The sequence below is a fragment of the Streptomyces longwoodensis genome (genome assembly GCF_001514125.1).
GTDB classification, from domain to species: Bacteria; Actinomycetota; Actinomycetes; order Streptomycetales; family Streptomycetaceae; genus Streptomyces; species Streptomyces longwoodensis.
The window spans coordinates 1-55155 of record NZ_KQ948560.1; the positions used below are offsets into that span (position 1 = coordinate 1).

A 55155-nucleotide genomic window follows, 5' to 3' on the forward strand; every position below is an offset into this window, starting at 1 on the left:
TTTCGGCGCCTGATTCCCAGTCAGAGGGGGTTGTCTTCGTGGCTGTTGGGCCGTTCCGACGTCTCAAACCTTAGCGGATCCTTCCCGGCGAGCGCTAATCGAGCTGCCGGGCTCCCATTCGAATTCAATTCGGGCACGCCGAATTCAATCCCGCTGGGAGAGATCTTGCTGTGGTGTGAGGTTCTGCCGCTGCTGCGGCTGAGGTGCTGCCCGGGAACCGTTACGGCTCCGCGGCAACCCGAAGAACTCTACGGATCCACCAGGTGAGTGTCAAGCACCCCCTGTCAAGATCTTTTACTCCAGGTCGGTGAGGCGGCCGCCTGCGTCCGGCTGGGCGTGCTCCACCCGGCGCAGGAGCCGGGTCAGGACCTCGCCCAGGGCCGTGCGCTCGTCCGCCGAGAGGTCCTGGAGCAGGTCCTCCTCGAAGACCGTCGCCAGGCGCATGGCCTCCAGCCACTTCTCGCGGCCGTCGGTCGTGAGCTCGACGATGACCCGGACCCGGTTCGCCTCGTCCCGTTCCCGGGTCACCAGTCCTTCGGTGACCATGCGGTCGATCCGGTGGGTCATCGCGGCCGGCGTCAGGCCGAGGCGCTTGGCGAGGTCGCTGGGACCCATCCGGTAGGGGGCGCCGGACAGGACGAGGGCCTTGAGGACCTCCCAGTCGGCGTTGCTGATGCCTAGGGCGGCGGTCTGGCGGCCGTAGGCGACGTTCATGCGGCGGTTGAGCCGGGAGAGGGCCGACACGATCTTCTCGACCTGGGGGTCGAGGTCCTGGAACTCGCGCTGGTAGGCGGCGATCTGCTCTTCGAGGGTCGGCTCCGTGACCCCGGGGGTGTCGGCCATGGGCGCAGTATCCCACGGGGTCTCTTTGCTTTGAAGTCCTTCGCTATGTAGTCTTTAGCTTCGAACTTTAGCTTTGAAGTCTTCAGACCTAACTAGTGGAAGAGGTGAACGTGACCAGGGGCATGGGCGCAGCGATGCGCCGGATCCACGTGGGCAACGCACTCAGCGCGTTCGGGCTCGGCTTCACCGTCCCCTACCTGTACGTCTACGTGGCGCAGGTGCGGGGGCTCGGTGCCATGACGGCGGGGCTCGTCCTCGCCGTGTTCGCCGTGGCCGCGTTGATCGTGCTGCCGTTCGCCGGTCGGGCGATCGTGCGGCGCGGCCCGCTTCCGGTGCTGCTCGCCGCCCTGGTCACCGCCGCCCTGGGCGCGCTGAGCCTGGGGCTGGCCGGCAGCGCCGCCAGCGTCCTGGCCTCGGCGGCCGCGCTCGGTGCGGGGCAGGCCGTGATGCAGCCGGCGCTCGCCACGATGATCGTGGACTGCTCCCCGTCGGAGACGCGGTCGCGGGCGTTCGCCACGCAGTTCTTCCTGCAGAACCTCGGGCTGGGCGTCGGTGGCCTCATCGGCGGGCACCTCGTCGACACCACGCGTGTGTCCTCCTTCACGCTGCTGTTCGCGATCGAGGCGGCGATGTTCCTGCTGCTCGTCGTGGTGATGGCGACGGTGCGGATGCCGCACGTGCCGCACGTCGAGGACGCGCCGCGCTCCGCGCGGGGGAGCTGGAAGCAGCTGCTGGGCAACCGCGCCATGGTGCAGCTGTCCGTGCTGGGCTTCGTGCTGTTCTTCGCCTGCTACGGCCAGTTCGAGTCGGGGCTGAGCGCGTACGGCGTGGAGGCCGCGGGGATCTCGACGTCCGCGCTGGGAACGGCGCTGGCGGCGAACACGCTGATGATCGTCGTGGCGCAGTTCGCCGTGCTGCGGTTCGTGGAGCGCCGGCGGCGGTCACGGGTGATCGCCGCCGTGGGGCTGATCTGGGCCGTGGCGTGGGTCGCCGCCGGGTACGCCGGCCTGGGGCAGGGCAGCCAGGAGATGGCGACGGCCGCCTTCGTGTCGACGTACGCGCTGTTCGGGCTGGGTGAGGCGATGCTGTCGCCGACCGTGGCGCCGTTGGTCGCGGACCTGGCGCCCACGGGTCTGGCCGGGCAGTACAACTCGGCGTTCGCGCTGGTCAAGCAGCTGGCGCTGGCCATCGGTCCGGCGGTCGGCGGTCCCATGGGCGCGTCGCTGCACGCGCCGTACGTGGTGACGTTCCTGCTGTTCTCGCTGGGCATCACGGCGCTGGCGCTGCGGCTCGGCTCGCACCTGACGCCCGCGCAGGACCAGCCGTGGGTGCTGCGCAACCGGGTGGTGGCCCGCGGCGGTACGGCGACGACGTCCGTGTCCGCGGAGGCCTGACCCCGCGCGCGTACCCCTCCGCTCAGCCCTTGGGCAGGGCGAACTCGCACCAGACGGCCTTGCCTCCGCCCGGGGTGCGTCTGCTCCCCCAGCTGGAGGCGATCGTCGCGACGATCGCGATGCCGCGGCCGGACTCGTCACCGGGTTCGGCGCGGCGGCGCCTGGGCAGGTGGTCGTCCCCGTCGGTGACCTCGATGATCAGGCGGCGGTCGGTGCGGCGCAGGCGCAGGCGCATGGGCGGGGTGCCGTGCTGGAGGGAGTTGGCGACGAGCTCGCTGGCCGCGAGGACGCCCAGGTCGTGCAGGTCGGTCGGGAAGCGCCAGCTGGTGAGGACGCCGGAGGCGAAGGCACGCGCGCGGGGGGCCGCCTCGATGCCGCCGAGGAGCTCCAGCGCGGCGTTGCGGAACAGCTCGCCGTCGCTGCCCGTGCGGTGCGGGTGCTGGAGGACCAGGACGGCGACGTCGTCGTCGTGGTCGGCGGTCACGCCGGCCGAGCGGACCAAGCGGTCGCAGACGACCTGGGGGGTGCCGGTGGCGCCGGACAGGGCGCGCTCCAGGGCGGCGATGCCCTCGTCCAGGTCCTCGTTCCTGCGTTCGACCAGGCCGTCGGTGTAGAGGACGGCCGTGGCGCCCGGGCCGAGGGCGACCGAGCCGGAGGCGTGCATCCAGCCGCCGGTGCCGAGCGGCGGGCCGGTGGGCTCGTCGGCGCGCTGGACGGTGCCGTTCTCGTCGCGGACCAGGATCGGCAGGTGGCCCGCGGAGGCGTACACCAGCCGGCCCTCGTTGGGGTCGTGGATGGCGTACACGCACGTGGCGATCTGGTTGGCGTCGATCTCGGTGGCGAGGCCGTCGAGGAGCTGGAGCACCTCGTGCGGGGGCAGGTCGAGGCGGGCGTAGGCGCGCACGGCGGTCCGGAGCTGGCCCATGACGGCGGCGGCGCGCACGCCGCGGCCCATGACGTCGCCGATGACGAGGGCGGTGCGGCCGCCGCCGAGGGTGATCACGTCGTACCAGTCGCCGCCGACCGCGGCCTCGGTGCCGCCGGGCTGGTAGGTGGCGGCGATGCGCAGGTCGTCCGGCTGTTCGAGTTCCTGGGGCAGCAGGGAGCGCTGGAGGGTGACGGCCGTCTCGCGCTGGCGGCGCTCGCTCGCGCGCAGGCGCTCGGCGGCCTCGGCGTGGTCGGTGACGTCGGTGGCGAACACCAGAACGGCGCTGTCGCCGCCGTCGGCGACGGGCGTGCAGGTGAACGTGTAGGAGCGGCCGTCGGGGGCCTTGCGGGACTTGAGCGTGCGGGGCTTGCCGCTGCGCAGGGCCTGGTCCAGCAGGGGCAGCAGGCCGAGGTCGCGCAGCTCGGGCAGGGCCTCGGCGGCGGGGGCGCCGGGCGGGCGCGGGCCGAAGGCGGCCGCGTAGGCGTCGTTGACGTAGGCGAGGCGGTGGTCGGGGCCGTGCGTCAGGGCGACGAGGGCCGGGACGCGGTCCAGGACCTCGCGGACCGGCAGGTCGTCGACGGCCGGGGCGTGGGGCGTGTCGTCGGTGAGGTGCTCGGCGCGGGCCGCCGGTACCGAGGTGTCGCTCCGCCGGTCCGTGGTGAGGGTGACCGGGTGCTCGGCCCGCGCGGCGGCGCGGCGCTGCGTTCCGGGGAGCCGGGCGCTCCAGCGCGTGAAGTTCACGAATCCTTGCCTCGTGTCGTCGTCGTCGGCCGGCTCCTGGCCCGGCCTGGGCTCCGGGCCGTGCGGCGGGCGCGCACATTGTCGCAGCACCTGTCGCAGCGCCCGGGGAATGCAGCACTTGGGAACAGCCTCGTGGGTCGCGGGGCGGGCGGTGGCCCGCCGGGCTCGGGGAGCAGTCTGGCAGGGTGGCCGTCCGGGCCGACAATCGTCGGACGCCTGGGCGGCCGGTGGAGTTCCTGGACGCGGACAGGACTACCCCAACGGGTCGTCGCCGCCCTCCTGGCGGCGCGGGTCCTGGGCCCGTTTCCCGTCGGTGTGGCCCGTTCCGTCGCCGGAAGGCTTTCCACCGGCGGCCAGTTCGAACTCCGCGCGCGGATGTTCGAGGGAGCCGAGGGAGACGATCTCCCGCTTGAAGAGCCCGGACAGGGTCCACTCGGCGAGCACGCGTGCCTTGCGGTTGAAGGTGGGCACGCGGCTGAGGTGGTAGGCGCGGTGCATGAACCACGCCGGGTAGCCCTTGAGCCTGCGGCCGTACACGTGGGCGACGCCCTTGTGGAGGCCGAGGGAGGCGACGGAGCCGACGTAGGCGTGGGCGTACGTCTCCAGGGGCTCGCCGCGCAGGGAGTGCGCGATGTTGTCGGCGAGCAGGCCGGCCTGGCGGACGGCGTGCTGGGCGTTGGGCGCGGTCTCCTGGCCGGGTCCGGCGGTGACGTCGGGGACGGCGGCGGCGTCGCCGGCCGCCCACGCGTGCGGTGCGCCCTCGACGGCCAGTTGGGGGGTGCACCTCAGCCGGCCGCGCGCGGTCAGCGGCAGGTCGGTGGCGGCGAGCAGGGGGTGCGGTTTGACACCGGCGGTCCACACGACCGTACGGGTCGGGAAGCGGGAGCCGTCGCTGAGGACGGCGACGCGGTCGGCGCAGGACTCCAGCCGGGTCTCCAGGCGGACGTCGATGTTGCGGCGGCGCAGTTCGCTGACCGTGTAGCGGCCCATCTCCTCGCCGACCTCGGGCAGGATCCGGCCGGACGCCTCCACGAGGATCCACTTCATGTCCCCGGGCTTGACGTTGTGGTAGTAGCGCGTGGTGTAGCGGGCCATGTCCTCCAGCTCGCCGAGGGCTTCCACGCCCGCGAAGCCGCCGCCGACGAACACGAAGGTCAGGGCCGCGTCGCGGAGGGCGGGGTCGCGCGTGGAGGAGGCGATGTCCATCTGCTCGATGACGTGGTTGCGCAGGCCGATGGCCTCCTCGACGGTCTTGAAGCCGATGCCGTACTCGGCGAGGCCGGGGATGGGCAGCGTGCGGGAGACCGAACCGGGCGCGAGGACGAGTTCGTCGTACGGCAGCTGCCGCGGGCCGGTGCCCTCCTCCTCGGTCGCCGGGGTGGCGAGGGTGGCGGTGCGCTTGGCGTGGTCGACGGCGGTGATCTCGCCGATGAGCACCCGGCAGTGCGGCAGGACGCGGCGCAGCGGCACCACGACGTGCCGCGGGGAGATGGCGCCGGCGGCCGCCTCGGGCAGGAACGGCTGGTAGGTCATGTAGGGGTCGGGCGTGACGACCGTGATCTCGGCCTCGCCGCGCCCCAGCTCGTGTTTCAGCTTCTGCTGGAGCCGCAGGGCCGTGTACATCCCGACGTAGCCGCCACCGACAACGAGAATGCGCGCACGTTCCTTCACCATCCCATGACGCACCCGTCTCCGGAGTTTGTCCACAGCCCCGGCACATTGTGTGACCGCGGGCCGGACCCGGCGCGGGCCGCACCGACCGCCGGCCGGCCCGACCGGTGCGCAGGTCAGGAGGTGTGGACGGGGACGCTCCAAGAGATGCAATCGGGGCGTATACGACGCGTACTCCGATCGGGGGGCGCTCCGTGCGGAACCTCCCCCTTCTGAATTGACGCCCTCTCAACTATGTTCGTCTCCACGGGGTGTAGGGGGCGTACCACGATCCGCGACGGGCGGGCCACGGCACGAGCCCGGTCCACGCGCCCCTTTTCAGGCGGGGAGTCTCCGGGGGGAGACGTCATCACCGGGGGATACGCATGCACATTCAGGACTCTCATTGGTCAACGGCGTCATCGGCGTCCGCCCTCGCACCCGGCGGGACGCTGAGCGCGGCCGTGGGCGGCGGACGGGAGGTGTCGCGGACGACGCCGCTGCGCGTGGACGCGCAGCGCAATCTGGAGCACGTGCTGCGCGCGGCGCGTGAGGTGTTCGGCGAACTGGGCTACGGCGCGCCGATGGAGGACGTGGCGCGACGCGCGCGGGTGGGTGTCGGCACGGTGTACCGGCGCTTCCCGAGCAAGGACGTGCTGGTGCGGCGGATAGCCGAGGAGGAGACCTCGCGGCTGACCGACCAGGCGCGGGCGGCGCTCGGCCAGGAGGACGAGCCGTGGTCGGCCCTGTCGCGCTTCCTGCGCACGTCGGTGGCGTCCGGTGCCGGGCGGCTGCTGCCGCCGCAGGTGCTGCGCGTCGGCGTCGCGGACGAGGACGCGGCGGTCGACGGGGCGCGCGTGCCGCACCAGCGGACCCAGCCCGGCGGCGGCGAGCTGCGCCTGCTGACCGAGCCGGGCACGTCGGTCGCGGCGGGCGCGTCGGCCGGGGCGGACGACGACGCGGGAGCGGCGGCGCTGCTCGAGGTCGTGGGCCAGCTGGTCGACCGGGCGCGCGCGGCGGGCGAGCTGAGGCCGGACGTGTCGGTGTCGGACGTCCTGCTGGTGATCGCGACGGCCGCGCCCTCGCTGCCGGACGCGGCGCAGCAGGCGGCGGCCTCGGCGCGGCTGCTGGACATCCTGCTGGAGGGGCTGCGCTCGCGGCCGTCCGTGTGATCGAGAAAACCCGGTGCGGTCGTGGCCGGGCGGCGGACGCGGGTGCCTGAGCTGCGCCCCGGCCGCCGCCCGGCCCGCTCGGGACACTCGACACATCCCGGACGAAGGGGGCAACTGCTGCCCGGCGGGCGGCAGTTCAACCTTCCCCGTTCGAGTGGGGAACAGTACAGGGATGTGACAAGTCCGCTCGGACGAGTGGATGGGTGTGACGACGGGGCGCTGCCCCAAGGGCCGTATGGCACGCTGACCCGGTGGTCAGGACCGGCAGGGCAGGCGGCGGGGGCGTTGCGCGATGAGCGTTGACGGGCGGGACGAGTCACTCGGCGACGGCGACGCGGAGGCCGGCCGCCGGCCGCCCCAGGTGCCGGGCCAGGGCGGCCGCCCGACCGCGTCCCACGAGGGTGTCCCCGCCCAGGGAGGCCCCCCGGACGCCGGAGCCTCCGACCACAGCGTGCCGGCGCAGCGCGAGTGGCGCGGGCGGCACGGGGACGACGTGCTGCCGTCGCCGCACGGCGGGCTCCCGCACGACGTGCCCCCGTCCGACGCCGAGCTGATCGACCGCATGCGCTCCGGCGACGACAGCGCCTACGAGGAGCTGTACCGGCGCCACGCCGACGCCGTGCGCCGCTACGCCCGCACCTGCTGCCGGGACGGCCACACCGCCGACGACCTCACGGCCGAGGTGTTCGCCCGCATGCTCCAGGCCGTGCGCGGCGGCTCCGGGCCCGAACACGCCGTCCGCGCCTACCTGCTCACCTCCGTCCGGCGCGTCGCCGCCCACTGGACCCGGACCGCGAAGCGGGAGCACCTGGTCGACGACTTCGCGGTGTTCGCCGCGCAGGCCTCCCGGTCCTCCTCGGTCGCCGACGACGACACGCTGGAACTGGGCGCCGACGTGCGCGCGATGCACGAGGCCGAGCAGTCGCTGGCCATGCGCGCGTTCCGGTCGCTGCCCGAGCGCTGGCAGGCCGTGCTGTGGCACACCGAGGTCGAGGACGAGTCGCCGAGCGAGGTGGCCGTGCTGTTCGGCCTCGACGCCAACGGCACGCGCGTGCTGGCCAGCCGCGCCCGCGAGGGCCTGAAGCAGGCCTACCTCCAGGCCCACGTCAGCACCACCCTCACCAGCGACGAGGAGTGCGCCCGCTACGCCGACCAGCTCGGCACCTACGCCCGCCGCCGGCTCCGCGTCCGCGCCGAACGGGGCCTGCGCAAGCACCTGGAGGAGTGTGCCCGGTGCCGGCTCGCGGCCGCGCAGGTCGAGGAGGTCGCCGGCAGCATCCCCGCGGTCGTGCCGGTCGCGGTCATCGGCTGGTTCGGCGCCGCCGGGTACGCCAAGGCCCTCGGGCTCATCGCGGGCGGCGCCGGTGCCGGAGCGGCGGGTGCTGCGGGTGCCGCCGCGGCGGGCGGCGGTTCCTCCGGTGCGGGCGCGGGCGGGGCGGCGGCCTCCGAGGGGCTGGGCGCGCCGGTGAAGGCGGGCATCGCCGCCGGGGTGGTGGCCGTGGCGGCCGCGGTGGTGGCCCTCGCCCTGGTCGGCCACGACGCGTCACCGCCGCCGCAGCCCCAGGCCGAGCCGCGCGCCTCCGCCCCCGCGGTCGCCCCGGCCCCGACCGCACCGGCGCCCATGCCCCCGGAGAAGCCGGCCGAGCCGGTGACCGTCCCGGCACCCGGGCGCACCCCGATGCCCGCCCCGGCCGTCACACCCGACCTGGGGACCAGCCCGCGCCCGACGCCGACGCCCGCCCGGACGTCCACTCCCACTCCCACGCCGACACCGGCCCCGACACCAGCCGCGCCGACGCCTTCGGCCACGCCCACGCCCGCTCCCCCACCGCCCCCGCCGCCGGTCCCGGCCGTCTACCGGCTGGACGAGCTGGCCTTCGACGTGACCGGCGACGGCACCCGCCCCGAGATCCGCCTCGCCGGCAGCAGCTGGGTGTGGCAGCGCTCCGGGCTGTCCATCGCCGACCGGCACTACGCGCGCGGGGCGACCGTCCACGGCGACTCCTCCGTCACCGTCGACCTCAACCGGGCCTGCGCCTCCTACGACGCCGTGGTCGGCGTGGACGACCTGACGCTGAAGCTCGGCCACGTCTACTTCTCCGTCTACGCCGACGGCGTCCGGCTGTGGCGCTCCGGGCGGATCAAGGGCGGCGACCCGGCCGTGCCCGTGCACGTGGACCTCACCGGCCACCGGATCGTGCGCCTGGTCGTCGAACCGCACAGCCCCTTCGACACCGTGGCGCTCGCGGACTGGGCCGACTCGGCGTTCAGCTGCTCCTGACCCGGGCGCCGGAGGTGTGCCGTTCGGCCGCCTCCTCCAGCAGGCGCAGGGTGTCCGCCGGGGCGAGGGCCGTCCCGCGGGCGCGCTCGGCCGCGTAGGCCCGCTCCCCCAGGCCCTCGCGGGCGGCCCGCACCGTGCGCTCGGCGCGGGCGCGCTCGGGCGAGGGGCGCGGGTGGCCGCCGCGCAGCCGGTCGGCGGCCGCCGTCAGCCGGGCCGCGCGCGCCAGGTCGCCCACGTCGGCCAAGAGCTCCGCCGCGGTGTCCACGACCGCCGCGGTGACCGCCTCCGAGCAGTGGTCGGCGACCGCCCGGCGCAGGGTCCCGGCGAGGATCGGCAGGCCGCGGGCGGGCCCGGACTCGGCGGCCGTGACCTGCGCGTCGACCAGGTCCAGCGCCACCAGGAACTGCGGGGGCGGCGTGCCCTCGCCGCACACCCGCCGCACCTCGGTGCACAGCTCCCGCGCGCGGGCGGCGTCCTCCTCGTCGAGCGCGATGTGGGCCCGCAGCAGCAGGACGAACGCCCGGGCGTCGGTCACGCCGTAGCGGTCGGCGGACTCGCTCGCCTCGTCGAGCGAGGTGCGCGCGGCACCTACGTCGCCCGCGCGGTAGGCGATCTCCGCCAGCCGGGCGAGCAGGAACGGCGTCTCGGTGTGGGCGCCGACCTCGTGGGCGAGCCGCAGGGCCTCGCGGTACGCGCTCTCCGCCTCGGCGGACCGGCCGCGCGCCATGGCCGCCTCGCCGACGGCGCTGGACACCTGGGCGCGCACCCAGCGGTCGCCTACCCGGCGGGCGAGGTCGCGCAGCTCGGCCAGGTCCTCGTCCACGCCGAGCAGGCCGCCCGGTGAGTCGACCACCATGTGCGTGCGGAACATCAGGGCGCAGGCCAGCTCCCATTCCCCGCCGTGCGCGCGGCAGGTGGCGACCGCCTGGTCGAGGATGCCCAGCACCTCCGCGCGGTCGAGGTCGGTGGTGCCGCCGTGCTGGAAGAGGGTGACCGGCCAGACCAGTCCGGGCATGCGGGCCGCGTCGGGGCCGCCCCGCTCGAACCAGGCCCGCAGGCGCCCGACGAAACGCTGCCGGCGCGGGTCGCGCGACAGGGCCTCCTCGCCCGCCTCGGAGAGCAGGAACACGTGCAGCATCCGCAGGTTCATCCGCTGGGCGTGGCGCGGGTGGCCCTCCTCGCCGTCCGCGTGGGCGAGGAAGGCGTCCACGGGGTCGATGCCGGACGCGAGCGCGGGCAGCTCCGCCACCTCCCGCGACCCGGCCCTTGGACCAGATGACGGGTCGACGCCCAGGGCGTCGAGGGCCGCGCCCAGGCGGAGGGTGCGGTCGACCCAGTCGGCGCCCTCGTGGCGGTAGTTGCGCAGCCACCAGAACCAGCCCATCGCCAGGCAGAGCGCGCCGGCCTCCTCCTCGGCGCCCGCCGCCAGGGCGCGGTCGGTCGCCGCCCGGATGTTGTCGAGCTCCGTCTCCAGGCGGGCGATCCACGGGAGTTGCCCGGCCGAGCGCAGCAGGGGGTCGGCCCGCTCGGCGAGCGACCGGGCCCACGCGCGGTGGCGGCGCTCGGCCTGCGCGCGCAGTGCGGGGACCTCGGCGGCGCGCTCGTCGGCGTACTCGTGGATGGTCTCCAGCATGCGGTAGCGCATGCCGCCGCCGCGCGCGTCCGGGGCCGCGACGACGAGGGACTTGTCGACGAGCGCCCCGACCAGCTCGGCGACCGGCCCCGAGCAGACCGCCTCGGCGGCCTCCAGGTCCCAGCCGCCGGCGAACACGGACAGCTCGCGCAGCACGGTCCGCTCCGGCTCGTCGAGCAGGTCCCAGGACCAGTCGACGACCGCGCGCAGGGTCTGCTGGCGGGGCAGGACCGTGCGGCTGCCGGAGGTGAGCAGACGGAAGCGGTCGTCGAGGCGGTCGGCGATCTGGCGGGGGGTGAGCAGCCTCAGGCGGGCCGCCGCCAGTTCGATGGCGAGCGGCAGCCCGTCCAGGCGGCGGCAGATCTCGGCCACCGCGGCCTCGTCCCGCAGCGCGTCGGCCGCGTCGGGACGCACGGCGGCCGCGCGCTCCCGGAAGAGGCGGTGCGCCGGGCCGGGGAGGAGGGGCTCGACCGGGCGGACCGACTCGCCGGGGACACCCAGGGGTTCACGGCTGGTGGCGAGGATCGTGAGGCCCGGGCAGCGGGTCAGCAGGGTCTCGGCGAGGGCGGCGGCCGCGCCGATGACGTGTTCGCAGTTGTCCAGGATCAGGAGTTCGCTGCGCGGGGCGCAGTACTCGACGAGCAGGGCGACCGGGTCGTCCTGCGGGGCCGCCAGCTCGGAGGTCAGCAGCACGGTCTCGCGCAGACCGAGGGCGCTGACCACCGCGCCCGGCACCGCCTCCGGCCGGTCGAGCGGCGCCAGCTCGACCAGCCAGGCCTGCGGGAGCCCGGCGGCGGCTTCCTCGGCGAGACGGGTCTTCCCCGAACCGCCCGGTCCGGTGAGCGTGACCAGGCGGGCCCTGTGCACATCGGAACGAATCGCCGCGATCTCCGGTTCCCGGCCCACGAAAGAGGTGAGGCGCGGACGGAGGTTGCCGGTGCGGGCCGGGGGCCCCGGAGCAGGGGCCGGGGCGCTGTCGGGGTCGGGCTCGGGGTCGGCAGCCCGCTCCCCGCCGCCCGCGGGACCGGTGGCCGTGCCCTCTTCGCCACCGGCCGCCCGCTGGAGCAGCTCCGCGTGCAGCGCCCGCAGTTCACGTCCCGGGTCGGCGCCCAGGCCCTCGGCCAGGGCCCGACGGGCGCTCTCGTACGCGGCGAGGGCGTCCGCGCCCCGGCCCGTGTCGTGCAGGGCGCGGATGAGCAGGGCGTGCAGCGGCTCGTCGTACGGGTGCGCGGCGGTCAGTTCCGTCAGGCGCGGTACGGCCTCCCGGGCGCGGCCGAGGAGGAGGTCGGCCTCGGCGCGGGCGCGGGTGGCCTCCAGGCGCAGGGCGTCCGGGCGGGCGGCCGGGGTGCGGTCGGGGAGGTCGGCGAGGGCGGGTCCGCGCCACAGGGCGAGGGCGTCGTCGAGGGCGCGGGCGGCGGTGTGCGCGTCACCGTGCCGGAGGGCCCGGGTGCCCTCCCGGACGAGGCGCTCGAAGACGAACAGGTCCACGTCGTCCTCGGTCGCGGTGAGGCGGTAGCCGCCGGGCTCGGAGACGACCCCGTCCTTGCCGACGGTCCGGCGCAGCCGGCCGACCAGGGCCTGGAGGGCGGCGTGGGCGTCCTGCGGCGGGTCGTCGGACCAGATCCCGTCGATCAGGGTCCCGGGGGTGACGGTACGGCCGGGCCGCAGGGCGAGGACCGTGAGCAGCGCGCGGAGGCGGGCGCCGGGGATGGGTAGGGCTGTGCCCTGGTCGTCCGCTGTCTGGGTGACGCCCAGGATCCTGTACCGCACGGCCCCCATTCTCCCCGCACCCCGATCCCAGGACCCAGCTTTTCGAACCCCCGTCCGACAGCACCGGCGCCCATGCTGTCTGAGGGGCGCGGGGAACTGCGCAAAACCCCCCACCCACCCGCACCCGAAAGCCGCACCCCCGCCACCCCAACCCAATAGGGGCGCGGGGAACTGCGCAAAACCCCCCACCCACCCGCACCCGGCGACGAAAAGAACCCCCCACCCAGCGCCCCGCCCCCGCTCAACCCCCAGAGGACAACGCACTGCGCAGGGGCGCGATCCCCGCCGGCACCGCCCGCGCCCGCGCCGGCGTCCCCGTCCAGCAGGTGCCCCGCCGGGACAGCAGGCGGCGCAGCCACAGTTCGAGGGAGACGAGGTCGGCCAGACCGTCGAGCGGCAGGGGTTCACCGGCCGCCGCGCTGCGCACCGCCGTGCGGACCACGCGCGCCTCCACCAGGCCCGCCTCCGCGAGCAGCGGCGTGTCGAAGAGCCCGAGGAGGGAGTCGGCCGCCACGCGCAGCCCCGCGCGCGCGGCGGCGGTGACCGTGCTCTGCGAGGGCGCGCCCCAGCCGGGCGGGAGGTCGGCCACCCCGGCGCCCTTGAGGACGGTCCGCAGGATCGCGGCGCGGGCGCCGGGCTGGACGCGCAGGGTCTCCGGCAGGGCGCGGCACGCGCGCACGACCTGGTTGTCGAGGAACGGCGTGTGCAGGCGCTGGAAGCGGATCTCGGCGGCCTGTTCCAGCACGCGCAGGTCACCGGCGGTGCGGGCGAGGGCCGCCCGCGCGCGGTGGTCGCCGGGCCGTTCGCCGGGGCCGCCCCCGGAGCGGGTCGCCGCGCTCTGGAGGCGAACCGATACTTCGGCCAGTGCCTCGCCCGTCAGCCAACGGGCGGCCGGTCCGGGGCTGCCCCAGGCCAGCGCCGCCAGCGAGGCGCCGACCGCGCTGCCGTAGTCGTCGAAGCGCCGGTCGCGCAGCCGCTCGGCGAGGCTCTCCACGCCCGTGCGGTACGGCGTGCGGGCCAGCCGGCGGGCGGCGCCGTACACGCGCGCGGGGACGAACACCGAGCCGTCCGCCTTGGTCAGCGCGGCGACGGGACGCACCAGGTGGCGGCGCTTGCGGTCCATCAGCAGGTCGGCGAGACGGGCCGGGTGGGCGTCGAGGACCTGGCGGGCGCCGTGGCCGGTGAAGTGGTCGGCGCTGCCGGCGGCGAGCCGCGCGCGGTGGCGGGCGGTGGTCACCAGGCTGGGGCCGGGTTCATCGGTGAGCGGGCCGTCGAGGTCGGCGTACGGGAGGGTGTCCTCGGCGCCGGTCACGACGACGTGGTGCAGCCGCGGGTTGGCCGCGAGGGCGCCGGCGCGTTCGAGCTCGGCCTCCTGGCCGCCGACGGCGAGGTCGTTGAAGGTGACCGCGAGGAGGCGCTCGCCGGCGCCGGTGCCGTGGCCGAGGACCGTGCCGGGCATCCCGGGCAGCCCCGCCGCCAGCAGGGCCAGGGTGCCGGAGGCCGGGCCGCCGGACAGGTCGGCGCCGATGCCCGGGACGGGCATGCCCCGGGCGGCCCTGCGCTCGGCCGGTCCCATGCCGGGCACCGGGCCGGGGTCGATGTCGGCGCCGGGGACGTGGCGCGGCGCGGACAGACGCGCGCGTACCGCTTCCACGAGGGCGTCGCGGACGCCGTCGACCGCGCGGTCGGGGTCGACGGGGGCCGCCGCGACGGCGATGGAGGCGACCGGCTCGTACCCGGCGATCTCGCGCGCCCCCGCGCGCAGGATCAGCGCGTGCCCCGGCGGAATGCGCCGCACGCCGTCGTACGGGGTGGAGTCGAGCAGGGCGGCCGGTACGTCGGGGGCGGCCAGCAGTGCGGCGAGGTGGCCGTAGTCGAGGTTGGCCTCGACGAGGTCGGCCAGCGGCAGGGCGGCCGTGGCGTAGGCGGTGCCGCCCGCCCAGGGGGTGTGGAAGACCGGCCGGGCGCCGGCCAGGTCGCCGCAGACGGTGATGCGGCGGCCGACCTGCACGACGGCGGTGTAGCTGCCGGGCCAGGCCGTCAGGTGACGCAGTGCGCCCCCGCGCGCGGCGAGCAGGCCCACGCGCAGTTGTTCGTCGGAGGCGCCGCACATGCCGAGGACGGCGATCCGGGTGCGCTCGTCGGCGCGCACCACGCGCACCTCGTCGGGGCGCCAGTCGCCGACCGCCCACAGCGGGTCGGGGTCGCCCCACAGCAGCTGGGAGCCGACGGGGTGCATCGTCTCGCCGTCGGGGCCGACCGCACCGCCCCGCTCGCCGTGGCCGGCGTACGCGTCGGGGCCGCCGTAGGTGTCGTACCCGCCGAAAGCGCCCGGTCTGCCGCGGCCGTCGGCGGTACTGCTCCACCCCACCAACCACCGCATCGACGCCTCCACGGACTGTGGACAACCAGTGCACCGTACGAACGGTTCACCATGCTGCCACGAAGAACGCGCCGCGGAGCGAAGGCGGGACGGCTTGTGATCCGGGGAACGCACTGGCGCACGGGCGCCCCCACCGGCTCGGGCGCCCGCGTGCGATTCCGTCACTGCGATGTGAATGCGCCCCCGTTGCGCTCCCCCAAAACGCCCCGTGCGCCCTCGATTTCCGTGGTGGGAGGCGTGATGCAGCGGCGGACCCGAGGGCGATTTTTGGCCAAATCCCGTGCGCGCAAAGGATGTTGGAGCAGCTTCGCACACGCTCCGTGCACAGCGGCGCCGCGTCGTCGGCGCGTCGGCCCGGGAGACGGGCAGCGCCTCCCGGACCGCTCCGCCGCCCGCGGGGATGAAGGCGGCGGTGTCCCCCAGCCCACTGGATCCAGTACAGCGGGCCGACCCACGCACGGCCATGGAACCGCTCCCGGAGTGGCCGGAGAAGAGCGCACGCACGGGCGCACGGCCACACACCAGGAGCACGCCGCAACAGTGCGTACGGAACGCCGCCCTCACGTACGGACCACAATCCCGCCATCCGGAAGAATGCCCCTTAACCCTTGGGATGCGGCGAACTACGCTGGGTTTACGAATGCCGCGTGGTTATGCCATCGCGGCAGCCGTCTGTGTCGAGGGGTGGCGCAATGTCCAGGGAGCAACGCGGGCCGAACGACAAACTCGGCGCCGTTCTCGCCCTCGCGGGAATCAGCAACGCCGGACTGGCGCGACGCGTCAACGACCTCGGGGCGCAACGCGGGTTGACGCTCCGCTACGACAAGACGTCGGTGGCGCGCTGGGTGTCGAAGGGCATGGTGCCGCAGGGAGCGGCGCCGCACCTCATCGCGGCCGCGATCGGCCAGAAGCTCGGCCGGCCCGTGCCGCTGCACGAGATCGGCCTCGCCGACGCCGACCCGGCGCCGGAGGTGGGCCTCGCCTTCCCCCGGGACGTCGGCCAGGCCGTGCGGTCGGCGACCGAGCTGTACCGGCTGGACCTCGCGGGCCGCCGCGCCGGGACCGGTGGCATCTGGCAGTCGCTGGCGGGCTCGTTCGCGGTGAGCGCCTACGCCACGCCCGCCTCGCGCTGGCTGATAACCCCGGCCGACAGCTCGGTCGCGCGCGAGGCGTACTCCTCGGAGGGCTCCGGCGCACCGCTCAAAGTCGGCCACAGCGACGTGCAGAAGCTGCGGGAGGCCGCCGAGGACGCCAGGCGCTGGGACTCCAAGTACGGGGGCGGCGACTGGCGTTCGTCCATGGTGCCCGAGTGCCTGCGGGTGGAGGCGGCGCCCCTGCTGCTCGGCTCCTACTCCGACGAGGTCGGCCGCGCGCTGTTCGGTGCGAGCGCCGAACTGACCCGGCTGGCCGGGTGGATGGCCTTCGACACCGGCCAGCAGGAGGCCGCCCAGCGGTACTACATCCAGGCGCTGCGGCTCGCCCGCGCCGCGGCCGACGTCCCCCTCGGGGGGTACGTGCTCGCGTCCATGTCCCTCCAGGCCACCTACCGGGGCTTCGGGGACGAGGGCGTCGACCTCGCGCAGGCCGCCCTGGAGCGCAACCGGGGCCTGGCCACGGCGCGCACGATGAGCTTCTTCCGGCTCGTCGAGGCGCGCGCCCACGCGCGTGCGGGGGACGCCCACGCGGCGGGCGCCGCGCTCAAGTCCGCCGAGGGATGGCTGGAACGCGCCCGGGAGGGCGACAACGACCCGTCCTGGCTCGGCTTCTACTCCTACGACCGCTTCGCCGCCGACGCCGCTGAGTGCTACCGCGACCTGAAGGCACCGCGCCAGGTCCGGCGGTTCACCGAGCAGGCGCTGTCGCAGCCGACGGAGGAGTTCGTCCGCTCGCACGGGCTGCGGCTGGTCGTCTCCGCGGTGGCCGAACTGGAGTCCGGCAACCTCGACGCGGCCTGCGAGCAGGGGGTGCGGGCCGTGGAGGTGGCCGGCCGGATCTCCTCCGCCCGCACCACCGAGTACGTCAAGGACCTCCTGCACCGGCTGGAGCCCTACGGTGACGAGCCGCGGGTCGTGGAGCTGCGGGAGCGGGCCCGGCCGCTGCTGATGGCCCCCGCGTAGGCCCCGCGCGGGCCCCCGACCGGGAGCGCCACGGGCGGGCCCCCACGGACCACCACCGCCCGCGCCCCGCCAGGAACACTCCTCCTCCCGCGTTTGAAGCCGCTGTCAGTGGCGCAGTGCACTATCGGGAGCGGGAGGTGGTGCCTGGTGGGAGCCGGGACGGCGTACGACGGTGACGTGCTGGTCGTGGGCGGGGGGATCGTCGGGCTGTCGACGGCGTACGCGATCACGCGGGCGGCGCCGGGGACACGCGTGACCGTGCTGGAGAAGGAGAGCGCGCCGGCCCGTCACCAGACGGGGCGCAACAGCGGGGTCATCCACAGCGGGATCTACTACCGGCCGGGGTCGCTCAAGGCGCGGTACGCGGTGCGGGGCGCCGCGGAGATGGTCAAGTTCTGCGCGGAGTACGACATCCCGCACGCGGTCACCGGCAAGCTGATCGTCGCCACCGGGCGGGACGAGCTGCCGCGGCTGCACGCGCTCGTGCAGCGCGGCCGGGAGAACGGCATCCCGGTCCAGGAGCTGAGCGGCGCGCAGATCGCGGAGTACGAACCCGAGGTGCGCGGCCTGGCCGCGATCCACGTGCGGACGACCGGGATCTGCGACTACGGGGCCGTCGCACGGCAGCTCGCCGAGGCGTCCGGGGCGGAGATCCGGTACGGCGCGGAGGTCGTCCAGGTCGACCGGCGGGCCGGACTCGGGGTGGCCGTGCGCACCGCGCGCGGGGACGTCGTGCGCGCCCGGGTGCTGGTGAACTGCGCCGGGCTCCACTGCGACCGGATCGCCCGGCTGACCGGGGACGAGCCCGAGGTGCGCATCGTGCCGTTCCGCGGGGAGTACTACGAGCTGGCGCGGACCGAGCTGGTGCGCGGCCTGGTGTACCCGGTGCCCGACCCGGCGTTCCCGTTCCTCGGCGTGCACCTCACGCGCGGGATCGACGGGGGCGTGCACGTCGGCCCCAACGCGGTGCCGGCGCTCGCCCGCGAGGGGTACGGGTGGGGGGTCGTCCGGCCGGGGGAGGTCGCCCAGACCCTGGCGTGGCCCGGGGCGTGGCGGATGGGCCGGCAGCACTGGCGGTACGGACTCGGGGAGCTGCGCAGGTCGGTGTCCAAGGGGGCGTTCGTGGCGGCGGTGCGCCGGATGCTGCCCGCGGTGCGCGAAGAGGACCTGGTGCGGGCCGGCGCCGGCGTGCGGGCGCAGGCGGTGCTGCGGGACGGCGGGCTGGTGGACGACTTCCTGATCCGCGAGGGCGAGCGGGCGGTGCACGTGCTCAACGCGCCGTCCCCGGCCGCGACGGCGTCCCTGCCGATCGGCCGCGAGGTGGCCCGCCGGGCGCTGACCGTGCTGGAGTCCGCGTGAGGGTGGCGGAGTGACGCGCGCGTGGAGGTGCCCGCAGCCCGGCCGGGGACGGTCCGCCGTGCCCCCGGTCCGCCGCCCCGTAAAATCGGTCCCACTGTGTCTGACTCGCTGAACTCCCCCGAAGCCCCCCGGACCGCCGCCGACGAGCGGTGGCACCGTCCCGGTGTGTCCGTGCGGCACACGCGGCCCAAGGGGGAGCCGCGCTTTCCCGACGGGCCGCAGGCGGACCCCGCCGGGTCGCACTTCGAGCGGCGCATCCGGAGCTTCCAGCCGCGGCGCAGCCGGGTCACGGCCGGGCAGGCGGACGCCCTGCAGCGGCTGTGGCCGAAGTGGGGCCTGGACATCGACGGGCAGCGGGTGCTCGACCTGGCCGAGTTGTTCGGCAACGACCGCCCGGTCGTGCTGGAGATCGGCTTCGGCATGGGCGAGGCCACCGCGCAGATGGCCGCCGCCGACCCGGACACCGACATCCTCGCCGTCGACGTGCACACCCCGGGCCAGGGCAACCTGCTGGCACTCGCCGAGCGCGGCGGCCTGACCAACGTCCGGGTGGCCAACGGCGACGCGATCATCCTGCTGCGCGAGATGCTCACCCCGGACGCGCTGTCCGGGCTGCGCGTCTACTTCCCGGACCCCTGGCCCAAGAAGCGCCACCACAAGCGCAGACTCATCCAGCCCGAGTTCCTCTCGCTCGCCGCCACCCGTCTGCGGCCCGGCGCGGTCCTGCACTGCGCGACCGACTGGGAGCCGTACGCCGAGCAGATGCTCGAGGTGCTCGACGCCCACCCGGACTTCGAGAACACCCAGCCCGGCGGCGGGTTCGCGCCCCGGCCCGGCTTCCGGCCGCTGACCCGCTTCGAGGGCCAGGGCCTGGACAAGGGCCACGTGGTGAACGATCTGCTGTTCCGCCGCGTACAGCACCGCTGACCGTCCGTCCGCCGCCGTACCACCCCGCACCCGTCAAGGCACCGCCCGCTCCGCGCCCGTCGAGGCACCGTCGCGGGCGGCGCCGTCCCTCGTTAGGGTCGATGCCGTGGCCATCAGTCCCCCGTACCCGTACCCGACCCCTCCCGACGGTCCCGCCGGGGGCGGGGCGCTCCGGCACGCGCACTGGTGGCAGCGCACCTGGGTGCGGTACGGCGCCCTCATCACCCTGCTGACCCTGTCCGGGCTGGTGATCCTCGCGCTGGTGCGGCAACAGACCGGCACCGAGGGCTTCCTGGTCGGCCTGGGCCTGGCCGTGCTGCCCGTACCGCTGCTCATCGCCGCGTTCCGGTGGCTGGACCGGGTGGAGCCGGGGCCCTGGCGCAATCTGGTGTTCGCGTTCGCCTGGGGCGCCTGCGCGGCCGCGCTCATCGCGATCGTCGCCAACAGCTTCGCCACCAAGTGGATCGCGACGGCGACCGCCGACCCCTCCGGCGCGGACACCCTGGGCGCGACCGTCATAGCGCCGGTGGTGGAGGAGTCCGCCAAGGCCGCCGCCGTGCTGCTCGTCTTCCTCTTCCGCAGACGGGACTTCACCGGGATCGTCGACGGCGTCGTCATAGCCGGGGTGACCGCGACCGGGTTCGCGTTCACCGAGAACATCCTCTACCTGGGCACGGCCTTCGGGACCGACCAGCTCACCGGCGACCGCGGCATCCCCTCGGTGACCGCCGCGACCTTCTTCGTGCGCGTCGTCATGTCCCCGTTCGCGCACCCCCTGTTCACCGTCCTGACCGGCATCGGCTTCGGCATCGCCGCGCTCTCCGGCGAGCGCCAGCACGTGCGGCGCGTCCTGCTGCCGCTCGCCGGGCTGCTGCTCGCCATGGGCATGCACGCCTTCTGGAACGGCTCCTCCACCTTCGGGGAGTTCGGCTTCTTCGCGGTCTACGGCGCCTTCATGGTGCCCACGTTCGCGGTGCTGACCTGGCTCGTCGTGTGGACGCGGCAGCGTGAGCTGCACACGGTGCGCGAGGAACTGCCCGCCTACGCCGTCGCCGGGTGGCTGTCCCCGGCCGAGCCGTACGCGCTCGGCTCGATGCGGGCACGTCGGCTCGCGCGCACCTTCGCCAAGAACCACGGGGGCACGCCCGCCGCCCGGGCCGTCGCCGAGTACGAGGCCTACGCGACCTCGCTGGCGTTCCTGCGGCACCGGGGGCGGCTGGGCCGGGCCGGCGCCGACTTCGTCGTCCGCGAGGGCGAGCTGCTGAACGAGCTGTGGCGCCGCCGTGAGGTCGCCCGGCCCGCGCTGGAGCACGCGGGCCGGGTGGCGGCCCCCATGCCGCTCCCCGCGGCGGCCTGGCCGCCCCACGGCTTCGGGTACGGGTACGCGCAGCCGCCGGGACAGGGCCACGGGTACGCGCAGCCGCCGGGACACCACCACGCCCCGGTGCAGCCACCGGGACACGGGTACGGGTACCCGGCGGGCCCGCACCCCGCGTACAACCCGTACCGGACGTGACGTCGGCGGGCGCCCCTACGCCGACGCCTCCGTCAGCGCGTCCAGTTCCTGGTCCGTGAGCTCCAGGTCCGCCAGCGCCAGCAGGTCCGGGAGCTGGTCGGTCGTCCGGGCCGAGGCGAGCGGGGCGGCGACCGTGGGCTGGGCGGCGAGCCAGGCCAGGGCGACCGTGGCGACCGGCACCTCGTGGGCGGCGGCGACCTCGTCGAGCGCCGTGAGGACGCGGCGGCCCCGCTCGGTGTCCAGGTGCTTGCCCGCACCCGCGGCCCGGGCGCTGTCCACCGTGGTGCCCGGGCGGTACTTGCCGGTCAGGAAGCCGGAGGCCAGGGCGTAGTAGGGGACGGCGGCCAGGCCCTCGCGCTCGGCCAGGTCGCGCAGCGCGCCCTCGTAGGTGTCACGGGAGACCAGGTTGTAGTGCGGCTGGAGGGCGACGTACCGGGCCAGGCCCTCCCGGTCGGAGAAGGCCAGGGAGGCACCGAGGCGCTCGGGGGAGATGTTGGACGCGGCGATCTGGCGGACCTTGCCCGCCTTCACCAGGTCGTCGAGCGCGCCGATGATCTCCTCCACCGGCACCTCGGGCTTGTCGAAGTGGGTGTAGTAGAGGTCGATGCGGTCGGTGCCCAGGCGGCGCAGGGAGGCCTCGGCGGCGGCCTTGATGTTCGCCGCGGTCAGGCCCTGGTAGTCGGGGTGCTGGCTGACCTTGGTGGCGATGACGACGTCGTCGCGCCTGCCGCGGGAGGCGAGCCACTTGCCGATGATCGTCTCGGACTCGCCGCCGCTGTTGCCGTCGACCCAGGCCGAGTAGGAGTCGGCGGTGTCGAGGAAGTTGCCGCCGGCCGCGGTGTAGGCGTCGAGGACGGCGAAGGAGACGGCCTCGTCGGCCGTCCAGCCGAAGACGTTGCCGCCGAGGGCGAGCGGGAAGACCTCGAGGTCGGAGGAACCGAGCTTGCGCAGAGCAGTCATGCCCTGTTCCAACGACCGGCCGGGGGGCGGTCATCCCGTCGGCCCGCAAACTTCACGTAAACCGGAGCGGCCGCCGCCGGTTGCGCGGTCCGGTGCATGGGCCGTCCGGTCCGGGGAACCCGGTGCCCGGCTGGCCACCCGATCAGGGACGGATCAGGGGGCAGGCCGAGGTGAGGTCGGGGTCGGGTCAGGGAGTCAGGCCCTTGTCGCGCAGCCACGCCATCGGGTCGATGCCAGTGGCCGCGCCGCCGGGGTGGACCTCGAGGTGCAGGTGCGGCCCGGTGACGTTGCCGGTGGCGCCGACGCGCCCGATGACGTCGCCGGTGCCGACCTTCTGGCCGACGCTGACGCTGATCGAGGACTGGTGGCAGAACCAGAGCTCGGTGCCGTCGTCGAGGGTGAGGATCGTGCGGTAGCCGTAGGAGCCCGCCCAGCCCGCCTCGGTGATCGTGCCGCTGTGCACGGCCTTGATGAGGGTGCCGGTGGGCGCGGCGAAGTCGAGACCTGTGTGGTAGCCGGAGGACCACATCGAACCGGCCTGGCCGAACGTCGAGGTGATCGTGTACGAGGAGGTCGGCAGCGTGTACTGCTTGGCCAGCTCGGCCAGGCGCGCGGCCTCGGCCACCTTGGCGGCCTGCTCCTCGGCCTTCTTCTTCGCGGCGGCGGCCTTGGCCTCGGCCTCCTGCTCGGCCTGGGCGGCGGCGTCGGCCTCGGCCTTGGCCGCGGCGGCCTCGACGGCGGCGAGCGCCTTGGTGTCGACCTGGGTCTGCTGCGACTCCGCCTGCGCCATGATCCGGGTGCGCAGCGCCTCACCGGCGTCGGCGGTGCCCTGCACGGTGTCGTCCGCGGTGCTGCCGAAGGTGCTCAGCGCCGCGGGGGCGGCTTCCTGCGGGACCTCGTCGTCGGAGATCAGCGAGCCGACGGAGGGCAGGTCGGGCAGCGAGATGGAGACCGGCGGCTTGCCGGTGTTGGCGCTGGCCATGCCGCCCGCGCCGACGGCGGCGATGACACCGACACCCAGGACGGTGGAGCTGCGGGCGAGTCCGCCGCGCTGCTTGGCGACGCGGTGCCGGCCGCGTACCGGACGGAGGGAGTCCGCGGTGGGGTTCCACTCCTCCCAGGGGCCCTCGTCGACGCGCTGACCGCCGTAGGCGAACGTCTCGGAGGGACGCTGGCTCGGCAGGGAGGGGGCTTCTGGGGCAGGCCGGTTGGACGCCACGCGGGCGTGCTCCTTTCCTTCCGTCGCCTACCGGGTTAGCTGACGGGTTCGGAGCGAGAAGGTCTCCTACGCGCGTATACCGGCCGCTGGTGGGCGGCGGCTTCCGCGTGATTCACCCCAAGGTGGTGGTTCCCCGGTTCCCTCGCGGGATTCGGCGCGTGCGCACGGAGCCGCCTTCGGTGACGGCTGGGACGACCGCGCTGCGTTATCGAACGTTAATAGACACGGAGGCAGCTTTCCAAGCCGTTCCGCTTGATCAACAACATTTTTGACCTGGACTTTCCTGCCACGACCGGGGAAAAACGGGCGAGTTGGCGGGGGATCACTGTGCCCAGGGGAAGAGATCAGTAGTCACAGGTCGTTTGATAGTGACTCAGTTGTGATGCGAAGGGCGGTCGTGCACTCACGCAGAGTGAGTGCAGGCGAGAGGCGGCGGAAACACCGAGGGCCGGAACCCTCTCGGATTCCGGCCCTCGGTCTTCAGTAGCGGGGACAGGATTTGAACCTGCGACCTCTGGGTTATGAGCCCAGCGAGCTACCGAGCTGCTCCACCCCGCGTCGGTGACTCCACTGTACGCCATGCGCGGGACCAAAAGCGAAACGGTTGTCCAGGGCGCCCTGGACGGGCACCGCGCTCACCCCAGGAGGTGCCGGTTCGGCCCCTTGGCCCGCTCCTCGTACTCGGGCAGTACGACGACGTCGGCGCCGTGCGCCGCCAGCAGCCCGCTGCCGTCCGCCGCCTCGACGAAGGTGTCCGGCTCGCGCCAGGCCGTGACGACCCGGCGCACCCCCGCGTCGAGGATCAGCCGGGCGCAGGGCGCCGGGCGGGAGGCGCGGCGGGCGCACGGCTCGAGGCTGCTGTAGACGGTCGCGCCGGCCAGGCGGGGGTCGTCGGGGCCGAGCGTGGCCAGGGCGGCCTCCTCGGCGTGCACCACCGGGTCGCCGCCCTCGCGGGAGTGGCCGCGGGCCAGTTCGGTGCCGTCGGCGGCGACGACCACGGCGCCGACGCTGAACGCGGTGTCCGAGGGCGGGCACCGGTCGGCCAGGTCGCAGGCGAGGGCCAGCCAGCGGCGGTCGGCGGCGGAGGGGAGCGGGCCGGTGCCTGGGGCGGTGGGCTCGTAGCGCATGAGGACGACGTCCTCGATCCGCCGCGTCTCCACCAGCCGCAGCCGTCCGCCCTGGTAGGCGCCGGGGCCGAAGAGGCGGGGGGCGTCCGGGTCGCCGACGAACAGGGGCGCGAGGACGAGCTGGAGCTCGTCGGCGAGGCCCTGCTGGAGCAGCTGGGTGTGGATCGTGCCGCCGCCCTCGACCATGAGCCGGCGCACGCCCCGTACGTCGTGCAGGTGCTCCAGCGCGCGGCGCCAGTCCAGGCCGGGTCCGAGGGCGGCCACGTCGGCGGCGATCCCGGCGGCGCGGGCGCGGTCGGCGCCCCGGTCGGTGGTCAGCAGGAGCTTGTCGCCGCCCGTGTGCCAGAACCGTGCGACCGGGTCGAGGTCGCCGGAGGCGCTGACCGTCACCTTGAGCGGGTAGGCGGGCCGGCCGGCGGCGACCCGGGCGGCGCGGCGCTCCGCGGAGTTGACCAGCAGGCGCGGGTTGTCGGCGCGCAGGGTGCCGGCGCCGATGAGGATGGCGTCGACGGACGCGCGGACCTCGTCGACGCGGTCGAAGTCGGCCGGGCTGGACAGCAGGAGCCGCTCCGGGCCGGTGTCGTCGAGGAAGCCGTCGAGCGAGACGGCGGCCGACAGCAGGACGTACGGGTACGGCATGGGGCGCGCGCTCTCTCGTGGGACGGGCGGGACCGGCGGCGTGGCGCGACGGGGGGTCTCCCGGGACGACAGCCTTGGTTCAAATCTGAAGCAAACCTACACTGGTGGCATGACGACCCGCTGGCTCACCTCCGACGAGCAGCGTGCCTGGCGCGCCTACATGGCCGCCACCCTCCTGCTGGAGGACACGCTCGACCGGCAGCTCCAGCAGGACGCCGGCATGCCGCACCTGTACTACTCCCTCCTCGCCAACCTCTCCGAGGCGCCCGGACAGCGGCTGCGGATGACCGACCTCGCCGAGCGGTCGAAGATCACCCGCAGCCGGCTGACCTACGCGGTCGCCCGGCTGGAGAAGGACGGACTGGTGCGGCGCGAGCAGTGCCCGTCGGACAAGCGCGGCAGCGTGGCCGCCCTCACGGACGAGGGCATGGCGGTGCTGGAGCGCACCGCGCCGGGCCACGTCGAGACGGTCCGCGCGTCGCTGTTCGACCGGCTCAGCCCCGAGCAGGTGGGGCAGCTGGAGGAGATCTGTACGCGGATCGCGGGCGGACTGGTGGACGGCACGCAGGACGGGGGCGGCCCGGAGGACCTGCCGTGGAAGCGGCGCTCGACGCCCTGTGCGTGAGCGCGGCGGGACGGACCGGAAGCCCGTTGCTTCAAACTTCAAGCACAGGTAGGGTCGGGCTCCGAGGATCTGCTTCAAATCTGAAGCAGCAGGAGGGCGGCACGCCGCCCAGGACCCGGAGAACCGCATGCCCGCTGACCTCACCGCCGCCACGCCGCGCTCCCGCGTCCGGGTCCCGCTGCGCTTCCACGACGGTTACGCCGTCGACGCCGACCTCGTCACCTTCGACGGCCTCGTCGACGGCCGGGAGCACATCGCCGTCGTCCTCGGCGATCCCGCCCCCGGCGGCACGCCCCTGGTCCGGCTGCACTCCGAGTGCCTGACCGGGGACGTCTTCGGCTCGGCCCGCTGCGACTGCGGCCCGCAGCTGCGCGAGGCCGTGGAGCGCACAGCCGAGCGCGGCGGCGTGCTGCTCTACCTGCGCCAGGAGGGCCGGGGCATCGGCCTCTACAACAAGCTCGACGCCTACGCCCTCCAGGACCAGGGCCTGGACACCTACGAGGCGAACGCCGCCCTCGGCCTGCCCGAGGACGCCCGCGACTACACGGCCGCCGCCCAGATGCTCCGCGCCCTCGGCGTCACCCGCCTGGACCTGCTCTCCAACAACCCCGACAAGGCCGAGCAGCTGCGCGCGCTGGACATCGACGTGCACGACCGCGTCCCGACCGGCGTGTTCACCACCCCGCACAACGTCCGCTACCTGCGTGCCAAGGTGCTGCAGACCAGCCACACGCTGCCCCTCGGCGACCTGACGGACCTGCACGCGGGCTGAGCGGGCTGAGCGGGCTGGGCCCCCGGCCGGCGCCGCCCGGTCCGGCCCGGCGTACGGACCCCGGGGTCGGGGGTAAGCACTCGGGCGTGACGAACCCGCCTCCCCCGCAGCAGAATCCGGCCGCCCCGGCGACCCGCCGCAGCTACGACACCGTCGCCGAGCGCTACGCCGCCGACATCGGCGCCGAACTCCCCGGCAAGCCCCTCGACCGCGCCCTCCTGGACGCCTTCGCCGAAGTCACCCGGCACGGCCCGGTGGCCGACGTCGGCTGCGGCCCGGGCCACGCGACGGCCCACCTCGCGGACCGGGGCGTGGCGGTGACGGGCCTCGACCTCTCCCCCGGGATGTGCGCCGTGGCCCGCCGCGGCACCGGGCTGCCCCTCGCCGTGGGCGACATGACCGCCCTGCCGCTGCGCTCCGGCAGCCTCACGGGGCTGCTGTGCTGGTACGCGCTCATCCACCTCGACCCGCCCCGACGGGCCGCCGCCTACGCGGAGTTCGCCCGCGTCCTGCGCCCCGGCGGCCACGCCCTGCTGGCCTTCCACACCAGCACCGCCGACGCCCGTCCCGGCGAGTCCGCCCACTTCAGCGACTGGTGGGACCACCCGGTGGACCTCACCTTCCACTTCCTGGACCCGGCCACCGAGACGGCGTCCCTCACGGACGCGGGCCTCACGGTCACGGCCCACCTCGACCGGGCCGCGTACCCCGGGGTCGAGCACCCGAGCAGACGGTCGTACCTGCTGGTGCGGCGGGACGGCGAGGGGTAGCGGGGCCGGACCCCGGGAACACCGCGCCCCGGTCCGGGAATCCCCGGACCGGGGCGGTGTCGTAGGCCGTGTGGGACTCGAACCCACAACCAATGGATTAAAAGTCTGCTGAGCGCTCATGGCGCCTCGTACCGCGCTGTACCGCCGGGCATCGCGTCGTGCCGTAACACCCAGCTCAGGGGCCGAGTCTCGCCCGCTGAGCAATCCCGCTCACCTTGTCTCGTACCGCCTCGTACCGCACCGCAATGCGACTTCCGGGCCAGCACGGGGCCAGCAAGAAGGGCCCCCGACCCGCAGGTCAGAGGCCCTTGCCTGAGTCTCCAGTCTACGCCCGTACCTACCCGCTGTCAGTGCTGCGCCGTACCGTGGCTTCACCAGTATCCGCATGCTGCTGCGGGCTGCCAGGCCCCTGCTCCGGGACAGCGTCCTGAGCGGGGGCCTGCCGCGTTCCTCGCCGGGCCCGCGGTACCGCCGCGGCCGCGCGCTCCGTCAGGTCCTGCTCGTACTCCTGGAAGAGCGACATGTAGGTGTCGGCCGTCAGCACGATCGTGGAGTGCCGCAGCTTCTTGCTGGCGTCGTCGATGTCGCCGCCGCCGGCCTTCACGAGCGCGGCCGCGCCGTGCCGGAGGTCCCGCAGGTTGATGGGCGGCAGGCCGGCCGCCGCCACGATCCGCTTGAACTCCTTGCTGACCGCGTCGGGGTGCAGCCAGCTGCCGTCCTCGGCGGCGAACACCTTGCCGGTGTCCACCCACGTCTTCCCGGCTCGCAGCCGGGCGGCGCGCTCGGCGTCCTGGCGTGCCCGGTGTTCGCGCAGCACCGCGACGGTCTCGCGGTCCAGCATCACCGCCGACATGCTGCTGTCGGTCTTCGGGACCGTCTCGATGGGGGTCCAGCCGTCCACCACGATCTCCGTGAGGACGTCGATCCGCGGCGGGTTGATGTCCAGGTGGACGTTCGCCCAGTCGGCGCCGACCCCCTCGCCCCGGCGCAGGCCGTGGTGAGCGACCAGGTGGTAGAAGGCGTACAGCCTGCTGTCCTCCGCCGCGTCGAGGAAGGCGCCGAGTTGCTCCGGGCTCCAGACCATGACCGGGCTCGGTACGGCCCCAGTGTCACGCCAGCGGGCGACGCGCTCGGCGGTCCACAGCAGCCCCTTGGGCCGCGCGCCAGAGCCGAGCTCGACGTGCGCCGCGGCGTTGAAAGTGATCAGCTGCTCGGCGATGGCCTTGTTCAGCGCCGCCCGGAGCGTACGGCGGATCGCGTGCCTGGTGGCCACCCCGTTCGTCTTCCGGTACGGCTTCATCTCGGCGAGCTTCGCCCGCTCGGCGGTCAGGCGATCGCGCGCCTTGGCCGGCGGCCGCCCGGGCATCGTCCACTTGGCGCGCGCTTCCTGTTCGCGGCGGGCGGCGTTCTCGGCCCTGATGACGTCGCTCTCGTCGGCGATCGCGTCGAACATGCTCTGCACATGCCCGACGGTGAGGCGGTCGAGCCGCAGGTGGCCGAGGTGCGGCTTCAGGTGGACGCGGATGTGCGAGCCGTAGCCGGCGTTCGTCGTCGTCCGGGTCTTCTTCGTGGCCATCCAGCGGTCGAGCCACTCGGCCACGGTCATCTTGCCGTCGAGCGGCACGCCGACGCCCAGTCGGCGCTGCACCTCGGAAGTCTCGGGGATGTCCGCGCGGCGCCGGGCGATGTCGGCGAGTAGATCGCCCACGCGTCGCTGCTCGTCCGGGTCATCGCCAGCGAGATCGAGGATGGCCTGCAGGCGGGACAGGTCGCCCTGGGCCTCCGCGACGCTGCCGTACCCGGTGCGTCGGAACGTTCTGCGCTTCCCCTCAGCGTCCGGCGGGAGCTCCTGGCGGATCCCCGGGGCGCCGTGGTTCTTGCGCTTGAGCTTGGGGCAGGCGGCCCCGAGCAGTTTGCCGTCGGTGCCGCGGCACTCGCAGCGTCGGTAGATACTCCCTGCGCGGCGGGCTGACGGCATCGTGCTTACTCCTCTCGCTCCTCGTCGGGCGGCTTCTCAGTGTCGCCCAGCCGAAGCAGGCCGACCCCCAAAACAAACCGCATGGTCGCATTGAGGGCTTCCACGATCTGCTCGGGCGTAGCCGTCGGGCAGATGGCCCACCCTAGGCCGTGGCCATTTTTGACCGGTACCACCACCTGTTCTCCTGGTACGCGCTCGTCGAAGAAGAACCACGAAGTCTGCGACTCCACCAGCCTCCCCCATCCCTCGCTCACATGTTCGAGTCACCACATAGACCAGCGCCTTCGAGTCCATCTGGTGCCCGGCAATGATCGCACCACCCATCTCAGATATCTACAGGCAGCTCGGCACCCTCACCCAGGGTGATGCATAGGTGAGCGCATGCGTTACTGATCACCGGGATGCGTCGGGGGGGTCATGGAGTCGATCAGGCTAAGCAGCAGATCGCGCTGGTCAGGACGTAGGGAGTCCAGCTTCCTTACGTAAGCGACCGATTCCCCCGTTCCTGAGCGAAGGGGGTCCACGCCATGGAACTGCGCGCCGGCGGCATCCTGGATGCGCTCGATAGGCAGGCGAGTGGCCGCCTGGAGCGCTGCCAGCTCCTCATACACGGGTGGCGTGATCTTGTCCCCGCGCTCGAGGCGGTAGATCCAGCCACGTGTGACGCGTACGCCGCTGACTGGATCCACCGCACGGGCGGAGAAGGTGTCCAGCGACTCGCCGAGCTCGGCGCGGCGCGTGCGAATGAGGTCCGCTAGCTGGGTCCTCTGTTCAGGACCACTCACCATCTCACCTGAGCCTCTGTCCATAGCAGCCATGCTGCTCATCCTGCCACTCCTGTGCTGTGTGTGAATCATGGACCGTTCAGGGGGTTGCGACGTCATCCCGACGTACGGGCAGGTCAGTTGCGGCGTTCATTCAACACGCCGAACAAAGTGTTCAGCATGTCGGGGGTCCCTCGCTAGGTAGCACGGAGTCATTGGCCGGTTACCGACGTGCGCCCCCGTTCATTCGACGTACTGGACTTTCTGTTCAACCCATGAAATGCTCTCGCTCACGTTCAACGAGTCGAACGTTCTGGTCTATGAGGTAAATGTGAGCAACGAGAACAGCGCACCCCCGACCCTGTACGCCGTCCACAGCCCCGAACGTCTGAAGCTCCTGATGGAGCGCACCGGCACCGGTGAACCGATCACCAGCCGCGAACTTGCCACCGCCGCGGGCGTCGCCCACGGAGACCGCGAAGCGCGGCCGCAAGCTGATCGAGACGCTGGGCTCGGCCGGGCTCCCGGCGGTCGAGGGCGACGCCCGGGCGGTCGAGCGGTGGCTGGCCGAGTTCGAGGCCGCCAACGTCGGCCGCATCCCGTCCGAGCAGCTGGCCCGCTGGCTGGGCTGGCAGGACGACGGCACGTTCGTCAGCTCCCCCGAGGACGGCATCAAGGTCGACGTCCCCTTCGAGGAGCAGCGCGGCCCGGCACGTGCGCACGCCAGGAAGGGCGGGCTGGACGGCTGGCGAGAGACCATCAGCCAGCTGGCCGATTTCCCGGTGCCGCGCGTGGCCGTCGCGGCCGCGCTCGCCGCCCCGCTGCTCAAGCCGCTCGGCCTGAACAGCTTCACGCTGGACATCTCCAGCCGGTCCACCAAGGGCAAGACGACCGCGCTCCAGTGCGCGCTCTCCGTGTGGGCCGACCCGTCCGAGCACGCCTCCGCGATGAGCAACTGGCGCACCACGCTGTACGCGATCGAGAAGCGGCTGAACCTGGTCCGGGGCATCGTCACCGTCTTCGACGAGACGATGGCCGTCACCGACGACACCCTCATCGATGAGGTGCTGTACCAGCTCCCGATGAACCACGGGAAGGCCCGCAGCGGCGGCGCATTCGGCAACATGCTGCCCTGGGAGACCATCCTCCTGTCCTCCGGCGAGCGGCCGGCCCTGTCCTTCACGACCAGCCAGGGCGCCGCCGCCCGCATCCTCGGCACCACGATCGCCCCCTTCGGCGACGGAGGTGGCGCGACGGCGGCCGCCGTCCGCGAGGGCGTCCTGGCCCACCACGGGCACGCCGGGCCGGAGTTCATCCAGTACATCCTCAGCGGCCTGGCGCAGCCGAACGGGCGGGACAGGCTCAAGGAACACCACCGCACGCTGGTAGACGAGTTCCGCGGCTCCGGCGACATGACCCAGCGGCGCGCGCCGATGGTCGCCGTCCTCGCGCTCGCCGAGCTCCTCGCTTGCCGCATCGGGCTGCTGCCCTACGAGCCTCTCGGACACGATGTCTGGCGAGGGCTGTTCACCGCCCACAACCCCACCGACAAGCGGCCCGACATGGCGCTGGACGTCGTACGGGAGTACGTGGCAGGCCACGCGCACGAGCTTTTCAGCGTCACCCGCGCGGCCATGCACGAGAAGCCCCCGTACTCCGGCTGGCTCGGCGTCCTGTCGACCAAGGACGGCGTCACCGAGGTGGCGCTGCTGCCGGAGCGCGTCCGCAAGATCCTGGCGGACGCGGACTACTCGCTGGACGCCGTGGTCGGCAGCTGGGTCGACGACGGCTACCTGAAGACGCTGAAGAGCCAGCGCCCGGCGCACCTGGTGCCCCGCCGCTTCGACGGCGTCCGGGCCAAGTGCCTCGCCTTCACCCCGGAGGGCATGCCCTTCGGCGACGACGAGGTGGCGGCATGAGGCCCGCCACCGGGGTGGTACGCACCGAGTGCGTACCACCAAGTCCCACCAGTCACCGCAGGTCAGACGCGTATCAGGTGCCCCTCGGGGGGCGGTACGCAGTCGCCCGGAAATGGCACCCCTCAGGCGTGGGCGTGCGCGTGCGGGCGGGCGTGCGTGCGCACACACATCGACCTGTGTCTGTTCCTGCGTACCTGCGTACCACTCCCTCTAGTCCGAGAGATAACAGCAGGTCAGAGGCACTTTCACCCCGGTACGCAGCCGGTACGCAGCCGGTACGCAGCGCGTACCGCCTTCTCCTCACACCCACTGAATCGAGGTGACCCATGTCCTTCACCCCCCGGCCGTACCAGGTCGAGGCCATCGAGGCGCTGCGCAAGGGGTGGGCCGACGGCCAGAACCGTCTGGCCGTCGTCCTGCCCACCGGCGCCGGCAAGACCGTGGTCTTCTCCCACCTGGCCCACCAGATGCTCGACAGCCTCGGCGGCCGCCGCGCCCTCGTCATCGCCCACCGCGAAGAGCTCATCGAGCAGGCCGCTTCCAAGCTGCTGGCGGTCGACCCGATGCTGCGGGTCGGCATCGTCAAGGCCCAGCGCGACGACCACGCCGACGCCGACGTGATCGTCGCCAGCGTCCAGACCCTCGCCGTGGCCAAGCGGCGCGAGGCCATCCGCGATATCGGCCTGATCATCGTGGACGAGTGCCACCACGCGGCCGCCCGCACCTACATGGAGGTGCTGCGCCACTTCGGCGCCTGGGACGGCGTCCCGACGGCCGGCTTCACCGCCACGATGACCCGCGAGGACGGCGGCCTGGCCGAGGTCTGGCAGGACGTCGTGTACCGGCTCGACATCCTCGACATGATCAGCGACGGCTACCTGTGCGACGTCCGCGGCATGTCCATCAAGGTCGACACCCTCGACCTCAACAAGGTACGCACCCGCGGCGGCGACCTAGTCGAGGGACAGCTGGGCAAGGCCCTCGAAGACTCCGGCGCCCTGGACGCGATCGCCAAGGCGTACGCCGAGCACGCTGCCGACCGGCCGGGAGTCGTCTTCACCCCGACCGTGGCCACCGCCCAGCAGGCCGCCGCATCGCTGCGCGCCGTCGGCATCACGGCCGCCCCGGTCTGGGGCGACATGGGCCGGGACGAGCGGCGCGCGACTCTCGCCCGCTACGAGGCCGGCGAGGTGCAGGTGCTCACCAACTGCATGGTCCTGACCGAGGGGTTCGACGCCCCGCACACCAGCTGCATCGTCGTCGCCCGCCCCACCAAGAGCGCTGGCCTGTACGTGCAGATGGTCGGCCGCGGCCTGCGCCCGGCGCCCGGGAAGCAGAACGCGCTGCTCCTGGACGTCATGGGCGCCGCGTCCCGCCACCGGCTCGCCAGCATGGTCGACCTGACCGAGCGGGAGATCGGCGAGGCCCAGGCAGGCAAGAGCCTGAAGCAGGTCGCCGAGGAGCACGCGGCCGCCGAGAAGCGGCGCGCGCTCGCCGCCCGGGTCGAGGCCGAGGAGATCAACCTCTTCGGCTCGTCCGCGATCCGGTGGCTGCGCACCGAGGACGGCACGTGGTTCATCCGCCTGACCGGCGCGATGTTCCTTTTCCTGCAGCGCGACCCCGGGACCCGGCTGTACCGGATGCGCCGCTGGACGCAGGCCGACGGCGTGCACCCACCGAAGGACGACGTGGCCCGGCCGCTGCCGGAGGCCCTGGCGTGGCTGGAGCAGCAGGCGAAGGTGCTGGCGCCGTCCGCGTTCGTCGTGCGCCAGGCCCGGTGGCGGTCCGGCAAGCCGAGCCCGAAGCAGTTGGGCCTGTGCCGTCGCCTCGGCATCCGCGTGCCGACCGGCAGCACCGCCGGCGACGTCGCCGACCTCATCGACCAGGACCGCGTGAGCCGCGTCCTGGCCCAGCTGATCACCGCCGCGTAGCGGTCCGGGCCTGTCGCTATCAGGCCCGGACCTCCACCCATCACATCACGGAGGAACCGATGACCGACCTCAGCCCCGCCTCGCAGAAGCTCTTGCGAGAGATCGCCAAGTACGACACCGGCGCCGGCGTCCTGTTCCGGCACGCCCCCCGCGGCCGGTACTCGCACCCGAACACCCTGATGACCTACAACATGCGCACCTTCTGGCCGCTCACCGGCCTTGGCCTGGTGGACGACGGCGGCAATGACTCCGCGCCGGTGCGCATCACCGAGGCCGGCCAGAAGCTGGCCGCCGAGCTGGAGGAGCAGCACAAGACGCAGCAGGCCGCGAAGAAGGCCCGGCCGAAGCCGTCCGCCGACGGCGCGACCGCCCTGCGCCTCCTCCGGGAGATCGCCAAGCACGACGGTTCGCTGATCTACGACGACGGCCTGCGCCGCGTCTGGCGAGTCGCCTCCCGCGACGGACACCGAGCGTCCATCGGCATCTGGGTGGCGCTGGAGAAGGCCGGCTACATCCGCACCGAACGCGTCTCCAGTATCGGCGGCCAGCGGGTGTCCATCACCGACGCCGGGCGGCAGCGCATCGCTCCCGCCTGACCAGCCGCCAACCACACCCCCCACCAACACCACCACCGGCCAACGATCCGATCCGGATACCCCAGCCCCCGCGCGCACTACCGAGAGGACCCCCGGACCACATGACACCCCGACAGATCGCCCTCGACACCGAGCCCCGCCGGCTCCAGCGGCGCCGCACCAAGGGCTGGCGCGCACCCGCCAGCGCCGTGTACGTCGGCCGCGGCTCCCGCTGGGGCAACCCCTTCATGCTCGCCCCGGCCGCGTCGCAACGGGGCGGCCTGCTGGACATGTGGGCTGTCGAGTACAAGGGCCGAAAGCTCGGTCGCTGGGATGACAGTGCTGCCGCGCGTGCCGACGCCGTGGACCGCTACAGCCGGTGGATTCGCGAGACCGGGCAGGCTGATCTCGTCGCCCAGGCGCGCCGCGAGCTGGCGGGCCGGGACCTCATGTGCTGGTGCAAGACAACGGACCCGTGCCACGCCGACGTGCTGCTGCGCCTGGCCAACGGAGGACGAGCATGACCACCCATCACGTCGTCATGTGGTCCGGCGGCATCACCAGCTGGGCCACCGCCCGCCACGTCATCGCCGAACACGGCACGGCCAGCACCACGTGGGTGCGGCTGCTGGAGGTGTTCCCGGAGCGGTACGCCCGCGCTGAGGCTGCCGAGGCCAAGATGCGGCGCCTGCTCGGCAAGGACGTGTCGATCCTCCGCGACCGGCGCGGCGGGGCGACGAAGCCGCTCACCCTGGCAGCCCTCCGCCGGCGCATCGAGGAGCAGCCCGACCAGCTGGACCTGTTCGACGAGGGCGGCTGCGGCTGCTTCACCGAGCTGGCCGCGTGAGTCACAGGACGGCCCGGCGCGCTGATATCGCGCCGGGCCGGCACCCCGACCATCCCACACCACCCAGGAGCCAGACCATGACCGACCAGCCCCGCCGCCGCCCGCGCGCCGCCAGCGCCTTTCAGGCCCGCGGTGCCGCAGCTGAACAGGCCGCCGCCGTCGCCGCAGCGATCCGCGCGGAATGCGACGCCATCGACACCGCCACCACCGACCCGGACATCCGGGCAGCGACCGCCCGCATCCGCACCACCCTCACCGACGGCCCTCCTGCCGTCCCCTGCACCGCCACCGAACCCGACCCGAAGGGGGGCGCTCCCTACACGTGCTCCCTCGTCACCAAGCACGCCGAGCACGTGCACTTCGACGAGCAACGCCGAGTGCACTGGCTCCCCGACGCTCCGTCTGCCTGACCAGCCACCCGGAACGGAGAACCCGATGACCGACCGCAACTTCCGCCCCCGCTGCGGCAACGACCCGCGCGCCCAGCTCACCGACGGCGACCGCCAGGCCGTCGCCGACTTCCGGGCGTACCTCGCAGACCGGGCCGCGCTCCGCGACCGCATCGCCGAGGCGCTCCACCAGGACCAGACGCCGCCGCCCACCGTGTCGTGGGCGGACGAACAGCCGCTGGACCGTGAGATCTTCCTGCGCCGCGCCGACGTCGTGTTGGCGGTGCTGCCCGCGCCCACCGACCGGGCCACCGTCCTGCGGGAAGCCATCGACGTGGCCCGCGAGGAAGGCCACCGCCTCGAAGAGGTAGCAGGCATCGAAGCCGCGCGAGGCGCGCGCAGCGTGGCCTGCCTGCTGCGCAAGCTGCTCGGGAAAGTGCCAGTCCAGCGATCCGCAGACCAGGCCTATGGCCCCCGGACCTTCCACCTTCAGCGCGACCACGACGTCTCTGGCGTGTCCGGCACCGGCCGGGTCGCCGACGGAGTCCTCTGGCCCGACGGCACGGTGAGCATCCGCTGGCGCGGTAACCGGCCCTCCACCGTGCACTGGGACCGCCTGGGCGACGCGGAAGCCATCCACGGCCACCAGGGCGCCACCCGCATCGTGTGGGACGCCGAGGTGCAGCCGTGAGGCGCGCGGCCGCGGCCCTGCTGCCGCTCCTCTACGCGGCGGGCTCTCTCTTCCTCGCCCACGGTGCGACCCGCAGCTGGCAGCAGGACCGCACCGCGGAAGCCGCCGCGCTCGGCGCCTGCGCCCTGCTTCTGGTCGCCGCCCTCGTCGCCCGCCACCGGCACCAAGCCGAGGCGTACGACCTCCGCGCCGAACTGGAGCGCGCCGCCCGGCCGCCCCTGCCCCGCCGACGCCTCAGCGCGGACGAGATCACCACCGCGCTCTCCGCCGCCTGCTGCGAACGCTGGTGGACGTCGGCCGGCGCCGAGCACGACCACTCAGGGAAGGACCAGAACGCATGAGCCGGAAGCAGCACATCGTCGTGGAGCCCGAGCCCGGTGGCTGCGACCAGCATCCGACGGCCGGACGCGTCGGCCGGTACTGCCTGGGGTGCGTGCTCATCCCGGGACCGCTGACCGAGCCGGTGGAAGCCGCGCTCGCGGGCGAGGCATCCACGAAGCCACCGCGTCCCTCCGTCGACACGATCACCAGCGACGAGCTGGACTCTCTGTACGACCAGATGCGCGCCGCCGTCAGGGCGCTCGGCCGCCTGCAAGCGCTCGCCTACCGGTGGGAGCACCGCGACGCGGCGGACCTGCCCTACGCACGGAGCCTCCGGGCGGCGATCGCCGGACCCGGCCCCGACCAGCCTGACTACGAGGCAAGCCACCAGTGAACACCTGCGACATGTGCGGCAACGCGGCCAGCGGCTACCTGTGCAACCGGCACAAGGACAAGCTGGCCGCGAGGCTGCGTGAACTCCCCACCCTCTACCGCGAGGTGATCGAGTGTCTCGTACCCCGGCGGACTGGGTGGGGAGACATCGTGGCCTCCCACGCGGCGGCCGGCCCCCGCTCCCCCATCAACGAGGACGTCATCGACACAGTGAACTGGGCCCGTGCGACAGAGGTGATCCACTCTTGGCGGGCTGACGTCCGCCGGGTGCGTTGGCCTCACCGTGAAGGCACCCCACCCGCGCGTTTGGACGACGACTGCCGCTGGCTGGCCCAGGAGCTGGACTGGATCGTGATGCAGTATCCGGCCGCCGGCGACCTCGCGCGTGAGGTCGCCGAGCTGAACAGCGCCGTGCGTTCCGTCGTCGGCGACCCGGAGCCGCGGCCGCAGCGCATCGGGTACTGCGTGGCACTGGTCGGTGAAGGCATCGTCTGCGGCGCCGTCATCTCGCGCATGCCGGGTGAGACCCGGCTGACGTGCGGGTGGTGCGGCACGGTCTACGGACCCGAGGACTACCTGACTCTTCGCCACTTCCAGCCGGACGCGGCTTGATGTCACACGGGGGGTTGTGCATAACCCCCCGTGTGATAGCCTCGGAGAGGTGGAAACGCCCCCATGGCGGGACCGCCTCCGCGCGGAGGATGAGCTGCTGGAACAGCTCGAAACCCAAGCGGAAGCGGCTCGCAGACGAAGAGCGGCCGCCCTGAAGGACGGGGCCGAGGAACTGGGCAGCGTGTACGCGCTGGCGAAGCTTCTCGGCCTCAGCTGGACGGCGGTCGCGAACGCGATCAAGAAGTACACAACCGAATAAGGCGAGGGCCGGACAGCAGCTCGCCAGGTGCTGGAACACCTGGCGGCGCGCGCGCCATCCGACCCTCTACGCACCCGGAGCGCAGCCACGCCCCGGGCACTTGATCACGAGAGAGAGCGAACCTCCTCATGACCCAGCGGAACCCTATCGCCCACCGCCCGCGGGCGATCACCCCTGCCGTCGCTGAGCTGCACCGCCTCGCCCGCGAGGACTTCGCCAAGGGCGAGCAGCAACGCGCCGCCGCACGCCTGGCGCGGTACACCCCGAGCGCCACGGCCGCCCCCATCCCGCCGGCCACCGAGCCCAGCGACCTCGACGTCGCCATCAGCGTCGCCCAGCAGCTGCTCGACAGCGACCAGGTCCTCTCGCTCCGCGAGGCCCTGCGCCTGCTCCTCCGCGCCCTTGACGCCGAACCGCGCGCCGTCCAGCCCCCGGCGGCGCCGCACACCCCTGTCGGCCCCGGCTGCGGCGCCCCGGCCACCGTCCGCTACGAGGGCTACAGCCCCCGTGACGGACTCGCGCACGGCAGCCTCGACCTCGCCGTCTACGCCTGCGACGACCACGCCGGGCAGGCCCGTACCGAGTGGATCGGCGACCTGCTGGCGTACCGCACGACGACGGCCGGATCGCGCTGCGGCGAACGGTTCGACTTCACCACCCTCCGGGGTGAGCACCGGTGACCGCCTACGACCCGCTGTTCGACCCGAACAGGGCGCCCACCACACCAGCCAGCCTCGACGTCGAGCTCGCCGTCACCCGGCAGATCCTCGAAGAGACCGCCGGCCTGAACATCCACGACGACCACGACATGCGGTCCGCGGCGTTCGCGCTGAACTGCCGTATCCGTAGCCTGATGGCCGCGATCGAGGCGGAGCGAGGTGAGCGCCGGTGACCGCCCGCGACCTCATCGTCTGGACGCAGGCCCACCCGCTCACGTCCCTCGCCGCCAGCCTGGCCGCTCTCGTCGCCGCGGTCGTCCTCGCCCGTACCGGCCGCCGCGCGGTCCGCCGGGCGCCGGCCGCTGTCATCGTGGCCTCGCTCGCCGCCGCGGCCTGCACCGCCTACAGCGCAGACACCTCGTGGCGGTTCGCCGCCGACTACCTCGGCATGGCCTCGCCCGGCGAGCGCGCGGTGATGTTCGCCGCCGCCGAGCTGGCCCTGTTCGCATGCGCGCTGATGGCCCGCCAGAACCTGCGCACCCAGGGCGCCCCGGGCACGCCCGGCCTGCTGGTGTGGGTCATCACCGGGGTGCAGGTCATCCCCGCGTACTCGGAGTCCGGGCCGGTCGGCGGAACCGTGCGGGCGGTCGTCGGCCCCATCCTGGCCGCGCTGCTGTGGCACCTGGCCATGGGGATCGAGCTGCGCCACCGCCAGCCGGACGCCGAGTCCGCGAGCCTGCCCGCCCTGCTCGCCCGCGAACTGCGGGAGCGGCTGCTGTCCCGGCTCGGCCTCGCCGTCCGCGACCGCACCGCCGAGCAGATCAGCCGCGACCGCGCCACCGTGCGGGCCGTCGCCCTGGCCGCGAAGCTCGCCACGATGAAGCCCGGCGCCCGCGGCCGAGCCCGCGTCGAGCGACGCCTGTCCGTGGCCGTCGGCAAGGCGCAGGCCGGCGCGAGCACGGAGCAGCGAGCCAAGCTCCTCGACCTGCTCGCCGCCCGCCGTCACGCCACGGCGCTGGCCACGATCGACCTGCCCTCGCCGTGGCAGGACGAGGTCGAGGTGACCGTCGAGCGGGTGCCCGAGGAGCGGCCGCAGCTTCCGCCGGCCCGGCCGCCGGTGGTGCCCGCGGGGGTGCGGCTGCTGCCGATCGTGACCCGGCCCGCGCCCGTCGAGCCGCGCGAGCCCGCACCGGTGGTCATCCCGTCGCTCGACGACGCGGTGTTCTGGCTCCCCTCATGGCGCCGGGACCTGACCGGCAAGATGCCCGTCCAGCCGACCCCCGAAGCGGTCACCCCGGCCGATGGCGAGCGGTCACCCGAGCCCCCGGCCGTCCCCTTCGGCGAGCTGGCCCCCGCGGCCCTCGTCCCGGCCGCCGCCGTGCCTGCGGAGACGGTGAGGGAGGTAGTCACCGAGGTGGTCACCCTCACCCCGGGTGAGCTGCTGAAACGAGCCCGCCGCCTCAACCGGCAGCAGGAGACGACGACCGGCCGCCCCGTGACCATCGACAAGCTGCGCACCGAGTTCAACCTGTCCCGCCGCGAGGCCACCGAGCTGCGCCGCCAGGTGGTCACCCCAAGCCGAGGGGAGCGGTCATGAAGCCCCCCGCGCTCGGTGCCGCGTGATCCTCGCCGCGTTCTTCGCCGGATCCGCTCTGGTCGCCCTCCTCGGGCTGTGCGCCGTCGCGCTCCACGACGTCCCCCGGATCACCGGGACCGTCGCGTTCATCGTCACCCTCGCCGCGCTCGGCGTGGCCGTCCTCCGATAGGACCCGCATGACCCCGCTCAACATCCCGGCGTACAGCATCGTCACCCTCGGCGGCGTCGTCGTCGGCCTCGGCCTGTTCCTCTGGGACGCCTCCCGCTGGTGGGCCGACCACCCGAAGAAGCGCCTCAGCCTCAAGGCCCTGCGCAAGCTCGCCCCGACCCTCCTGTGCGTCTCCTACGGCACGCTGCTCATCCTGTCCGCCGGCGGCCTCCTCGGCGCCGCCGCGGACTGGTCCCTGTGGGGCAGCAACCAGCTCGGCGAGGGCCTCCTCGTCTACGGCGTCGGCGGCACCGCGCCGAACGTCACCCGCACCGCGCACCTCGTCCTCACCCCGGGCGGGCACGCGGTCGTCATCCTCGCCACGGTCGTCCTGGTCGCCGTGGCGTCCCGGCGCGGCTTCCGCTGGGACTTCGTCCGGCCGACCCTCGCCGGGGTGAGCCTGGGCCTCGCCAAGAGCGTCGCGGGCCTCGCCGGGCTGATCCTCGCCCCGGGCGTGTCCACCCTCGGCGACCTCGTGACGGGCCTGCTGTGAAGGCGGAAGCGGCCGCCGCGGGCCGCCGCCTGTGCCGGGGGACCTGGCGCCAACTGGAGGCGTGGGGCCGGTGGCTGTCCGGCGAGACGCACGCCGACCGGGCGGGCCTGGTCCGTCTCGGCGTGATCCTGGCCCGGTTCGCGGGGTCCGTGCTCGCCGCCCTCTTCTACGCGCTGCTGCTCCAGCGGGTGCCCGGCGGGATCTACGCGCTGCCGGTGGTGTGGGCGATCGGCGCATGGCAGATGTCCGATACGTCCGCCACTCCCCCACCGCCCTCGGCTCGCCCCTCCTGCCGCGAATGCGCAGGTCACGAGCTTGTGAACGTGACCCCTCTCGAAGGCCAGAAGGGGATGTTGATCTACACGTCCGCTGAGTCCGAGGAGTCCAACAAGACCCACGTACACATCGTGCGCACCGCCGACGAGACACACACCTGAGACCCCGGAGCGGCCGCCATCCGCCAAGACGTCCGGCCGCCCCGGTCCCTATCCCACGAAGAGACAGGACCACCCATCATGCCCAAGTTTCGCCGTACCGGGTCCATGGCCGACCTCGCCGCCACGATGACCCCCGAGGAGAAGACGAAGCACGAGACGACGTACCAGGCGTCGCGCGGCGGCTGGCACAAGCCCGCCGAGAAGCCCGTCCCCGGCACACCGAAGAAGGGATGATGGCCGCCATGAGCGAGCCCCGCACCTTCCCCCTCGCCGACCTCCTCAGCGTTACCACCCCCGCGCTGCTGTCCCGGCGCGGCATGGAAGGACTCGGCGACCTCCTCGCCCACATGACCGGCGAGACCCTCGCGCCCTGGCAGTTCCTCCGGGCGGCCGATGAGTGCGCCGCAGCGCTGTGCGACCAGCACCCGTTCCTCCGCGACCTCCAGCCGCCGAAGGGCGTGGACAAGGCGGACCTGTACGCCTGGCTCGTGGAAGCTGAGCGCGCCCACGGCGGGCTGATCAGGGTGGTCCGTCTCGCTGATTGGCAGCACCAGGACCCGGGCGTCGAGCTGCTCGACAGGATCGACCTGGCCCGGATGCGCACCATCGACAGGGAGCAGCCGAAGGGCTGACGCCCTGCCACACTGGAGTCTGCGCGCCGGGTATCGCCCGGCAGTTGGCCCCGCCGACCCCCCGTGTCGGCGGGGCCTTCGCACACGAGGAGGACGCCATGCCCAGCCTGGACGAACTGTGTCAGACGTCGACCGGTCTCCTGGCCGCCAGCGTGCTAGCCCCGTACGCGCCGCTCCTCGCGATGGCGGCCGAGACAGAGGCCCAGCTGCACCGCTACCTCGCCCGCGCGGCCGCGCTCGGCGCCAGCGAGACTCAAGCCGAGGAAGTGCTGGAGCAGGTCACGGCCAAGGCCGAGCAGCTGCAGCGAGCAGGGGCCGACGTCACCCCCGCGGACATCGCTGATGAGGCGTGGCGCTGCCTCGTCCTGCACACCGGGGGTTTGCCGTACTTGCCGTTCATGGCGTACGCCGAGGGCCTGTTGCACCGCGACACTGCGGAGGGATGACGCCGCACAGGTCCTGGCCGCGCTGAAGCATCATGGACAGCATGGAGTCGCAGATCATCCGGCCCGGCCACCTCACCGCCCACCAGGCCGCGCGCGTCCTCGGCGTCAGCCTGGTGGGCCTCCGCAGCATCGTCCATCGCGGCCAGCTGCAGCGCGCCGGCGGCACCCCGCGACAGCCCTGGTACCGCGTCACCGACGTCGCCGACCTCGCCGCCAAGCGCGCCGCGCGGAAGGCCGTCATGAAGGTCCCCATCAGCGGTCGCTACGAGGCCGCTTGACCGCAGGTCACACCGGGTGCAACGATCTCGGTGTACAGCTGTGCCCGCAGACCGGCACCCAGACACACAACGAGCCCCCTCCGCGACCTGGCCCGAGGGGGCTTCGTCGTGCAAGCGGCGGGTGCCTGCAAGGGACGTGCGACCTGCACCCCGTCTTCCCCCGCCCCGCCTGTTTTCAGGGCCGCTGCCGCACCATCACCGCAGCTAGGACACCGAGAACAAGTGCTGCACCCGCGATGACTCCGGGCCACCAGGTGATCAGTCGGCAGCCGATCAGCAGGACCAGGCCCGCCACCACGATGCCGAGGGAAGCGTCCGGCTTCCGTCCCATCTTCACCACCCCCAAGGCGCGCACGGTACCGAGTGGAGGTGACCATGGCCAGGCGCCGAGCCCTCACCGTCTGCTCCGTCTCCGGCTGCCCCGAGCTCACACCCGCCGGCCGATGCGCACAGCACCGGCAGCAGGCCGAGCAGCAGCGCGGCACCGCACGCCAGCGCGGCTACGACAGCGACCACGAGCAGCGCTTCCGCCGGCCCGTCCTGCAGCGCGACCCGACGTGCGTCTGCACCGACGAGCGCCACGGCCACGGCAGCCCGTGCGGCCAGCCCTCGAAGCACGCCGACCACCACCCGCTGGACCGCCGGGCCCTGACCGCTGCCGGCCTCGACCCCAACGACCCGCGGCACGGGCGCGGCCTGTGCGGCCCGTGCCACAGCAGGAGCACCGCACGCGAGCAGCCCGGAGGATGGAACCGATGACCACACGCGTCCTCGCAACGATCACGCAAGCGGACATCGAGAGGCACCGCGAAGCACTGTGCGAGTGGGCGAGGGCCAACGGCATCGAGCCGCGGGACATCGCCGCAGCCCCAGGGCTGACCGTGGAGCAGGTCGGGGAGCGCACGGTGATCGTCTACTGGGAGTTCCAGCGGTCCGCCGGCGCGCTGTGGGTCCGGCGGGCCGCTCGCCTCCGGGTGCCGCTGCCGGCGCTGGGTGATCACTCCAAAGATCACCCGGAGTCATAGTCATTGTCACTCTGCGTCATGATCACCCCGGGGGGCGCCCCAAGATCAACGATCTTGAAGGACCGCCGGGGAGGTGCCTCGCTGTGCGTACGGGTCTGGGAGGTCCCGCCGGCCGCCCGCCAGGTCACCGAACGTAGTCCCGCCCGAGCCGCGACGGCCGGGCACGAGGCGCCGCGACGGCGCGATCGGGAGGTAGACCCATGGCTGGTACTGGACCGGTGCCGAACCCGCAGCGTCGGCGCCGCAACGAGGACCCGGTGCCCGGCACCGTGCTGCCGGCGGACGGCTACACCGGGCCGTCCCCGGACCTGCCGGGTGGCCACGACTACGACACCCGGACCCTGTCCTGGTACGAGACCTGGCGGTACTCGCCGCAGGCTGCCACCTTCCTCGCGACGGACTGGCAGCGGCTCCACATGCTCGCCCAGCTGGTCGAGCAGTACTGGCAGGAGCCGAAGAAGGAGCTGCTCTCGGAGATCCGGCTGAACGAGGCCGCCATCGGCGGCACCGCGGCGGACCGGATGCGGCTGCGCTGGTCGCTCGGGCAGGCCGAGGTCGGCAAGGGCGCGGCCCGGGCCGCCGAGAGGGCGGCAGCGCGCCGCGGCGACGACCCGCGGCGCCGGCTCCGGGCGGTCGGTGAGGAGTAGTGCGCACCCCGGGCGTCCGGAGGTCGCTCGGCTACGCACTCGCGGACTGGATCGAGTACTACCTGGTCCACGGCCCCGGCGACGTCCAGGGCCAGGAGATCGAGCTGGACGAGGAGATCCTCCGGTTCATCGTCTGCTGCTACGCGATCGACGCGAGCGGCCGGCGCCGCTTCGACGAGGTCCTGCTGTCCCGCGCGAAGGGCCGGGCCAAGTCCGAGGTCGCCGGGATGCTGGTGGTGGCCGAGGCTCTGGCCCCGGTCCGCTTCGACCACTGGGCGGAGCCGGGCGAGATCTCGGACTGGGGCTACGAGTACGAGACCGGGGAGCCCGTCGGGGCCCCGGTCACGTACCCGTTCATCCGGTGCCTGGCCACGGAGGAGACGCAGGCCGGCAACACGTACGCCAACGTCACCTACATGCTCAGCCACAGCGAGCACCTGGCCGAGGACTACCCGGGCGTCGACATCGGCAACGACTGGCAGAGCAGCACGCGCGTCTTCCTGCCGGACGGCGGCGAGATCCGCCCCTCCACGGCCAGCTCGGCGGCGAAGGACGGCGGCAAGGAGTCGTTCTCGGTAGCGGACGAGACGCACCTGTACGTGCTGCCCGAGCTGCGGGACATGTACGAGACCGTCGAGCGGAACACGATGAAGCGGAAGGCCGCGGAGCCGTGGTTCCTGCAGACGTCGACCATGTACGCCATCGGTGAGGACTCCATCGCCGAGCGCACGCACCGCAACCACAAGGCGGGCAAGGCGCCGCGGCTGTACTTCGACCACGTCCAGGCCCCGGAGCGCCTCCTGGAGGACGCCGCCTACGAGGACCCTGGCGAGCTGAAGCGCGGCCTGATGCAGGCGTACGGCCCGTTCGCGGCCCACATGGACCTGGACCGCATGGTCACGATGGCCCACAAGCCCACCCAGGACCGAGCCAAGTTCCGGCGGTACTTCCTCAACCTGCCGGTCAGCCTCAGCGAGACGTGGCTGGCCCGGCACCTGTGGGAACGATGCGCGCTGCCCCAACTCGTCGAGCCGGGCGAGCGGATCACGGTCGGATTCGACGGCTCCGACCATGACGACTGCACGGCCATCACCTGCTGCCGCGTCAGCGACGGCTACGTGTTCACGCCGACGTTCCCGGACGGCCGGCCGATGATCTGGACGAAGTGGGACGACGGCGACCCGGACAGCTGGCGGGTCCCGCGCGCCGAGGTCCGGGCCGGCATGTCGCACGTGTTCGCGACGTACAAGGTCGAGCGGGCCTACGGCGACCCGCCCGACTGGCGCGACGAGTGCGACGACTGGGCGGCCGAGTTCGGCGAGGAGACCTTCCTCATCTTCGAGACCCGTGTGGCCACCCGCATGTGCCCGGCCCTGGACCGGATGAAGACGGCCACCCTCGCCGGCGAGCTGACCCACGACGGCAACGCGACGATGGCCGAGCACGTCGGCAACGCCAAGCCCGAGCGGCGCCCCTCGGGCATCGCGATCACGAAGCCCAGCCAGGACCGGAAGATCGACTCCGCTGTCACCGCGGCGCTCGCCCTGGAGGCGCGCGCGGACGTCCTGAAGCTCGCCGCCAGCGCGGTGTCGAACTCGGTCAGTGGCTACGGATAGGAGGTGTGTCCGTGGGCGTGTCCGCGCAGGAAGCCATCCGGATCACGAACGTGCTGTGCCAGGAACTGGACCGACGCCAGGCGGCCATCACCCTGTGGAACGACATCTACAAGGGCAAGCAGAACCTCGGGTTCGCCAGCGAACGTTTCCGGGCCGCCTTCGGTGGGTTGTTCCAGGACTTCGCGGACAACTGGTCGGAGGTGGTGTGCGACGCGCCCGCCGAACGGCTGACCCCGGTCGGTTTCCGGTTCGGCACCGGCGACGAGAAGGACCCGCCCGCCGCCGACAAGGACGCGCAACGGATCTGGCAGGCGTCGTCCATGGACGCCTGGTCGCGGGTGGCGCACGTCGAGGCGTCGGTGAAGTCCCGGGCGTTCGTGCTGGTGTGGGCGGCCGACCCGGACGCCGACGAGGTCGAGCCGGAGATCACCGTCGAGGACGCCACCCAGTGCATCGTCGCCTACGCGCCGGGCAGCCGGCGCAAGCGGGTCGCGGCGCTGAAGCGGTTCGACGGGGAGGACGGCTACGAGTACGCCACCCTCTACCTGCCGGACGAGCTGTGGAAGTGGCGCCGTCCGACGAGCCGGTCCGGGCTCGTCCTGCCGTCGTCGCTGGTGCTGTCCGGGTGGCAGCCGCGCGGCGACGCCCCCGAGCAGCAGCGCATCGACAACCCCCTGAAGCGGGTGCCGATGGTGGAGCTCCGCAACCGGCCCCGGCTCACCGACGACCCGTCGCCCGAACACCGGCAGGTCATCCCGATCCAGGGCGCCCTGAACAAGCTGATCGCCGACATGCTCACCGCGTCGGAAGCGGGTGCCTTCCCGGCGCGCTGGGGCACGGGCATCGACCTGCCCAAGGACCCGCTGACCGGACAGGAGATCGACGATCCGGAGCTGTGGCGGCTCGCCGTCAACAAGATGCTCAGGGCGAGCAACCCGGCAGCGAAGTTCGGCAACTTCGAGGCCGCCGACCTGGCGAACTTCGTCGCCGGGATCACGCTGCTGACCGAGCACATCTCCGCGCTCAGCCGGACCCCGCCGACGTACTTCATGGGGAAGGTGCAGAACGTCTCCGCCGACGCCCTGACCGCCGCCGAGGCGGGCCTGGCCTCGAAGTGCCGCGACAAGACCATGTTCTACGGCGAGGACTGGGAAGAGGCCATGCGGCTCGCTTTCCTGGTCAAGGGCGACGACAAGCGCGGCAACAACCCGCTGGCCGAGACGATCTGGCGGGACGTCGAGTACCGCACCGAGGCCCAGCACATCGACGCGGTGCTGAAGAAGAAGGCTTTGGGCGTGCCGTGGCGGCAGCTGATGGAGGACGCCGGCTACACGCCCACCCAGATCGACCGCATGGAGCGGATGCTGGAGCAGGACGCCGACCGGGCGGCCCGCGCGCTCGCTTTCGCCACGCCGGGCGAGGGCCTCGACGGCACCGACGGCCAGAGCGACTCGGGGGCGGAGGCTGACGCGGAGCTGGTGCCGTGAGCCAGCAGACGCAGGCCCTGGCGCTCGCGCACTACGCGCGCCTGCGGACGCTGTCGCAGCGCGCGGTGGCCCGGGTGGAGACGGTGTGGCGGCGCATCGACCGGGCCGACATCAGCCGGTCCTGGGCCGAGGTCGCGCCGCTGCTGATGTCCGCGGTCATGGAGGCCCAGGAGCAGGCGGCGCAGCTCGCCGATCCGTACGTCGCGGCTGTCGCGGCCGCGGAGGGCGACGAGTCCGCGGCGGCCGGCAGGGTCACCGCCCGGGCGTTCTCCGGGATCGCCTCGGACGGGCGCCCGCTGCTGTCGCTGCTGTACCAGCCGGTCATCGACTGGAAGGTCCGGATGGCGGCCGGGCAGAGCGTGGATGCCGCGTTCCGCGGGTCCCTGGCGAGCGCACTGAGGATAACGGCCACGCAGGTCGCCGACGCCGGCCGTGGGGCGACGGGCGTGGCGATGGCGGGCCGGCGGACGATTCAGGGCTACGTGCGGGTGGTGCAGCCCCCGGCGTGCGGGCGGTGCATCATCCTCGCCGGGCGCGAGTACGGCTGGAACCGTGGCTTCCAGCGGCACCCCAAGTGCGACTGCATCCACCTGCCCACCACGCTCATCGCCCGCGACCAAGGCCGGGGCCGCGGGCGCCTCGATGGCGACCGCTTCACCCCGACCACCCGCCCCGGCAGCGCGCCCGGGTTCATCGACCCGCGCGCCTACTTCGACGGCCTGTCCCGCGCCGAGCAAGAGCGGGTGTTCGGCGCGGCGGGCGCCCGGGCGATCCGCGAGGGCGCCGACATGGCCCAGGTGGTCAACGCCCGCCGCGGCATGACGACCATGTCCGCCTACGGCCGGCGCGTGCTGGCCACCACCGAGGGCGCCACTCGGCGCGGCAGCTTCTACCGGCTGGAGCGCGAGCGGACCGAGGCGCAGACCGGCATCCGCTTCGCCCGCGACCGCACCGAGGCCCGGCGTGGCTTTCCGCGCTTCGAGCTGCGCACGCCCCGGCTGATGCCGGAGGAGATCTACCGGCTGGCCGAGAGCCGGGACGAGGCGATCCGCATGCTGCGGCGCTTCGGCTACCTGCAATGACCCACCCGCGTGCGGCGCGATGCCGCTCGCCAACCCCCTGGAGAGCGCGATGCTCAAGAACGCCCGTACCCGCCTGCTGGCCGCCGCCATGGGCAGCACCTGGTCGCATCCGTACGCCGACCCGTTCACGTGCTACGCCGACGGCGGCAGCGGCGACGGGGACGGTGGGCAGGACGACGGCGGAGACGGGGACAGCGACGCCGACGAAGACGGCAGCGACGACGACTCCGACGACGCTGACGGCGACGACGGTAAGGACGACGACCAGGACGCCGAGAAGCTGGGCGAGAAGGGCGTCAAGGCCCTGCGCGAGCTTCGCCGCGAGAACCGGCGCCTGAAGGCGCAGCTGCGCCAGCAGGGCGACGGCGGCGACTCGAAGCGGAAGGCGTCCACCAAGGACGGCGACGACGACCAGGACGACGCCGAGACGCTACGCGAGCGCGCCCGCGAGGAAGCTCGCGCGGAGGTGTGGACGGAGCGGGTCGAAGCGGCGGCGATCGCCGCGGCGGCCGGCCGTCTGGCCAACCCGTCCCGCGTCGCGCAGCTGCTCGGCGAGGACCTGGCCGACGTCCCCAAGGACGCCAAGGGCCGTCCCGACAAGGACGCGATCACCGAGCTGATCGACGAACTGCTGGAGACCGACCCCTACCTGGCCGCGCCCGCGACGGGCGGCACCGGCCGGCGGTTCCAGGGCGACGCCGACGGCGGCGCCCGCAAGAAGACGAAGAAGGCCGCAGCCAGCCTCGACGAGGCCATCGCAGCCAAGCTCGCCGGGTAAGACCGGCGGCTGACCCCTAGGAGCCACCAATGCCCGTGACGCTCGCTCAGGCGAAGCTGAACGCGACGGACGACATCGACACCCAGGTGATCGACGAGTTCGCCAAGAGCAACTTCATCCTCCAGAACCTGACTTTCGACAACGTGGTCAACCAGGCCGGCGGCGGGGCCACCCTGACCTACGGCTACACCCGGCTGATCACGCAGGCCGACGCCGCATTCCGTGCGATCAACTCGGAGTACACGCCGGCCGAGGTCACCAAGCAGCGCTACACCGTCGACCTCAAGCCGCTCGGCGGCAGCTTCCAGGTCGACCGCATCCTCAACCGCATCGCCCGCGCGGCCGAGACCAGCCTGCAGATGCGGCAGAAGATCAAGGCGACGAACGCCAAGTTCTCCGACGCCGTGATCAACGGCGACAGCGCGGTCGACGTCAACGGATTCGACGGCCTGTCCAAGTCCCTCACCGCCTCCACCACGGAGATGGGCGTGGGCGTGTCCACCGACTGGCGCGGCGCCACCATCGGCTCCGACCTCGGCAAGGCGAACGACGCCCTCGACCTGCTCGACGCCTGGCTGGCCCTGCTGGACGGCACCCCGGGCGCGATCATGGGCAACATCGACTCCATCGCCCGCATCCGGTCGCTGGCCCGCCGCGCCGGGTACTACGACCGCTCCACCTCCGCGGACTTCGGTTCCCAGGTCGAGACGTACCGGGGTATCCCGCTGGTCGACCTCGGGAACAAGGCCGGCTCGAACAACCCGGTCATCCCGACGGTGAACAAGACGGTCGCCACGGTGGCCGGCAACTACACCGACATCTACGCGGTGCGCTTCGGGCTGGACGGTTTCCACGGCGTCTCGATGGCCGATTCCCCGCTGGTCCAGACGTGGCTGCCCGACTTCTCCACCGCCGGCGCGGTCAAGACGGGCGAAGTCGAACTCGGCCCGGCGGCCGTCGTCCTCAAGGCCACGAAGTCCGCGGCCGTCCTCCGCAACCTGCTCGTGCGCTGATCGGAGACTCACGCCATGGCACGCATCACCACCCCTGTCCCCGGCTACAGCGGCCCCGGCCCGGCCGGGGTCATGTTCCAGGACGGCGTCGGCCACTCCGACGACCAGGCCGTCATCGACTACTGCCGCGGCGCCGGGTACGGCATCGACGAGGAGCCGCCCAGGCGGGAAACCCCGCAGGTTCCCGACCCGCGCGAGGTGACCACTGTCGTGGTCGGCGCGCCGGCCCGGGACGCCGCGGTCGACCCCAGCCCGGCCGACTTCCGCCCGCCGGTGAACGCTGGCGAGGCCAACCCGCACGGGCCCCAGGTGTGGGCCCCGGGCCTGCCCGGCGGCGGCCTGCAGCCCACCGCCCCGCCCGCCGACTCCGACGAGGTCACCTCCGGGACCAAGGAGAACGAGGGCGGCCCCGACGTCCCGCCACCCGCCCAGAACGCTCCGGTCGCCGAGTGGCGGCAGTGGGTCATCAGCACCCAGGTGGACAACGACCCCGAGGTGCACGCCCAGGTCGAGAAGGCCACGAAGGCGGAGCTGATCAAGAAGTACGGAGGCTGACGTGACCCTGGGACCGTTCGCCACAGCCTCCGACCTCGTCGCCCGCATGGGCCGCGACCTGGACCCCGTCGAGCAGTCCCAGGCAGACCGGCTGCTGGCCGATGCCTCCAACCTGATCCGGATGACGGCCGACTACCAGCAGATCAGCCGTGTCGACAACGACACCGTCACCCTGCGCGGCTCCTACCGGACCGTGCTGAAGCTGCCTCAGAGGCCGGTCCGCGACGTCACCGCCGTCGCGGGTCTCGCCTCCACCGCATGGCGGTGGAACGGCGGCGACTGCCTCATCCGTCTCGACGGAGGGGTGTGGGACGGGCCGGTCACGGTGACCTACTCCCACGGCTTGGACGAGGACGACGTGGCCTACCAGGTCGCCGTGTCCGTCGCCTGCGACGCCGTGAAACGAGTCCTCACGAACCCCGAGCTCGTCCGGCAGCGCAGCATCGACGACTTCTCCGAGACGCTCGCCGACGCCCGCGCCTCGCTCCTACAGGGCGAGCAGGACACGATCCGGCAGGCGTTCGGGGTGACCAGCTGGGGGGTGTCGTCGTGAGCAGCCTCGACACGGTCCTGGCGCGCGGCCGGGCCGCCGCAAAGGCCCGCATGCGGGACACCGTCCACCTGTACTCGCAGGCCCCGGACGTCTTCGACCGGAGCAGCGGCAACACGGTGCCCGGCGCCAAGACCACGCTGTACGAGGGGCGAGCCCGGGTGAAGCCTGTGGCCCAGGCGGGCGAGGACACCGAAGCCAGCGAGCGCGAGGTGCGGCTGCTGGAGTACGAGGTCTCCCTGCCCTGGGACACCCCGCTACCGCCCGGCACCCGGGTCCTGCCGGGCATGCGCGTCGAGGTCACCGCATCCCGCGACGCCCGCATGGTCGGCCTGGTCCTGTGGGTCACCGGCACCCAGTACGGCGAGCAGGCCACCGCCTGGCGCCTGACCACGGAGGACAGGACATGACCAGTGCACGCTTCGACATGAGCGACGTGCGGCGCCTGGAGCGGCACCTGGCGCGCAGTATCCCCCGGATCCGCCGTGAGGCCCGCAGGGTCGTCGTCCGGGGCGCGATCAACGTGAAGCAGGACTGGCGGGCCAACGCCCAGGCGAGCGGCCGCAAACACGCCGGGAGGTTGTACCCGCGCACCCTGGGCTACGACATCGCCGGGTACGGGCCGGACATCTGGGCCGCCACCATCGGCCCGGACAAGGGCGGCCCCCAGGGCCCGCTCGGCGCCATCCTGGAGTACGGCTCGGTGCACAACCCACCCCACCGCGACGGCGGCCGCGCGTTGGACGCTGAACTGCCCCGCTTCGAGGCTCAGATGGAGCTGCTCGCTCAGCGCGGCCTGGCCTGGTGGAACTGATGGTCTCGCCGTCCCCACCCGACGTCCTGGCCCACGTGGACGCGGTCCAGGCGGCGCTGGAGGGCGTCGGCCTGACCGTGTACCTCGGCGGCACCCCCACGAGCAGCAGCTGGTCGCCACCGGACAAGTTCGCGGTGCTCTACCCGGACCCCGGCATGGCGGTGCGCGAGTCCCTCGCCGACGAGCGCACGCACTTCGACTCCACCATGCAGATCACCTGCGTCGGCGGAGACCCCGAGCGCACGCTGTGGGTGGCGGGCCGCGTACGCCGGGCCATGTCCCAGCCCCTGACCGTCGAGGGCCGCCAGTGCTGGCCCCCCGAGGACCTGGGCGGGCCGCCCCTCGCGCGGGACGACGACGTCACCCCGCCGCTCTGGTTCCTGCCCGTCCAGTACCGCATCTGCTCAACACCCGCCTGATGGAGGGCACCCCATGGCAACCCTGACGACCCAGGCCATCGCGCTCGCCGGCCTGAACCCCACCTACTCGCCGGCGACCGGCGGCGGCGACAAGTGCGAGGTCGGCGACCGCAACTTCCTGCACGTCAAGAACGGCGCCGGCAGCCCGGTCACGGTCACCCTCACGGCGACCGCGTCCGTCCGCGGACAGGCCGTCTCGAACCTGACCGTCTCCGTCCCGGCCTCCGGCGAGCGGATGATCGGCCCCCTGCAGCCGGACCTGCTGCAGAGCCCGGTCGACAGCCTGTGCGCCATCGGCTACAGCTCGGCGACGTCCGTGACCGTCGCCTCCCTGCGGATCTGACCCGCACCCACCCCGCCCCTGCCCTGCGCCGCCCGGCCAGGGCTTTTCTCATGCCCTGGAGGACCTCATGGGTGACCTGATCAGCGACGGCAAGACCCGCGTGGCGTGGGCGTCGTCCATCAGCAACATCAACGCGCCCACGGTGGCCGAGCTGACCGCGGCCGCGGACTACACCAAGCGCATCACGCCCGACGGACTGAAGCTGGACCCCAGCACCGCGGACGTCGACACGTCCTCGCTGGCGTCGACCTTCGACACCAAGACCGTCGGCCGGGTGGGCTTCGACACGGAGCTCACCTTCAAGCGCGGCGACAACCCCACCGACGACGCGCCCTTCACCACGCTGAAGTACGGCGTGAGCGGGTTCCTGGTGGTGCGCCGCGGCGTCACCTACACCACCGCCTGGGCGACCGGCCAGAAGGTGGAGGTGTACCCGATCACCTGCGGTGAGCCGCAGAACGTCGCGCCGGCGGCGAACGAGGTCGCGAAGTTCGTGTCGCCGATGAAGGTCACCGACCAGCCGGCGACCGCCGCGACGGTGGCCTGATGCCGAACATCGACGACATCCTGAAGCGGGCCAAGCCCCGCGAGCGCACCGTGCGGGTATGCATCCGCGGGGACCTGGCCAGCCGCGTCGAGCAGCTGGCCGAGGAACTGTCCAGGGTGTCCAAGGACTGGGAGCCGCAGGACATCGCCGACGAGCACCCCGGCCGGCGGATCGCCGCCGATCTCAAGGCGGCCCGCGAGGCGGCCCAAGAGGCTGAGGTGCCGTTCACCCTGCGGTACATCGGGGACCGGGCCTACAGCGACCTGGTCGCCGCGCACCCCTCGGACGACGAGAAGGAGCTGTTCGACGGCCGGACCTTCCCGCGTGCCCTGATCGTCGCCTCGTGCGTCGACCCGGTCATGGACGAGAAGCAGGCGGCCGAGCTGTTCGAGGTCATCAGTCAGGGCGAGATCGAGAAGCTGTTCCAGGCTGCGTGGGACGTCCACCACTCGGCGGACCTCGGCCCTTTCTCGCTGGCCGCCTCCGCGCTCCTGGCGGGCCTTGGCGGCGCGAGCTAGAAGCCGCCCGCGCCTGGGGCGTGCCCCGAAGCGTGTTCCTCGGGCGCGTCGTCGAGCCGGGCGAACCGCTGTGGCTGCCCGAGGACCGGGCGTGGGCCCTCGCCCTGCTCGACGTCGAGGCCGACCGGTGCCCGGAGTGCCGGCAGCCCTGGGGCGAGGCCACGGCCAAGGAGAACGAGTTCGGCTACCGGGCCGAGCTGATCCGCTGTCACGCCTGCACGGCCTCAGCACAGGCCGTACGGGCCTACCAGGACAAGGGCGGGGCGGCCGAGGGCCTGCACGTCCACATCGAGCGCACCGGGGGGTGACCTGTGGCGACCCGCACCGTCAACGTCCGCCTGGTCGCGGACGTCAACCAGTACACCCGCTCGATGCGTTCGGCGGCCCGCAGCACCTCCCAGGTGGCCCACGCGGGCGCCATCGTCGGCACGGCGATGATCGCCGGGTTCGCGGTGGCCGCGGCTTCCGCCGCGAAGTTCGACAAGGCCCTGTCGAACGTGCGGGCCGTATCCGGGGCCTCTGCCGCCGAGATGAAGAAGCTCCGCGCGGCCGCCCTCGAAGCGGGCCGCACCACCAGCTTCACGGCGACCCAGGCCGCCGACGCCGAGGCCGAGCTGGCGCGCGCCGGCGTGAAGGTCGCGGACATCACAGGCGGCGCCCTGAAGGGCTCGCTGGCGCTGGCGGCGTCCGGCCAGATGGACCTCGCGGACGCCGCAGTCATCGCCGCGCAGGCCATGAACACGTTCGGGCTGCACGGCAAGGACGTCTCCCACATCGCCGACGTCATGTCCGCGGCCGCCAACAAGAGCGCCGCCGACATGCACGGCCTCGGGATGTCCATGCGGATGGGCGGCCTGCTCGCCCACCAGACCGGCCTGTCGCTCGAAGACACGGTCGGCACCCTGGCCGCCTTCGCCGACCACGCGCTGATCGGCTCGGACGCCGGTACCTCGCTGAAGGTGATGCTTCAGCGACTGGTGCCGCAGTCCAAGGAAGCCGCCGGGATGATGGACAAGCTCGGCTTCTCCGCCTACGACTCCCAGGGGCAATTCGTCGGCCTGACCGAGCTCGCCGCCCGCATGAAGACGTCGTTCTCGAAGCTCACGCCCGAGGCTCGGAATGCGGCAATGGCGACCATCTTCGGTGCAGACGCCGTGCGTTCGGCGACCATCCTGTACGAGCTCGGCGCCGACGGCATCAACTCGTACGTCCGGGCGGTCGACGACCAGGGCGCCGCCCAGCGCATGGCGGCCACCCAGACCGACAACCTCATCGGCGACCTGGAGCGGCTGCGCGGCGCCTTCGAGGTCGCCCTGATCGAGAGCGGCTCCGCGGCCAACGGGATGCTGCGCGACATGACGCAGTCGATCACCCGGCTGGTCAACGCGTACAGCTCGCTCCCGCCGGACGTGCAGCACGCCGTCACCCTCTTCATGGGCTTCGGCGGGGCCGTGGCGCTGGCGGGCGCCGGCCTGCTGTTGCTTATCCCACGGATCCACGCCACCA

The 55155-nt window shown here is 73.1% G+C and carries 61 protein-coding genes, 1 tRNA gene and 1 riboswitch (1 of these 63 only partly in view); of the genes, 49 read left to right on the forward strand and 13 right to left on the reverse strand.

Annotated elements, in window-relative coordinates:
- Window positions 1–294: 294 nt before the first annotated feature.
- Entirely contained in the window at window positions 295–843 is a 549-nt protein-coding gene (locus AQJ30_RS27300) for a MarR family winged helix-turn-helix transcriptional regulator (RefSeq protein ID WP_067239307.1), read from the reverse strand.
- 134 nt (window positions 844–977) lie between these two features.
- On the opposite strand from AQJ30_RS27300, the gene AQJ30_RS27305 reads away from it, so the two are divergent.
- On the forward strand, window positions 978–2237 hold the full coding sequence (locus tag AQJ30_RS27305; protein ID WP_211279126.1) for an MFS transporter: 1260 nt from the start codon (window positions 978–980) through the stop codon (window positions 2235–2237).
- 22 nt (window positions 2238–2259) lie between these two features.
- Here AQJ30_RS27305 and AQJ30_RS27310 read toward each other — a convergent pair whose 3' ends face one another.
- Together AQJ30_RS27310 and AQJ30_RS27315 are read right to left on the reverse strand one after the other, a co-directional pair.
- The gene (locus AQJ30_RS27310; RefSeq protein WP_067239310.1) at window positions 2260–3906 is read right to left on the reverse strand and encodes an ATP-binding SpoIIE family protein phosphatase; all 1647 of its coding nucleotides are present in this window, start codon (window positions 3904–3906) and stop codon (window positions 2260–2262) included.
- A gap of 252 nt (window positions 3907–4158) precedes the next feature.
- Entirely contained in the window at window positions 4159–5580 is a 1422-nt protein-coding gene (locus tag AQJ30_RS27315) for an NAD(P)/FAD-dependent oxidoreductase (RefSeq protein WP_079084332.1), read from the reverse strand.
- Between the two features lie 362 nt (window positions 5581–5942).
- Here AQJ30_RS27315 and AQJ30_RS27320 point away from each other — a divergent pair, with 362 nt between their 5' ends.
- Together AQJ30_RS27320 and AQJ30_RS27325 are read left to right on the forward strand one after the other, a co-directional pair.
- Window positions 5943–6728, forward strand: coding sequence for a TetR/AcrR family transcriptional regulator (locus AQJ30_RS27320; protein WP_067239312.1), 786 nt, complete (start codon window positions 5943–5945; stop codon window positions 6726–6728).
- A 292-nt stretch (window positions 6729–7020) separates the two neighbouring features.
- On the forward strand, window positions 7021–9009 hold the full coding sequence (locus tag AQJ30_RS27325; RefSeq protein ID WP_067239314.1) for a sigma-70 family RNA polymerase sigma factor: 1989 nt from the start codon (window positions 7021–7023) through the stop codon (window positions 9007–9009).
- On the opposite strand, the gene AQJ30_RS27330 is transcribed toward AQJ30_RS27325, so the two are convergent.
- Window positions 8996–12412, reverse strand: coding sequence for a BTAD domain-containing putative transcriptional regulator (locus AQJ30_RS27330; protein ID WP_211279121.1), 3417 nt, complete (start codon window positions 12410–12412; stop codon window positions 8996–8998). The two genes, AQJ30_RS27325 and AQJ30_RS27330, sit on opposite strands and share 14 nt — an antisense overlap.
- Window positions 12413–12653: 241 nt before the next feature.
- The gene (locus AQJ30_RS27335) at window positions 12654–14795 is read right to left on the reverse strand and encodes an asparagine synthase-related protein (protein WP_067239317.1); all 2142 of its coding nucleotides are present in this window, start codon (window positions 14793–14795) and stop codon (window positions 12654–12656) included.
- A gap of 692 nt (window positions 14796–15487) precedes the next feature.
- Between AQJ30_RS27335 and AQJ30_RS27340 the strand changes: the two genes are divergently transcribed.
- From AQJ30_RS27340 to AQJ30_RS27355, 4 genes are all read left to right on the forward strand, one after another.
- Window positions 15488–16912, forward strand: a complete 1425-nt coding sequence (locus AQJ30_RS27340) for an NsdA family TPR-like regulatory protein (protein WP_067239319.1) — start codon at window positions 15488–15490, stop codon at window positions 16910–16912.
- 147 nt (window positions 16913–17059) lie between these two features.
- Window positions 17060–18271: an L-2-hydroxyglutarate oxidase gene (gene lhgO / locus AQJ30_RS27345; protein ID WP_245727152.1), complete on the forward strand. Its 1212-nt coding sequence runs from the start codon at window positions 17060–17062 to the stop codon at window positions 18269–18271.
- Between the two features lie 96 nt (window positions 18272–18367).
- Complete coding sequence (gene trmB, locus AQJ30_RS27350; protein WP_067239321.1) at window positions 18368–19198, forward strand: tRNA (guanosine(46)-N7)-methyltransferase TrmB; 831 nt, start codon at window positions 18368–18370, stop codon at window positions 19196–19198.
- A gap of 106 nt (window positions 19199–19304) precedes the next feature.
- A complete protein-coding gene (locus AQJ30_RS27355; protein ID WP_067239323.1) occupies window positions 19305–20714 on the forward strand; it encodes a PrsW family intramembrane metalloprotease in 1410 nt (469 codons plus the stop codon).
- Between the two features lie 15 nt (window positions 20715–20729).
- Here the strand turns inward: AQJ30_RS27355 and AQJ30_RS27360 are convergent, their stop codons facing one another.
- The 4 genes from AQJ30_RS27360 to AQJ30_RS27375 form a co-directional block, all read right to left on the reverse strand.
- The gene (locus AQJ30_RS27360; protein ID WP_067239324.1) at window positions 20730–21674 is read right to left on the reverse strand and encodes an aldo/keto reductase; all 945 of its coding nucleotides are present in this window, start codon (window positions 21672–21674) and stop codon (window positions 20730–20732) included.
- A gap of 187 nt (window positions 21675–21861) precedes the next feature.
- Window positions 21862–22893: a M23 family metallopeptidase gene (locus AQJ30_RS27365; protein WP_067239326.1), complete on the reverse strand. Its 1032-nt coding sequence runs from the start codon at window positions 22891–22893 to the stop codon at window positions 21862–21864.
- Between the two features lie 9 nt (window positions 22894–22902).
- Window positions 22903–23060, reverse strand: a riboswitch (cyclic di-AMP (ydaO/yuaA leader).
- 317 nt (window positions 23061–23377) lie between these two features.
- Window positions 23378–23451: transfer RNA gene (locus tag AQJ30_RS27370), tRNA-Met, on the reverse strand.
- Window positions 23452–23528: 77 nt separating this feature from the next.
- Complete coding sequence (locus AQJ30_RS27375) at window positions 23529–24659, reverse strand: dihydrofolate reductase family protein (RefSeq protein WP_067239327.1); 1131 nt, start codon at window positions 24657–24659, stop codon at window positions 23529–23531.
- A gap of 109 nt (window positions 24660–24768) precedes the next feature.
- Here AQJ30_RS27375 and AQJ30_RS27380 point away from each other — a divergent pair, with 109 nt between their 5' ends.
- The 3 genes from AQJ30_RS27380 to AQJ30_RS27390 all read left to right on the forward strand — a co-directional run bounded on the left by AQJ30_RS27380 (window position 24769) and on the right by AQJ30_RS27390 (window position 26826).
- Complete coding sequence (locus AQJ30_RS27380; RefSeq protein WP_067239329.1) at window positions 24769–25284, forward strand: MarR family winged helix-turn-helix transcriptional regulator; 516 nt, start codon at window positions 24769–24771, stop codon at window positions 25282–25284.
- Window positions 25285–25411: 127 nt separating this feature from the next.
- Complete coding sequence (locus AQJ30_RS27385) at window positions 25412–26056, forward strand: GTP cyclohydrolase II (protein ID WP_067239331.1); 645 nt, start codon at window positions 25412–25414, stop codon at window positions 26054–26056.
- Between the two features lie 86 nt (window positions 26057–26142).
- The gene (locus tag AQJ30_RS27390; protein ID WP_067239333.1) at window positions 26143–26826 is read left to right on the forward strand and encodes a class I SAM-dependent methyltransferase; all 684 of its coding nucleotides are present in this window, start codon (window positions 26143–26145) and stop codon (window positions 26824–26826) included.
- A 337-nt stretch (window positions 26827–27163) separates the two neighbouring features.
- Here the strand turns inward: AQJ30_RS27390 and AQJ30_RS27395 are convergent, their stop codons facing one another.
- From AQJ30_RS27395 to AQJ30_RS27405, 3 genes are all read right to left on the reverse strand, one after another.
- Complete coding sequence (locus AQJ30_RS27395; RefSeq protein WP_067239336.1) at window positions 27164–28804, reverse strand: site-specific integrase; 1641 nt, start codon at window positions 28802–28804, stop codon at window positions 27164–27166.
- Window positions 28805–28809: 5 nt separating this feature from the next.
- Window positions 28810–29034 (reverse strand): hypothetical protein, encoded by a 225-nt coding sequence (locus AQJ30_RS27400; RefSeq protein ID WP_067239338.1) that lies wholly within the window; start codon window positions 29032–29034, stop codon window positions 28810–28812.
- A 156-nt stretch (window positions 29035–29190) separates the two neighbouring features.
- Entirely contained in the window at window positions 29191–29631 is a 441-nt protein-coding gene (locus AQJ30_RS27405) for a hypothetical protein (RefSeq protein WP_067239340.1), read from the reverse strand.
- 356 nt (window positions 29632–29987) lie between these two features.
- Between AQJ30_RS27405 and AQJ30_RS27410 the strand changes: the two genes are divergently transcribed.
- The 21 genes from AQJ30_RS27410 (at window position 29988) to AQJ30_RS27500 (ending at window position 42255) form a co-directional block, all read left to right on the forward strand.
- Window positions 29988–31487 (forward strand): DUF927 domain-containing protein, encoded by a 1500-nt coding sequence (locus AQJ30_RS27410; RefSeq protein WP_079084333.1) that lies wholly within the window; start codon window positions 29988–29990, stop codon window positions 31485–31487.
- A gap of 326 nt (window positions 31488–31813) precedes the next feature.
- A complete protein-coding gene (locus AQJ30_RS27415) occupies window positions 31814–33418 on the forward strand; it encodes a DEAD/DEAH box helicase (protein ID WP_067239344.1) in 1605 nt (534 codons plus the stop codon).
- A gap of 59 nt (window positions 33419–33477) precedes the next feature.
- Window positions 33478–34014, forward strand: coding sequence for a hypothetical protein (locus AQJ30_RS27420; protein ID WP_067239346.1), 537 nt, complete (start codon window positions 33478–33480; stop codon window positions 34012–34014).
- 101 nt (window positions 34015–34115) lie between these two features.
- On the forward strand, window positions 34116–34517 hold the full coding sequence (locus tag AQJ30_RS27425) for a DUF4326 domain-containing protein (protein WP_067239347.1): 402 nt from the start codon (window positions 34116–34118) through the stop codon (window positions 34515–34517).
- A complete protein-coding gene (locus tag AQJ30_RS27430) occupies window positions 34514–34840 on the forward strand; it encodes a hypothetical protein (protein WP_067239349.1) in 327 nt (108 codons plus the stop codon). The genes AQJ30_RS27425 and AQJ30_RS27430 overlap by 4 nt, the downstream gene beginning before the upstream one ends.
- Before the next feature lie 77 nt (window positions 34841–34917).
- A complete protein-coding gene (locus AQJ30_RS27435) occupies window positions 34918–35250 on the forward strand; it encodes a hypothetical protein (RefSeq protein ID WP_067239351.1) in 333 nt (110 codons plus the stop codon).
- A gap of 25 nt (window positions 35251–35275) precedes the next feature.
- Window positions 35276–35920 (forward strand): hypothetical protein, encoded by a 645-nt coding sequence (locus tag AQJ30_RS39575; RefSeq protein ID WP_245727153.1) that lies wholly within the window; start codon window positions 35276–35278, stop codon window positions 35918–35920.
- Window positions 35917–36261: a hypothetical protein gene (locus AQJ30_RS27445; RefSeq protein WP_067239352.1), complete on the forward strand. Its 345-nt coding sequence runs from the start codon at window positions 35917–35919 to the stop codon at window positions 36259–36261. The genes AQJ30_RS39575 and AQJ30_RS27445 overlap by 4 nt, the downstream gene beginning before the upstream one ends.
- A complete protein-coding gene (locus tag AQJ30_RS27450; protein ID WP_067239354.1) occupies window positions 36258–36635 on the forward strand; it encodes a hypothetical protein in 378 nt (125 codons plus the stop codon). Before AQJ30_RS27445 ends, AQJ30_RS27450 begins: the two co-directional genes overlap by 4 nt.
- An 11-nt stretch (window positions 36636–36646) precedes the next feature.
- Window positions 36647–37246, forward strand: coding sequence for a hypothetical protein (locus AQJ30_RS27455; RefSeq protein WP_067239355.1), 600 nt, complete (start codon window positions 36647–36649; stop codon window positions 37244–37246).
- A gap of 49 nt (window positions 37247–37295) precedes the next feature.
- Window positions 37296–37505, forward strand: coding sequence for a hypothetical protein (locus AQJ30_RS27460; protein WP_245727154.1), 210 nt, complete (start codon window positions 37296–37298; stop codon window positions 37503–37505).
- Window positions 37506–37633: 128 nt separating this feature from the next.
- Complete coding sequence (locus AQJ30_RS27465; RefSeq protein ID WP_067239359.1) at window positions 37634–38185, forward strand: hypothetical protein; 552 nt, start codon at window positions 37634–37636, stop codon at window positions 38183–38185.
- The gene (locus tag AQJ30_RS27470) at window positions 38182–38397 is read left to right on the forward strand and encodes a hypothetical protein (protein ID WP_067239360.1); all 216 of its coding nucleotides are present in this window, start codon (window positions 38182–38184) and stop codon (window positions 38395–38397) included. Before AQJ30_RS27465 ends, AQJ30_RS27470 begins: the two co-directional genes overlap by 4 nt.
- The gene (locus tag AQJ30_RS27475; RefSeq protein WP_245727155.1) at window positions 38394–39761 is read left to right on the forward strand and encodes a hypothetical protein; all 1368 of its coding nucleotides are present in this window, start codon (window positions 38394–38396) and stop codon (window positions 39759–39761) included. The genes AQJ30_RS27470 and AQJ30_RS27475 overlap by 4 nt, the downstream gene beginning before the upstream one ends.
- Before the next feature lie 22 nt (window positions 39762–39783).
- Window positions 39784–39930 carry a hypothetical protein gene (locus AQJ30_RS38815; protein WP_169808500.1) on the forward strand — a complete coding sequence of 49 codons (147 nt, stop codon included), beginning with the start codon at window positions 39784–39786 and terminating at the stop codon, window positions 39928–39930.
- A 7-nt stretch (window positions 39931–39937) separates the two neighbouring features.
- Complete coding sequence (locus AQJ30_RS27480; RefSeq protein ID WP_067239362.1) at window positions 39938–40462, forward strand: hypothetical protein; 525 nt, start codon at window positions 39938–39940, stop codon at window positions 40460–40462.
- Window positions 40459–40899, forward strand: coding sequence for a hypothetical protein (locus AQJ30_RS27485; RefSeq protein WP_067239365.1), 441 nt, complete (start codon window positions 40459–40461; stop codon window positions 40897–40899). Before AQJ30_RS27480 ends, AQJ30_RS27485 begins: the two co-directional genes overlap by 4 nt.
- Window positions 40900–40977: 78 nt before the next feature.
- Window positions 40978–41133 carry a hypothetical protein gene (locus AQJ30_RS38530; RefSeq protein ID WP_159052396.1) on the forward strand — a complete coding sequence of 52 codons (156 nt, stop codon included), beginning with the start codon at window positions 40978–40980 and terminating at the stop codon, window positions 41131–41133.
- A gap of 8 nt (window positions 41134–41141) precedes the next feature.
- Window positions 41142–41531: a DUF7736 domain-containing protein gene (locus AQJ30_RS27490; RefSeq protein WP_159052397.1), complete on the forward strand. Its 390-nt coding sequence runs from the start codon at window positions 41142–41144 to the stop codon at window positions 41529–41531.
- A gap of 98 nt (window positions 41532–41629) precedes the next feature.
- Window positions 41630–41977, forward strand: coding sequence for a hypothetical protein (locus tag AQJ30_RS27495; RefSeq protein ID WP_067239368.1), 348 nt, complete (start codon window positions 41630–41632; stop codon window positions 41975–41977).
- A gap of 41 nt (window positions 41978–42018) precedes the next feature.
- Window positions 42019–42255 (forward strand): hypothetical protein, encoded by a 237-nt coding sequence (locus AQJ30_RS27500; RefSeq protein WP_067239773.1) that lies wholly within the window; start codon window positions 42019–42021, stop codon window positions 42253–42255.
- Between the two features lie 175 nt (window positions 42256–42430).
- Here AQJ30_RS27500 and AQJ30_RS38535 read toward each other — a convergent pair whose 3' ends face one another.
- Window positions 42431–42586 carry a hypothetical protein gene (locus AQJ30_RS38535; protein WP_159052398.1) on the reverse strand — a complete coding sequence of 52 codons (156 nt, stop codon included), beginning with the start codon at window positions 42584–42586 and terminating at the stop codon, window positions 42431–42433.
- A 44-nt stretch (window positions 42587–42630) separates the two neighbouring features.
- On the opposite strand from AQJ30_RS38535, the gene AQJ30_RS27505 reads away from it, so the two are divergent.
- From AQJ30_RS27505 to AQJ30_RS27590, 18 genes are all read left to right on the forward strand, one after another.
- On the forward strand, window positions 42631–43014 hold the full coding sequence (locus AQJ30_RS27505; RefSeq protein ID WP_067239775.1) for a holin: 384 nt from the start codon (window positions 42631–42633) through the stop codon (window positions 43012–43014).
- Window positions 43011–43280 carry a hypothetical protein gene (locus AQJ30_RS38145; protein ID WP_067239370.1) on the forward strand — a complete coding sequence of 90 codons (270 nt, stop codon included), beginning with the start codon at window positions 43011–43013 and terminating at the stop codon, window positions 43278–43280. The genes AQJ30_RS27505 and AQJ30_RS38145 overlap by 4 nt, the downstream gene beginning before the upstream one ends.
- Before the next feature lie 200 nt (window positions 43281–43480).
- Entirely contained in the window at window positions 43481–43927 is a 447-nt protein-coding gene (locus tag AQJ30_RS27515) for a phage terminase small subunit (protein ID WP_067239371.1), read from the forward strand.
- A complete protein-coding gene (locus AQJ30_RS27520) occupies window positions 43927–45543 on the forward strand; it encodes a terminase TerL endonuclease subunit (RefSeq protein ID WP_067239373.1) in 1617 nt (538 codons plus the stop codon). Before AQJ30_RS27515 ends, AQJ30_RS27520 begins: the two co-directional genes overlap by 1 nt.
- A gap of 17 nt (window positions 45544–45560) precedes the next feature.
- A complete protein-coding gene (locus AQJ30_RS27525) occupies window positions 45561–47030 on the forward strand; it encodes a phage portal protein (RefSeq protein WP_159052399.1) in 1470 nt (489 codons plus the stop codon).
- Window positions 47027–48112: a VG15 protein gene (locus AQJ30_RS27530; RefSeq protein ID WP_079084337.1), complete on the forward strand. Its 1086-nt coding sequence runs from the start codon at window positions 47027–47029 to the stop codon at window positions 48110–48112. Before AQJ30_RS27525 ends, AQJ30_RS27530 begins: the two co-directional genes overlap by 4 nt.
- Before the next feature lie 19 nt (window positions 48113–48131).
- Complete coding sequence (locus tag AQJ30_RS27535; RefSeq protein WP_067239377.1) at window positions 48132–48890, forward strand: hypothetical protein; 759 nt, start codon at window positions 48132–48134, stop codon at window positions 48888–48890.
- Between the two features lie 29 nt (window positions 48891–48919).
- A complete protein-coding gene (locus AQJ30_RS27540; RefSeq protein WP_067239379.1) occupies window positions 48920–49903 on the forward strand; it encodes a major capsid protein in 984 nt (327 codons plus the stop codon).
- A 15-nt stretch (window positions 49904–49918) separates the two neighbouring features.
- Entirely contained in the window at window positions 49919–50458 is a 540-nt protein-coding gene (locus AQJ30_RS27545; protein WP_067239380.1) for a hypothetical protein, read from the forward strand.
- A 1-nt stretch (window position 50459) separates the two neighbouring features.
- Window positions 50460–51011, forward strand: a complete 552-nt coding sequence (locus AQJ30_RS27550; protein ID WP_067239382.1) for a hypothetical protein — start codon at window positions 50460–50462, stop codon at window positions 51009–51011.
- On the forward strand, window positions 51008–51418 hold the full coding sequence (locus tag AQJ30_RS27555) for a DUF6093 family protein (RefSeq protein WP_067239383.1): 411 nt from the start codon (window positions 51008–51010) through the stop codon (window positions 51416–51418). The genes AQJ30_RS27550 and AQJ30_RS27555 overlap by 4 nt, the downstream gene beginning before the upstream one ends.
- Window positions 51415–51822 (forward strand): hypothetical protein, encoded by a 408-nt coding sequence (locus AQJ30_RS27560; protein ID WP_067239385.1) that lies wholly within the window; start codon window positions 51415–51417, stop codon window positions 51820–51822. Before AQJ30_RS27555 ends, AQJ30_RS27560 begins: the two co-directional genes overlap by 4 nt.
- Window positions 51822–52241, forward strand: a complete 420-nt coding sequence (locus AQJ30_RS27565) for a hypothetical protein (RefSeq protein WP_067239778.1) — start codon at window positions 51822–51824, stop codon at window positions 52239–52241. The genes AQJ30_RS27560 and AQJ30_RS27565 overlap by 1 nt, the downstream gene beginning before the upstream one ends.
- A 13-nt stretch (window positions 52242–52254) precedes the next feature.
- Window positions 52255–52584, forward strand: a complete 330-nt coding sequence (locus AQJ30_RS27570; RefSeq protein WP_067239387.1) for a hypothetical protein — start codon at window positions 52255–52257, stop codon at window positions 52582–52584.
- A 67-nt stretch (window positions 52585–52651) separates the two neighbouring features.
- On the forward strand, window positions 52652–53131 hold the full coding sequence (locus AQJ30_RS27575) for a phage tail tube protein (protein ID WP_067239388.1): 480 nt from the start codon (window positions 52652–52654) through the stop codon (window positions 53129–53131).
- The gene (locus tag AQJ30_RS27580; protein WP_067239390.1) at window positions 53131–53649 is read left to right on the forward strand and encodes a hypothetical protein; all 519 of its coding nucleotides are present in this window, start codon (window positions 53131–53133) and stop codon (window positions 53647–53649) included. The genes AQJ30_RS27575 and AQJ30_RS27580 overlap by 1 nt, the downstream gene beginning before the upstream one ends.
- Before the next feature lie 20 nt (window positions 53650–53669).
- Window positions 53670–53957, forward strand: coding sequence for a hypothetical protein (locus tag AQJ30_RS27585; RefSeq protein ID WP_067239392.1), 288 nt, complete (start codon window positions 53670–53672; stop codon window positions 53955–53957).
- A 3-nt stretch (window positions 53958–53960) separates the two neighbouring features.
- Window positions 53961–55155: the start of a phage tail tape measure protein gene (locus AQJ30_RS27590; protein WP_067239393.1), read on the forward strand. The gene runs 2786 nt beyond the window's last position; 1195 of the gene's 3981 nt are visible here — the first part of the coding sequence; the start codon lies at window positions 53961–53963; its stop codon lies beyond the right edge, outside the window.

Bases quoted from the DNA above. Each gene is read 5' to 3' on its own strand.
- AQJ30_RS27480 (WP_067239362.1), top strand. From the start codon at position 39,938: ATGACCCCGCTCAACATCCCGGCGTACAGCATCGTCACCCTCGGCGGC.
- AQJ30_RS27395 (WP_067239336.1), bottom strand. From the start codon at position 28,804: ATGCCGTCAGCCCGCCGCGCAGGGAGTATCTACCGACGCTGCGAGTGC.
- AQJ30_RS38535 (WP_159052398.1), bottom strand. From the start codon at position 42,586: ATGGGACGGAAGCCGGACGCTTCCCTCGGCATCGTGGTGGCGGGCCTG.
- AQJ30_RS27500 (WP_067239773.1), top strand. From the start codon at position 42,019: ATGGAGTCGCAGATCATCCGGCCCGGCCACCTCACCGCCCACCAGGCC.
- AQJ30_RS27315 (WP_079084332.1), bottom strand. From the start codon at position 5,580: ATGGTGAAGGAACGTGCGCGCATTCTCGTTGTCGGTGGCGGCTACGTC.
- AQJ30_RS27360 (WP_067239324.1), bottom strand. From the start codon at position 21,674: ATGACTGCTCTGCGCAAGCTCGGTTCCTCCGACCTCGAGGTCTTCCCG.
- AQJ30_RS27535 (WP_067239377.1), top strand. From the start codon at position 48,132: ATGCCGCTCGCCAACCCCCTGGAGAGCGCGATGCTCAAGAACGCCCGT.
- AQJ30_RS27335 (WP_067239317.1), bottom strand. From the start codon at position 14,795: ATGCGGTGGTTGGTGGGGTGGAGCAGTACCGCCGACGGCCGCGGCAGA.
- AQJ30_RS27385 (WP_067239331.1), top strand. From the start codon at position 25,412: ATGCCCGCTGACCTCACCGCCGCCACGCCGCGCTCCCGCGTCCGGGTC.
- AQJ30_RS27540 (WP_067239379.1), top strand. From the start codon at position 48,920: ATGCCCGTGACGCTCGCTCAGGCGAAGCTGAACGCGACGGACGACATC.
- AQJ30_RS27455 (WP_067239355.1), top strand. From the start codon at position 36,647: ATGTGCGGCAACGCGGCCAGCGGCTACCTGTGCAACCGGCACAAGGAC.
- AQJ30_RS27420 (WP_067239346.1), top strand. From the start codon at position 33,478: ATGACCGACCTCAGCCCCGCCTCGCAGAAGCTCTTGCGAGAGATCGCC.
- AQJ30_RS27430 (WP_067239349.1), top strand. From the start codon at position 34,514: ATGACCACCCATCACGTCGTCATGTGGTCCGGCGGCATCACCAGCTGG.
- AQJ30_RS27325 (WP_067239314.1), top strand. From the start codon at position 7,021: ATGAGCGTTGACGGGCGGGACGAGTCACTCGGCGACGGCGACGCGGAG.
- AQJ30_RS27565 (WP_067239778.1), top strand. From the start codon at position 51,822: ATGGTCTCGCCGTCCCCACCCGACGTCCTGGCCCACGTGGACGCGGTC.
- AQJ30_RS38145 (WP_067239370.1), top strand. From the start codon at position 43,011: ATGACCACACGCGTCCTCGCAACGATCACGCAAGCGGACATCGAGAGG.
- AQJ30_RS27575 (WP_067239388.1), top strand. From the start codon at position 52,652: ATGGGTGACCTGATCAGCGACGGCAAGACCCGCGTGGCGTGGGCGTCG.
- AQJ30_RS27570 (WP_067239387.1), top strand. From the start codon at position 52,255: ATGGCAACCCTGACGACCCAGGCCATCGCGCTCGCCGGCCTGAACCCC.
- AQJ30_RS27320 (WP_067239312.1), top strand. From the start codon at position 5,943: ATGCACATTCAGGACTCTCATTGGTCAACGGCGTCATCGGCGTCCGCC.
- AQJ30_RS27405 (WP_067239340.1), bottom strand. From the start codon at position 29,631: ATGAGCAGCATGGCTGCTATGGACAGAGGCTCAGGTGAGATGGTGAGT.
- AQJ30_RS39575 (WP_245727153.1), top strand. From the start codon at position 35,276: ATGACCGACCGCAACTTCCGCCCCCGCTGCGGCAACGACCCGCGCGCC.
- AQJ30_RS27465 (WP_067239359.1), top strand. From the start codon at position 37,634: ATGACCCAGCGGAACCCTATCGCCCACCGCCCGCGGGCGATCACCCCT.
- AQJ30_RS27505 (WP_067239775.1), top strand. From the start codon at position 42,631: ATGGCCAGGCGCCGAGCCCTCACCGTCTGCTCCGTCTCCGGCTGCCCC.
- AQJ30_RS27375 (WP_067239327.1), bottom strand. From the start codon at position 24,659: ATGCCGTACCCGTACGTCCTGCTGTCGGCCGCCGTCTCGCTCGACGGC.
- AQJ30_RS27545 (WP_067239380.1), top strand. From the start codon at position 49,919: ATGGCACGCATCACCACCCCTGTCCCCGGCTACAGCGGCCCCGGCCCG.
- AQJ30_RS27380 (WP_067239329.1), top strand. From the start codon at position 24,769: ATGACGACCCGCTGGCTCACCTCCGACGAGCAGCGTGCCTGGCGCGCC.
- AQJ30_RS38530 (WP_159052396.1), top strand. From the start codon at position 40,978: ATGCCCAAGTTTCGCCGTACCGGGTCCATGGCCGACCTCGCCGCCACG.
- AQJ30_RS27300 (WP_067239307.1), bottom strand. From the start codon at position 843: ATGGCCGACACCCCCGGGGTCACGGAGCCGACCCTCGAAGAGCAGATC.
- AQJ30_RS27435 (WP_067239351.1), top strand. From the start codon at position 34,918: ATGACCGACCAGCCCCGCCGCCGCCCGCGCGCCGCCAGCGCCTTTCAG.
- AQJ30_RS27515 (WP_067239371.1), top strand. From the start codon at position 43,481: ATGGCTGGTACTGGACCGGTGCCGAACCCGCAGCGTCGGCGCCGCAAC.
- AQJ30_RS27450 (WP_067239354.1), top strand. From the start codon at position 36,258: ATGAGCCGGAAGCAGCACATCGTCGTGGAGCCCGAGCCCGGTGGCTGC.
- AQJ30_RS27490 (WP_159052397.1), top strand. From the start codon at position 41,142: ATGAGCGAGCCCCGCACCTTCCCCCTCGCCGACCTCCTCAGCGTTACC.
- AQJ30_RS27340 (WP_067239319.1), top strand. From the start codon at position 15,488: ATGTCCAGGGAGCAACGCGGGCCGAACGACAAACTCGGCGCCGTTCTC.
- AQJ30_RS27425 (WP_067239347.1), top strand. From the start codon at position 34,116: ATGACACCCCGACAGATCGCCCTCGACACCGAGCCCCGCCGGCTCCAG.
- AQJ30_RS27305 (WP_211279126.1), top strand. From the start codon at position 978: ATGCGCCGGATCCACGTGGGCAACGCACTCAGCGCGTTCGGGCTCGGC.
- AQJ30_RS27580 (WP_067239390.1), top strand. From the start codon at position 53,131: ATGCCGAACATCGACGACATCCTGAAGCGGGCCAAGCCCCGCGAGCGC.
- AQJ30_RS27415 (WP_067239344.1), top strand. From the start codon at position 31,814: ATGTCCTTCACCCCCCGGCCGTACCAGGTCGAGGCCATCGAGGCGCTG.
- AQJ30_RS27495 (WP_067239368.1), top strand. From the start codon at position 41,630: ATGCCCAGCCTGGACGAACTGTGTCAGACGTCGACCGGTCTCCTGGCC.
- AQJ30_RS27560 (WP_067239385.1), top strand. From the start codon at position 51,415: ATGACCAGTGCACGCTTCGACATGAGCGACGTGCGGCGCCTGGAGCGG.